The 57468-nt window shown below is 54.6% G+C and carries 56 protein-coding genes and 2 tRNA genes (2 of these 58 cut by a window edge); 16 read left to right on the plus strand and 42 right to left on the minus strand.

What is annotated here, in order from left to right:
- The 8 genes from LG290_RS09075 to LG290_RS09110 form a co-directional block, all read right to left on the minus strand.
- Positions 1-507: the 5' end (the start) of a hypothetical protein gene (locus LG290_RS09075; RefSeq protein ID WP_499834558.1), read on the minus strand. 963 nt of this gene lie to the left of the window's left edge; 507 of the gene's 1470 nt are visible here — the first part of the coding sequence; it begins with the start codon at positions 505-507; its stop codon lies beyond the left edge, outside the window.
- Positions 504-1568: a polysaccharide pyruvyl transferase family protein gene (locus tag LG290_RS09080; protein WP_499834559.1), complete on the minus strand. Its 1065-nt coding sequence runs from the start codon at positions 1566-1568 to the stop codon at positions 504-506. Before LG290_RS09080 ends, LG290_RS09075 begins: the two co-directional genes overlap by 4 nt.
- Before the next feature lie 119 nt (positions 1569-1687).
- A complete protein-coding gene (locus tag LG290_RS09085) occupies positions 1688-2680 on the minus strand; it encodes a glycosyltransferase family 2 protein (RefSeq protein WP_499834560.1) in 993 nt (330 codons plus the stop codon).
- A 25-nt stretch (positions 2681-2705) separates the two neighbouring features.
- On the minus strand, positions 2706-3680 hold the full coding sequence (locus LG290_RS09090) for a glycosyltransferase family 2 protein (RefSeq protein ID WP_499834561.1): 975 nt from the start codon (positions 3678-3680) through the stop codon (positions 2706-2708).
- Between the two features lie 54 nt (positions 3681-3734).
- Positions 3735-5666, minus strand: coding sequence for a protein kinase family protein (locus LG290_RS09095; protein ID WP_499834562.1), 1932 nt, complete (start codon positions 5664-5666; stop codon positions 3735-3737).
- Between the two features lie 357 nt (positions 5667-6023).
- Positions 6024-7838, minus strand: coding sequence for an ABC transporter ATP-binding protein (locus LG290_RS09100; protein WP_499834563.1), 1815 nt, complete (start codon positions 7836-7838; stop codon positions 6024-6026).
- Positions 7839-7892: 54 nt separating this feature from the next.
- Positions 7893-9179 (minus strand): exopolysaccharide biosynthesis polyprenyl glycosylphosphotransferase, encoded by a 1287-nt coding sequence (locus LG290_RS09105; protein WP_499834564.1) that lies wholly within the window; start codon positions 9177-9179, stop codon positions 7893-7895.
- Between the two features lie 171 nt (positions 9180-9350).
- A complete protein-coding gene (locus LG290_RS09110; RefSeq protein WP_499834565.1) occupies positions 9351-11453 on the minus strand; it encodes a polysaccharide biosynthesis tyrosine autokinase in 2103 nt (700 codons plus the stop codon).
- A 601-nt stretch (positions 11454-12054) separates the two neighbouring features.
- Here LG290_RS09110 and LG290_RS09115 point away from each other — a divergent pair.
- Entirely contained in the window at positions 12055-12207 is a 153-nt protein-coding gene (locus tag LG290_RS09115) for a hypothetical protein (protein WP_499834566.1), read from the plus strand.
- A 132-nt stretch (positions 12208-12339) separates the two neighbouring features.
- On the opposite strand, the gene LG290_RS09120 is transcribed toward LG290_RS09115, so the two are convergent.
- From LG290_RS09120 to LG290_RS09130, 3 genes are all read right to left on the minus strand, one after another.
- A protein-coding gene (locus LG290_RS09120; RefSeq protein ID WP_499834567.1) for an IS3 family transposase occupies positions 12340-13910 on the minus strand; the annotation gives its coding sequence in 2 pieces (ribosomal slippage) (positions 12340-13457 and positions 13457-13910; 1572 coding nt in all).
- Between the two features lie 88 nt (positions 13911-13998).
- On the minus strand, positions 13999-14967 hold the full coding sequence (locus LG290_RS09125) for a branched-chain amino acid transaminase (protein WP_499834568.1): 969 nt from the start codon (positions 14965-14967) through the stop codon (positions 13999-14001).
- A complete protein-coding gene (locus LG290_RS09130; protein ID WP_499834569.1) occupies positions 14967-16109 on the minus strand; it encodes a class II histone deacetylase in 1143 nt (380 codons plus the stop codon). Before LG290_RS09130 ends, LG290_RS09125 begins: the two co-directional genes overlap by 1 nt.
- 152 nt (positions 16110-16261) lie before the next feature.
- Here LG290_RS09130 and LG290_RS09135 point away from each other — a divergent pair.
- Both LG290_RS09135 and LG290_RS09140 read left to right on the plus strand, forming a co-directional pair.
- Positions 16262-17114, plus strand: a protein-coding gene (locus LG290_RS09135; protein ID WP_499834570.1) for an IS5 family transposase whose coding sequence is annotated in 2 segments (ribosomal slippage) — positions 16262-16611 and positions 16610-17114 — 855 coding nt in all. Because the reading frame shifts where the segments join, the coding sequence is not laid out codon by codon here.
- A 253-nt stretch (positions 17115-17367) separates the two neighbouring features.
- Positions 17368-18060, plus strand: a complete 693-nt coding sequence (locus tag LG290_RS09140) for a LuxR C-terminal-related transcriptional regulator (protein WP_499834571.1) — start codon at positions 17368-17370, stop codon at positions 18058-18060.
- Positions 18061-18111: 51 nt separating this feature from the next.
- Here LG290_RS09140 and LG290_RS09145 read toward each other — a convergent pair whose 3' ends face one another.
- The gene (locus LG290_RS09145) at positions 18112-19248 is read right to left on the minus strand and encodes an alpha/beta hydrolase family protein (protein ID WP_499834572.1); all 1137 of its coding nucleotides are present in this window, start codon (positions 19246-19248) and stop codon (positions 18112-18114) included.
- Positions 19249-19335: 87 nt separating this feature from the next.
- On the opposite strand from LG290_RS09145, the gene LG290_RS09150 reads away from it, so the two are divergent.
- Positions 19336-19770, plus strand: coding sequence for a RidA family protein (locus LG290_RS09150; RefSeq protein ID WP_160418629.1), 435 nt, complete (start codon positions 19336-19338; stop codon positions 19768-19770).
- 25 nt (positions 19771-19795) lie between these two features.
- On the opposite strand, the gene LG290_RS09155 is transcribed toward LG290_RS09150, so the two are convergent.
- Positions 19796-20452, minus strand: a complete 657-nt coding sequence (locus LG290_RS09155; protein ID WP_499834573.1) for a LysM peptidoglycan-binding domain-containing protein — start codon at positions 20450-20452, stop codon at positions 19796-19798.
- 148 nt (positions 20453-20600) lie between these two features.
- On the opposite strand from LG290_RS09155, the gene LG290_RS09160 reads away from it, so the two are divergent.
- Complete coding sequence (locus LG290_RS09160) at positions 20601-20849, plus strand: hypothetical protein (protein ID WP_499834574.1); 249 nt, start codon at positions 20601-20603, stop codon at positions 20847-20849.
- A gap of 8 nt (positions 20850-20857) precedes the next feature.
- On the opposite strand, the gene LG290_RS09165 is transcribed toward LG290_RS09160, so the two are convergent.
- A complete protein-coding gene (locus tag LG290_RS09165; protein ID WP_499834575.1) occupies positions 20858-21544 on the minus strand; it encodes a metallophosphoesterase in 687 nt (228 codons plus the stop codon).
- 125 nt (positions 21545-21669) lie between these two features.
- Between LG290_RS09165 and LG290_RS09170 the strand changes: the two genes are divergently transcribed.
- Together LG290_RS09170 and LG290_RS09175 are read left to right on the plus strand one after the other, a co-directional pair.
- The gene (locus LG290_RS09170) at positions 21670-22257 is read left to right on the plus strand and encodes a gamma-glutamylcyclotransferase (protein WP_499834576.1); all 588 of its coding nucleotides are present in this window, start codon (positions 21670-21672) and stop codon (positions 22255-22257) included.
- A gap of 650 nt (positions 22258-22907) precedes the next feature.
- A complete protein-coding gene (locus LG290_RS09175; protein WP_499834577.1) occupies positions 22908-24491 on the plus strand; it encodes a ribonuclease J in 1584 nt (527 codons plus the stop codon).
- 29 nt (positions 24492-24520) lie between these two features.
- Here the strand turns inward: LG290_RS09175 and moaE are convergent, their stop codons facing one another.
- From moaE to LG290_RS09225, 10 genes are all read right to left on the minus strand, one after another.
- Positions 24521-24985, minus strand: coding sequence for a molybdopterin synthase catalytic subunit MoaE (moaE, locus tag LG290_RS09180; protein WP_499834578.1), 465 nt, complete (start codon positions 24983-24985; stop codon positions 24521-24523).
- 2 nt (positions 24986-24987) lie between these two features.
- On the minus strand, positions 24988-25791 hold the full coding sequence (gene moaC, locus LG290_RS09185; RefSeq protein ID WP_499834579.1) for a cyclic pyranopterin monophosphate synthase MoaC: 804 nt from the start codon (positions 25789-25791) through the stop codon (positions 24988-24990).
- A gap of 46 nt (positions 25792-25837) precedes the next feature.
- Positions 25838-26398: a molybdopterin-guanine dinucleotide biosynthesis protein B gene (gene mobB / locus LG290_RS09190; protein ID WP_499834580.1), complete on the minus strand. Its 561-nt coding sequence runs from the start codon at positions 26396-26398 to the stop codon at positions 25838-25840.
- Between the two features lie 67 nt (positions 26399-26465).
- Positions 26466-27704, minus strand: coding sequence for a uracil-xanthine permease family protein (locus LG290_RS09195; RefSeq protein WP_499834581.1), 1239 nt, complete (start codon positions 27702-27704; stop codon positions 26466-26468).
- A gap of 75 nt (positions 27705-27779) precedes the next feature.
- Positions 27780-28409: a uracil phosphoribosyltransferase gene (gene upp / locus LG290_RS09200; protein WP_160418641.1), complete on the minus strand. Its 630-nt coding sequence runs from the start codon at positions 28407-28409 to the stop codon at positions 27780-27782.
- A gap of 100 nt (positions 28410-28509) precedes the next feature.
- On the minus strand, positions 28510-29202 hold the full coding sequence (gene ung, locus LG290_RS09205; RefSeq protein WP_499834582.1) for a uracil-DNA glycosylase: 693 nt from the start codon (positions 29200-29202) through the stop codon (positions 28510-28512).
- Between the two features lie 35 nt (positions 29203-29237).
- Entirely contained in the window at positions 29238-29717 is a 480-nt protein-coding gene (gpt, locus tag LG290_RS09210; RefSeq protein WP_499834583.1) for a xanthine phosphoribosyltransferase, read from the minus strand.
- A 5-nt stretch (positions 29718-29722) separates the two neighbouring features.
- Positions 29723-30268, minus strand: coding sequence for an adenine phosphoribosyltransferase (locus LG290_RS09215; RefSeq protein ID WP_160418644.1), 546 nt, complete (start codon positions 30266-30268; stop codon positions 29723-29725).
- 32 nt (positions 30269-30300) lie between these two features.
- Entirely contained in the window at positions 30301-31602 is a 1302-nt protein-coding gene (locus LG290_RS09220) for an NCS2 family permease (RefSeq protein ID WP_499834584.1), read from the minus strand.
- 128 nt (positions 31603-31730) lie between these two features.
- Positions 31731-32360 (minus strand): riboflavin synthase subunit alpha, encoded by a 630-nt coding sequence (locus tag LG290_RS09225; RefSeq protein WP_499834585.1) that lies wholly within the window; start codon positions 32358-32360, stop codon positions 31731-31733.
- Between the two features lie 303 nt (positions 32361-32663).
- Here LG290_RS09225 and LG290_RS09230 point away from each other — a divergent pair, with 303 nt between their 5' ends.
- The 4 genes from LG290_RS09230 to LG290_RS09245 all read left to right on the plus strand — a co-directional run bounded on the left by LG290_RS09230 (position 32664) and on the right by LG290_RS09245 (position 35795).
- Positions 32664-33707: a methionine ABC transporter ATP-binding protein gene (locus tag LG290_RS09230; protein WP_160418647.1), complete on the plus strand. Its 1044-nt coding sequence runs from the start codon at positions 32664-32666 to the stop codon at positions 33705-33707.
- Complete coding sequence (locus tag LG290_RS09235) at positions 33688-34341, plus strand: methionine ABC transporter permease (protein ID WP_160418648.1); 654 nt, start codon at positions 33688-33690, stop codon at positions 34339-34341. Before LG290_RS09230 ends, LG290_RS09235 begins: the two co-directional genes overlap by 20 nt.
- A gap of 97 nt (positions 34342-34438) precedes the next feature.
- Positions 34439-35230, plus strand: a complete 792-nt coding sequence (locus LG290_RS09240; protein ID WP_499834586.1) for a MetQ/NlpA family ABC transporter substrate-binding protein — start codon at positions 34439-34441, stop codon at positions 35228-35230.
- Between the two features lie 97 nt (positions 35231-35327).
- Positions 35328-35795 (plus strand): free L-methionine (R)-S-oxide reductase MsrC, encoded by a 468-nt coding sequence (locus tag LG290_RS09245; RefSeq protein ID WP_160418650.1) that lies wholly within the window; start codon positions 35328-35330, stop codon positions 35793-35795.
- Between the two features lie 53 nt (positions 35796-35848).
- Here LG290_RS09245 and LG290_RS09250 read toward each other — a convergent pair.
- From LG290_RS09250 to LG290_RS09265, 4 genes are all read right to left on the minus strand, one after another.
- A tRNA-Val gene (locus LG290_RS09250) sits at positions 35849-35925 on the minus strand.
- A gap of 38 nt (positions 35926-35963) precedes the next feature.
- A tRNA-Val gene (locus LG290_RS09255) sits at positions 35964-36040 on the minus strand.
- 65 nt (positions 36041-36105) lie between these two features.
- Entirely contained in the window at positions 36106-37593 is a 1488-nt protein-coding gene (gene glpK, locus LG290_RS09260) for a glycerol kinase GlpK (protein ID WP_499834587.1), read from the minus strand.
- Between the two features lie 39 nt (positions 37594-37632).
- Positions 37633-39009: a class II fumarate hydratase gene (locus LG290_RS09265; protein ID WP_499834588.1), complete on the minus strand. Its 1377-nt coding sequence runs from the start codon at positions 39007-39009 to the stop codon at positions 37633-37635.
- 268 nt (positions 39010-39277) lie between these two features.
- Here LG290_RS09265 and LG290_RS09270 point away from each other — a divergent pair, with 268 nt between their 5' ends.
- Positions 39278-39655: a phasin family protein gene (locus LG290_RS09270; protein ID WP_160418653.1), complete on the plus strand. Its 378-nt coding sequence runs from the start codon at positions 39278-39280 to the stop codon at positions 39653-39655.
- A 100-nt stretch (positions 39656-39755) separates the two neighbouring features.
- Here the strand turns inward: LG290_RS09270 and hda are convergent, their stop codons facing one another.
- Both hda and LG290_RS09280 read right to left on the minus strand, forming a co-directional pair.
- Positions 39756-40457 (minus strand): DnaA regulatory inactivator Hda, encoded by a 702-nt coding sequence (hda, locus tag LG290_RS09275; RefSeq protein WP_499834589.1) that lies wholly within the window; start codon positions 40455-40457, stop codon positions 39756-39758.
- Complete coding sequence (locus tag LG290_RS09280; RefSeq protein ID WP_160418655.1) at positions 40454-41530, minus strand: AI-2E family transporter; 1077 nt, start codon at positions 41528-41530, stop codon at positions 40454-40456. Before LG290_RS09280 ends, hda begins: the two co-directional genes overlap by 4 nt.
- A gap of 149 nt (positions 41531-41679) precedes the next feature.
- On the opposite strand from LG290_RS09280, the gene purM reads away from it, so the two are divergent.
- Together purM and purN are read left to right on the plus strand one after the other, a co-directional pair.
- Entirely contained in the window at positions 41680-42756 is a 1077-nt protein-coding gene (gene purM / locus LG290_RS09285; RefSeq protein ID WP_499834590.1) for a phosphoribosylformylglycinamidine cyclo-ligase, read from the plus strand.
- The gene (gene purN, locus LG290_RS09290; protein WP_499834591.1) at positions 42753-43484 is read left to right on the plus strand and encodes a phosphoribosylglycinamide formyltransferase; all 732 of its coding nucleotides are present in this window, start codon (positions 42753-42755) and stop codon (positions 43482-43484) included. The genes purM and purN overlap by 4 nt, the downstream gene beginning before the upstream one ends.
- A gap of 101 nt (positions 43485-43585) precedes the next feature.
- Here the strand turns inward: purN and dcd are convergent, their stop codons facing one another.
- From dcd to LG290_RS09305, 3 genes are all read right to left on the minus strand, one after another.
- Positions 43586-44152: a dCTP deaminase gene (dcd, locus tag LG290_RS09295; protein ID WP_160418658.1), complete on the minus strand. Its 567-nt coding sequence runs from the start codon at positions 44150-44152 to the stop codon at positions 43586-43588.
- A 12-nt stretch (positions 44153-44164) separates the two neighbouring features.
- Entirely contained in the window at positions 44165-44965 is an 801-nt protein-coding gene (apbC, locus tag LG290_RS09300; RefSeq protein WP_319928110.1) for an iron-sulfur cluster carrier protein ApbC, read from the minus strand.
- A gap of 163 nt (positions 44966-45128) precedes the next feature.
- On the minus strand, positions 45129-46247 hold the full coding sequence (locus LG290_RS09305) for a coiled-coil domain-containing protein (RefSeq protein ID WP_499834592.1): 1119 nt from the start codon (positions 46245-46247) through the stop codon (positions 45129-45131).
- 620 nt (positions 46248-46867) lie between these two features.
- Between LG290_RS09305 and LG290_RS09310 the strand changes: the two genes are divergently transcribed.
- Together LG290_RS09310 and LG290_RS09315 are read left to right on the plus strand one after the other, a co-directional pair.
- Positions 46868-47206 carry a 4a-hydroxytetrahydrobiopterin dehydratase gene (locus tag LG290_RS09310; protein WP_160418661.1) on the plus strand — a complete coding sequence of 113 codons (339 nt, stop codon included), beginning with the start codon at positions 46868-46870 and terminating at the stop codon, positions 47204-47206.
- Positions 47207-48397, plus strand: coding sequence for an amino acid aminotransferase (locus LG290_RS09315; RefSeq protein WP_160418662.1), 1191 nt, complete (start codon positions 47207-47209; stop codon positions 48395-48397). It begins immediately after the preceding gene.
- Between the two features lie 93 nt (positions 48398-48490).
- On the opposite strand, the gene LG290_RS09320 is transcribed toward LG290_RS09315, so the two are convergent.
- From LG290_RS09320 to accD, 9 genes are all read right to left on the minus strand, one after another.
- Complete coding sequence (locus LG290_RS09320; RefSeq protein ID WP_499837068.1) at positions 48491-49777, minus strand: MATE family efflux transporter; 1287 nt, start codon at positions 49775-49777, stop codon at positions 48491-48493.
- Between the two features lie 155 nt (positions 49778-49932).
- Complete coding sequence (locus LG290_RS09325; protein ID WP_160418663.1) at positions 49933-50517, minus strand: YceI family protein; 585 nt, start codon at positions 50515-50517, stop codon at positions 49933-49935.
- Between the two features lie 85 nt (positions 50518-50602).
- A complete protein-coding gene (locus LG290_RS09330) occupies positions 50603-51151 on the minus strand; it encodes a cytochrome b (protein ID WP_499834593.1) in 549 nt (182 codons plus the stop codon).
- 206 nt (positions 51152-51357) lie between these two features.
- Entirely contained in the window at positions 51358-52557 is a 1200-nt protein-coding gene (locus LG290_RS09335; RefSeq protein ID WP_499834594.1) for an O-succinylhomoserine sulfhydrylase, read from the minus strand.
- A gap of 10 nt (positions 52558-52567) precedes the next feature.
- Positions 52568-54088, minus strand: coding sequence for an amidophosphoribosyltransferase (purF, locus tag LG290_RS09340; protein ID WP_160418667.1), 1521 nt, complete (start codon positions 54086-54088; stop codon positions 52568-52570).
- Between the two features lie 64 nt (positions 54089-54152).
- Positions 54153-54710: a CvpA family protein gene (locus LG290_RS09345; protein ID WP_499834595.1), complete on the minus strand. Its 558-nt coding sequence runs from the start codon at positions 54708-54710 to the stop codon at positions 54153-54155.
- Between the two features lie 2 nt (positions 54711-54712).
- Complete coding sequence (locus tag LG290_RS09350) at positions 54713-55345, minus strand: SPOR domain-containing protein (protein ID WP_499834596.1); 633 nt, start codon at positions 55343-55345, stop codon at positions 54713-54715.
- Complete coding sequence (gene folC, locus LG290_RS09355) at positions 55326-56636, minus strand: bifunctional tetrahydrofolate synthase/dihydrofolate synthase (protein WP_499834597.1); 1311 nt, start codon at positions 56634-56636, stop codon at positions 55326-55328. Before folC ends, LG290_RS09350 begins: the two co-directional genes overlap by 20 nt.
- Positions 56629-57468: the 3' portion of an acetyl-CoA carboxylase, carboxyltransferase subunit beta gene (gene accD / locus LG290_RS09360; protein WP_499834598.1), read on the minus strand. Its footprint extends 207 nt past the window's final position; the window shows 840 of its 1047 coding nt (coding positions 208-1047); the start codon falls outside the window, past its right edge; it ends in the stop codon at positions 56629-56631. The genes folC and accD overlap by 8 nt, the downstream gene beginning before the upstream one ends.

Raw genomic sequence — 57468 nt, forward strand, 5'->3', positions numbered from 1 at the left:
TTGCACGAGCGGCAGCGATGCCGCCCGACTGCCGGGGCGCTTGTTACCCCATAGGGCGGCCGTCTGCTCAGGCGAGCGCTGCAAGCGACCCAAGAGGATAATCGCACCGACCGGGGGGTCAGCGGTATCGATCGCTGTCAGCAAATGGCGGGTACGGGTACTCCATTCAGCATGGATGGCCGCAAAGCGGGATGTATCAGGTGGCAGTTTCGCTTGACCAGCTCCAGCTCGTTGTCGCGACATATAGATGACCGCCATAAGGCAACCCACCACCATTCCCAGCACAAGGCGCCAACGCGGTACAGGGGGAGCCTTGGTTTCAAGGGGCGGGGGCAAGGAGATGAGCCGATCTTCTGCCAGAGCCACCGCCGCCTTGATCCATTCAAGCCGCCAGACAGACACACCGGGTTTCAGACCTTCTGCGGTCCACTCCCACGCTAGGGCCCGATTCTTCGCCCGCAGCGCAAAACGCGCCTCTTCAGAAAGAGCAGTATCCTGGGTCCTCATCCATGTGCTGCCAGTTTCGCCAGATCAGAAAAGAGCTTCTCGGCCGAAGTTGAGGCTTCATCAAGGTAGTCGCACAAGTTGTGGAACTCCTTCTCGCTCCAGCCACGTTCGCTTGCCTCATGAACGCGAGCCACATCGAGCGAACCCTCATGGCGCCAGCTATCGAGTTGGGCATCGTGAAAGAGCGCGGCAATCTTGTCGGTATTGGAGGCCTGAGCAATCAGCGGAGTCCCGGCAGCGAGCGCTAGCGTACAGGCATGAAAGCGCCCGGAGACCAGCAGCTTCAAGGCCCCAAGGCCAGTCAGGAAACGCTGGCTATCTGCACTGCTCCGCCACCACAGCCGATGACGCAACCGCAGCAACGCGGTGAGCCGTGCAGGATGGCGAAGATCCTTGGAAAGAGCCACGCCCTCGCGTAGAAAGCGGATCCAGCCCACCGGACCCGGGCCGCCATGGACGATCGACACCAACTGGCCGCCACAGTCCGAACGCAGTCGCTCCAGAGCCAGCGCCTTGAAGCGCTCCACATTGTCCGTCACCCCGATTCCAGCGCGAGGCCCGCTCCTATGCGGAATGATCCCCTGTGCCCGGGCAAACCACAGGCTGAGATCCGGGACCACCTGCACGGTGGCACCACCGGCACGCATGCGTTTGGCGCTGCGACTGTCACGGGCCGCAACAAGATCGAAATCGTCCAGCAAGCTGATAAGGTCAGGGCCATTGGCTTCCCATCCCGCATTGATCAGGGCTACCGGCACACCCTCAGCACGGGCTCGTGCTCCAAGTTCAAGCAACTGCCTTCCTGCAAGGCGGTCATGATGGATCGTGCCCTCACCGTTGATCAACACGAGGTCTACATTAGCGATCATTTTCTCGAACTCCGAATCACCTCGCCATTTAGTGTGTGCCGGCCAGAACAGCGCCACCTCCATGCGGTTGCGCCCCAGCAACAACGTTATCGCGGCCATGACTGCCTGACAGCCGTGATGCTGATCGACCCTTGTGTCGTTTACTACCAGAACACTCCCATTGCTTGCGCCGCGTACCTTTGTCATGGCCATGTAGACACTCTCGTAGAATCATCAAACTGATCTTTCTCAGCAATCATGGTCATCACGACGTGGACTCGACATGCAACGTTAACGCATAATTTAATTACCGACAAAAGCCAATACAACTTCTAAACAGACTGAGAATCATGTTTTTTATTTTTCAAATTTAAATACGCATCTCGCAAAGCTAAAATAATACTATCAGGCAAGCACCCCAAGACATCATATCCGCAAGGAGAACAAAACTCCTTCCAATCAGGATGGTTTATTAACTTTTTAAGACCGCCGATGTTCCCATGATGAATTCTAATTTTCGCACCAATCTTAAGCCTTTCTGCTACATACTTCCTGATGTCACGATCAACACATATCTCTTTTGTTTCTATTTTTTCTTTTAGCATTTTCAGAACCGGCGTACTGCCTATACCAAGGCTTTCATCACTTACCGTATTCCTGGATTTTTCGAAAAACGCATCACGTGATAGACCGTCGTCAGGATCTCGCCTGTAATACGAGGTACATAAACCTGACATTACAATCTTATTTTTCAGCGCGACCCTGGCCCACATTTCTACATCCTCACCACTATTATATGGCAGGAATCCACCAACCTCATCGAAAACCTCGCGACGTATAGCAACCGAAGAAGTGTGCACTGTAAACTTGCCACCTTGTGAATCCCTGAAAAAGTTATTGCTTATAGAACAATCAACAGGACGACGAATAGAACAACCAAGGGTAAAATCAGGAAGCACTACCTTTGATGCCGAAGACACCAAGTACACTTCCGGAAATCTTGCAGCCAATTCATCAAGGTGAGACAAATGGAAAGGGGTCCATAAGTCATCGGCATCAAGAAAAGCAATCCAATCGGCATTGGATTTTTCAATACCCATATTTCTCGCAGATGAAACGCCACCATTATCTTTATCGTATATTTTTACTCTATCGCTTGAAAGCTCCTTAACTCTTTCTATAGAGCCATCAATTGAGCCATCATTTACTATCACAATCTCATAATCATCGAAATCTTGATTGAGCACAGATGTGAGAGTACTTTTTATACTTTTCTTTTTATTGTAGAGCGGAATAACAACAGAGAAACGATATTTCTTAAGCATACTTTCACCTAGCACTGCATGATGATCAGTAATTTACTTTTCTACTGACAAACTTTGCCAGATTGGACATGAAAGACGAGTTAACTAGTGAAGCCCTTAACATCGCTCCTTTTCTGACCCCAAAAAGTTTCCCTAAAATATGTGTAGCTCTACTATAGCCCAAATCCTGATACCCATACTTCTTTGCGCGCTCTAACCATTGATCTGCAATGCTATCATCAACTTCAGCATAAGCGGTCCATGCAGTTGTACAGCAAAACAGTCCCAGGCTTTCTCTGAGGTCATGAATATCTTGGCAACTCTTGCGATTAATATAGCTGTCTAGCATATCAAAGATCACTTCGTTTGCTAGCACTCTATATATTTTAGGAGACCTGCTAATCCTATAGTCAGAATCGTGTCGCCAGTAAACACTGCATCCGGCATGCGAAATGGCGATAGCGGGCTCCTTGGATAGCGCCCGGAAAATCAACTCGCCATCTTGATTAGCCTTCAACACCTCGTTCCATCCGCCAATTTCATCCAGGAATTCCTTTTTCCACAGGACACTACAACATGCAACAAACTCACCCTTTAGCCAATTGTTCATCCACGAAATATTGTTTTGCTCAACAGGGTATATAACACTATTGTTCTTGACACCTTCGCCTTCATAACGCCATGGCCCGTAGGTAATATCAGAACTTGCTGAGCAAGCATTTGCTAACAAGCCCTTGACCAGTCCTCCGTCTAGAAAATCATCTGAGTCTAGAAAAAGAACATATGTAGTCTTGACTTCATGTAACCCAACATTCCGGGCATGCCCACCTCCCCTATTTTGTGGAAGAACAATGTGCTGAATATTTGGAAATGCTGAAAGAACCTTCCCTGTATCATCAAACACACCGTCTTCGACAACTATTATATTTTCTTCTGGAACAGCTTCGTCGACACAGGATTTAACAGCTCTGTAGATATATTCTGCCGATTTATACGATGGAATGACTATACTGACATCCATAGCAGACACCTGGATTTTTCGAAACGTTGAGCAGACCGACCTTCTTGGGTAGGCTCATCGAAACCGGAGAGTTTGTTGTGATAATGACGATTTCAACTTTCTGGATTTTCTGACGAGGGAATGACCTTGGGAAACTATAAATGTTACCGAAGAATAGACCACCCTCTTCCTTAAGTTCCTGATTGAAATATAAAAATATGCTGAAAATCTGACCGGATGAAGAATATATCCAGGGAAATCATTCACACAGAAAAAAAGCGGAAGCCCAGTATAACCTATCCAATTCGCCCTGTAGGGGCCCGAGTCTCCCACCGGAATGTCGCCTTCAAAATCGGCAGGGACAGCATACCAAGCATAGTTTCCCTTCAGCGTTCCTGAGGGCGTATCAACTTTTTCAAGAAACTCGAAGTCAATAAATTTAAGGCCTTTTTTTGAATCAAAGAGTATATTGTGGGGGCCAAAGTCGATGCACTCGTAACCAAGCGATCTGTAATATAAAATAGTACTCTTGATTTTTTTTATCGCCCAAATTGGCAGAAACCCATGGCCATGAAAGATCGGGCGAAGCGTCGAGATATCCTCAATTGAGCCATCGCAAAATTCCATGACAATATAATTATCGCCAACTTCCAAAATATCAGATATCTCAGACACCCCCTTTCCGACCTCTCTGGCCAGGACCTCCCTTTCCAGGTAGACCCTCCTCCCTTCCTTGAAGGTCTTGCATATTGCTTTTCTACCATGAAACTCTACGAGTTCTACCTTGGCCCGACGTGCATGGTGGCTCAGGTCTTCTATGACCTTGAATGGTGTCGCGAAGGCGGCGCACTTTCTGCTTGTTTCCTGATCTACATACTCAAGGCAGCCCGGATCTATCAATTTCAAGTAGTCAATCGCCTGGGCACCGTTATCAGTTGAATGCAGTATATTGCACTGCTCTAAAAGTGGCTTTCCTGTATTATAGAGTTCTCTAATTCTTCGCTTCGCCAGCATCACCCTTCCGTTGTAGAGGCCAACATGCTCCTTCATTGTCTCGGCATTGGGCACCAAGGGCTTCGCATCAAATGCCACAAAATAGTATGCCGGCAAGCCACCACTTTTCTTCCAAGGCCCTTTCCCCCAGTTCCCACCACGTATACCCGTCGCTATGGTCTGGATATCCGCAGGTGGGATACTCCCCTCGATCAGGTGATCGAAGCCATCCTCGAAAATGCATCGTTTTATCGCATCAAGATAACCCATGCCTTCCTCCCGGACGAGAAAGACCGTGACCCCTTTCAAATTATCCGGAATGCTCTCACGCTTGGAGACAAGCTCATCATGAATCCAACCATTGGCTTTTGACATTTTCTCCAGCGTATCGTATGCAGGCCTCCACCCTGCTTGACGCAACAGCCCGTCAAGACCTTCAAGTGTCATCTCAAGCTCACTCCCCTTGAATGAGGAATTGTTGAAAAGCCTCTGGAGTTCTGCCTGATAGTCATGATCAACAACTTTTTCTTGAAAGATACCTCCATGTGAGGGAATCCCTGATGCATACCCTTTATGGTACACGGCGTGGAAACACAGGGAGAGAAAGTGCTCGTCCGGGGACGGAACGCGGACAATATCATTGAGCCATACGGCATTATCCAATATCGTTCTGGCATTCTCCACAGGATAGTATGACAGACCCCGCCAGCTGGTACCTGATAGTCCACTGACACTATATATATCGCAGGGTATCCCCTTACGGCTTTTCTTGTTATTGACGAACGAAGTGAGGATTTCGATATCTTCATCTGCAACGAGAATATCAATATCTTCCCCTGGAGCAACTTCAGGCAGACCCTCAAACCAACGCAGGACAACATAATTGACATTGTTCTCCTTGAGCCTTTTCAGAAAGCCACTCGCCCCGAGCGAGTGATCTATATATCTTCGCTCCTTGACAGGGCGAGCAAGCAAGTTTGAAACACGACCCTTGACTAGTTCCGTAACTTTCATGTTGCGACCTCTACTTATCCAGGCATATCCTGAAGCTGACCGACGAGTCTCCGTGACAGAGTAGTTAAAGGTTTAATCAACGGAGCGACTTGTTAGTCATGCATTGAGTAAACCGAGCGACCGGCCATCAATCAGCGAATCAAATGTGTGAGGCCCGCATCACCCAAATCCCGATCTTTTCTTCCCCGAAGAACATGCGGGCGTTGGTATCATCCTTCGCTCCCGGGATGCACTACCGGAAGCCGGACCGCGTAAAGCTCTTGTTCAATCCAGGAGACAGGCTGGGCTTATCGTTGACAGAAAGAAATGCAACGCCCCTTATTACGATGCGTATCCACATTAATATTATGAGTATTTCTATGAATATTTAGCCATTTTCTTGAACTCTGAACTGTATTCAGTCAGTTCTTGATATGTTCCATGGCTGACTATCCGACCACCAGACATCAGATAGATACAGTCACATTGCTTCACCGTCGCCAGGCGGTGGGCGATCATGATGATGGTCTTCTTGCCAGAAAAATCGTGAATGGCCTCCATGATCATTTTTTCGGTAATGCCATCCAGCGCACTGGTGGCTTCGTCGAGAATAAGCACCTCCGCATCGTGATAGAGCGCCCGGGCAATGCCGATGCGTTGGCGCTGACCGCCAGAGAGCTGTACGCCCCGCTCTCCTACCCGGGTCTCCAGGCCATCGGGCAACTCGGCCAGAAGCTTGTCCAGATGGGCCAGGCTCGCGGCATGGCGTACCTTTTCGTCATCAATGACATCAGGCGGCAGACCAAAGCCGATGTTCTCGCGGATACTGCTATCGGCCAGGAAGATCGACTGTGGCACAAAGCCCAGAGTGTTCTGCCAGGCACGCCGGTTAGTGGACGTCACAGGTTGGTCATCGACCAACACCTCCCCCTGGCTCGGTTCGATCAGCCCCAGCAACAGATCGATGGTGGTGGACTTGCCGGAGCCCGAGGCGCCCACCAGGCCGATCACCTGATTGACTGGGATTTCCAAGTCCAGTTCCTTCACCGCTGGCTCCTGCTTGCCGGGATAGGTAAAGGTGACGTTCTTGAGCTCGATGGATCTACGTGGAGACCAACGAGCTTCCCGAGGCTGTTCCGCCGGGCTGTCGCCGATTCGAGATTTCGGTGTCAGCGCACTGGCGCGCAGGTCGTCACGCAATGAATCGAAGGCCGCCAGGTTGGCGCGGGTCTGCGAGATGCTGGTATAGACCTGCTGAAAGGCTGGTAAAAGTTTGAAGCCCGCCAAGGCGTAGACAGAGAGGACCGGAAGGATGGTGCCAACGTTCCCCTGGTGGGCGGCCAGCAGGTAGAGCACCAGGAAGATCACGCTGCCGAACGCCACCAGCTCTATCGCATAGCGGGGTGCCTGACTCATGGCCTGATTGGTGCCCTGCGCCCTGGCGAAACGTTCACAAGCCCGATCGAAACGGTCAGTGAACAACTGCTGGCGTCCCAACAGCAATGCATCCTTGATGCCGCCGAATCCCTCACCCATCAACTTGAAGCGTTGATACTGGGCAACGGAAATCGTCCTGCCATTGCGTATCAGGCGCCGTCGCACCGTGCGGTAGAGCAGGAAATACGCGACCGAGTAGATCAGCAGCCCCGCCATGGCGACCAGTGGGTTGTAGAGAAAGATCGCTATCGACATCAGCAAGGCCATCACCAGCTTGGCATTCATCTGCATCAACGGATTGATGATACCTGTGGTGATTCGCCCGCACTCCTGTGCGATCTGATTGGTCAATTGGCTGCTGCTGCCACTGGCGTGAAACAACCATGGCTGATACATGTAGTGACGATAGAGTCGGCTGGAAAGTTCTCCCCCGACCCGCGCCCCGTACATCGAGAGCCGCCAGATGGTATACATCGAGAGCAGCGCCGAACCAGTGAGCACCACCAGCACGCCAATACCCAGCCAGAACAGGAAGGCACGTGGCGTCTTGGCACCGCTGTCGCGGTAAAGTTCGGCCATCATCCCCTCGCCCTGCAACTGGGTCATGTCGCCCACAAGAGCCATGAAGGGGCCGATGGAGATCACACCGGCAATCTCGGCGAGGGACATCAGCAGCACCAGGAACTGCAGACGCAGGAGCTTCTTGCGCTGCTCGGTGGTGAGCAGAGAATAGAGTTCCTTGAGTTGGGAAAACATATCAGGGGCGAGGACCGAGGTTAGAGGTGTGTATCAGGGCCGAGGGCCGGGCGTCTAACGACTACCGAAGCCGGTCAGCACGGTGCGAATGGTGCGTATCACGATCAAAAGGTCGAGCCAGAACGAAATATTTTTGATGTAATAGAAGTCGTATTCCAGTTTCTGGTTCATGCCATCCACTTCGGCGGCATAGCCCTGCTCCACCTGCGCCCAGCCTGAGATGCCGGGACGAACGACATGGCGATAGTGAAAGAACGGCACGTCGTTCTGGTACCAGTTAGCCAGGTCCATGGATTCTGGACGTGGACCAATCAGGCTCATGTCTCCCTTCAGCACGTTGAACAACTGGGGCAGTTCATCCACGCGGTACTTGCGGATCACCTTGCCAACCCGGGTGATGCGAGGATCCTCATTGCTCTCGGTATAGTCCATCCCTTGCTGGTCGGTAAACATGCTGCGGAACTTGTAGACGGTGAAGGGCCGGCACTGGAAGCCCATACGCTGCTGGGTAAAGATTACGGACCCTGGGCTCTCCAGGCGAATAGCAACGGTAGTGATGACCATCAGCGGCAAGGTGAGGGGCAACGTTAACAGAACGGTGAGTAAGTCCAGGCAGCGCTTGATCACCTCATAGCCTTCATCCGGCTGCAGGCTGCCATAGCGACTCTCGTAGAGATGACCCAGCTGGACACGGCCGGTTAGCCACTCGTAGGTGGTGGTGGCATGGTAGACAGGGATGCGGTGAAGCATACAGTCGGCCAGAAAACGCTCCCACTCAGGAGGCAGGTCGTCGCACAAGTCGGCTACCACGCCGTCCACGCGAGCCTCACCCAGCGAAGGCATATCCAGGCTGTGCCATTCGACGTTACCGATTTGGCACAGGCTGGGCGCCTTACCGAATGGCACCACGGCGAGCTTGAGTTCATGATAATGCTGTCCAACCCAGTAACCAGCGGTGGAAAACAAAGCGGTGAGTAAGTAACTGGCAAGATAGAGGGTCTCGTTTGACTCGATCGACATGAAATGAAACAGGACAAAGGGAATGGCAAAACAGACCGAGGTAACCGGTATGCTCAGCAAGTAGCCGCGGGTACCGGGCAACCGGCTCAGGCGTTGCAAGATGGAAAGCGTACACCAATAGGCCAAGGTGATCGCGAAGAACGTCGTCCATTGTGCAGCCTCGGCCATATTCCAGAAGGCTTCACCCCAGATGGCCAATGCCGGGAGCAGGACGATCAAGAAGAATCCCAGCAACAGTTGCAACTTGCGGCTGAGGACCAGCCGTTTGAAGAACTGGGAGTTCCGCCTTTGCCCCGGTAGGTAAGACGCGATGCTCGCCATGGTGTATTCCCTTGTCCGCTGCACTGGCACTCTGGTTTTACTATTGTGCTTCTGCATATCCTTATGCATATTCTTGCGCTACTTCGACCGACTTCCCCGCATCATCGATTACCAAGGATGTGGCTTCATGTAGGCTTCATTTCGCCCGGAGTGGCTCGTCACTTGTAGGAGTCACTTGTAGGAATAGTTGTAGTGGCCGTAGTAGCCGTAGCTCGTGGCGGCCGTGCGTTTCATGGCGTTGAGGATGGCACCCTTGAGGGTGACGCCGCTGGTCTCCAGGCGCTGCATCGCTGCTTCGATTTCCCGCGGCGGGTTCATCCCGAAACGCGCCACCAGCAAGCTGGTGCCGACCTGCTTGCCGATGATGGCGGCGTCTGTCACCGCTAGCACTGGTGGGGTATCGATGATCACCAGGTCGTAGCGGGACGATACCTCCGTCAACAGCCGGGAAAAGTTTGGTCGCATCAGTAGTTCGGAGGGATTAGGCGGTGAAGTACCACGAGTGATGTAATCCAACCCTTCCACCGCTGTGCCACGGATAGCCTCTTCCAGGGTCAGCTGACCGCTGAGCAGCTCGGAGAGCCCGCCTTTGCTGTCACTATTAAAGGCATGGTGGAGATGACCCTTGCGCATGTCGCCATCGATAATCAGAACCTTCTGGCCAGCCTGAGCACAGATCGCGGCCAGATTGGCGCTGATGAAGCTCTTTCCGACCGCTGGTGAGGATCCCGTGATCATGAGTCGATTGTTATCCGCATCCATCATGGCGAAGTGCAAACTGGTGCGCAGACTACGCAGTGCCTCGATGGAGAGATCCGTCGGACTTCGCAAGGCCAGCAAGTCGCCCAGACCGGCGCGCTTGCGGTGACGCAGGCCGGTCTTGAAGCCCCCCGAAAGCTTCATCTGCTCATCGGAAAGGGGGACGGTCGCATAGACGGGCAGCCCTAGATCTTGTAACTGCTTGGGTACCTCGATGCCACGATTGAGCAGGTAGCGAACCATGACGATGGCGATCGCAACGAGCAGGCCCATAAGCAAGCTGATGGCCATGATCCGACTCGAACGCGGTGCGATGGGCAACGACTGAACGGCAGCCGAGTCGAGTATCCTGACATTACCGACAGTGCCCGCCTGAACCAGGCGCATTTCCTGCTGCTTGTTGAGCAGTTGTACATAGATTTCCTGATTGACGCGTGCCGCCCGCTCAAGCCTGAGGATTTCCTGCTGGGTTTCGGGGAGGTCGGTGATACGACTTTCCAATTCCGCCTTGCTTTCCTGCAGTTGCTGCTTCTTGTCCATCAGCACCTGATAGGTTGGGTGACTACTGGTGAACCTTCGCTTCAGCTCGAACCGCTGAAAATCGATATCCGACAATTGATTTTCGACTGCCACCAGCTTGTTCAGCATGGTTTCGGTCTCGTAATCCAGGTCAACAGAATCGCGTTGGGCGCGATAATCGTTCAAGTTGGTTTCTGAAGCGGAGAGCTGCTCGCCAACCTGGGGAATCTGTTCATCAAGGAACTCAAGCTGACGGTCGGCCTGGGCAGACTGACGCTCGATATTTTGCGCCAGGAAGACTTCCATAATAGTGTTGAGCGTCTCCTCGATCTGCGTCTTGTCCTGACCGGTCAGGCGAAGATTGACTAGCCATTCACCTTCCGCCTGGAAGCTTTTCAAACTTGACTTGAGCCCGTTGATCGCACTCAGCCGTGTGCTTCGGTTGAGTACGAATTCGGCACCTGGATGCGCCTCGAGGCGCTGCACGAACAGCCGATGACCCTCGTCGCTGTGCACCGTTTCGCCAGCCTGTCCGGTCATCACAACACGCTCGCCCTGCAGCAAGGAGTAACTCCCGTCGCCCTCTGAGCGGATAATATAGGGGCCTAGAGATGCCCCATCGGGCACGTCGAATCGCGATACATCGGCAAACTCATTGGCCCATACGTAGGGATGGTCACGCATGAAGGATGGAACGGACACCCCCTGGTTGACCAGAAAATTACCAAGGTACGGCAAACGTTTGGGTGAGACGCGAATAGTCAGGTTCTCGCGGTCGACTGCCCCACCCAACACCATTCTCGATTTCAGAATTCCGATCTCGGTCAGTGTCCGGTTTTTCTCGAGGCTTGCCTGCCCCGGCATCCCGGGCAGGTTGATCAGGGTGCCGTCCTCGCTCTCTACCTGCACGAGCGAATCGGCACTGTATATTCGGGGCTGTGAGCCGGCATACAGGTAGCCACCGATGCCAAACAGCACTATTACAAAAATAATCAACCATTTATGATCAACCAGCCAGCCAAAGAAGTGGCCAAGGTCGACGTCTGGCGTATATGATGGTTGTGAGGATGGGTTCTCTGTCACGCGGTGACCTTAGATGGACGTTGATAAAACAGGTCAAGTATCTTCAGAGGTTGTACGTATAAGGAACAATGTGGCTAGAACAATGGAGTGGTACAACTAGACATCAGCCCCACGCTACCGCCCCGGGATACCATGGCAATCCCCGAGACCAGACATTGTTTATATTGTTCAAGCACATTGTAAAGCCTAGTAAGCTTGGGTAAAAAACACCAAGCCCTCAAGCATTAATTCACTCACAGCCAATTGATTAAAAAAGTAATTCCAGCAATTTAATATTTTTAAATTTAAGGTTTATCACATGCGTTTGGTTAAATGCCTCTTGACTTTAAATCACTAAAAACAAGCCTTTTAATTAAAAAATTATGCCTATTAACCACACATACACATGAACTTCATACATAAAATAGTTATGAAATAAGCACTTTATTACGCATGTTGTTCAGCCATCTTTATTACTTCAGCTGTAAATAATGACTAAATTTCGTTGGTTACCTGCCCATGAAAAAAGTATACGATGACAATCGACTTCCTGAGCCTTGAGCGCCTGCGTGAACGGACCCGTGACGGGGAAGCGGAACTCTCCTTTTGGGTCGCGGAACCAGGGCGTTATGACAAACGCGCCGAGGCCCGTGACCGCCTGGGCCTATCTACGCGGCTTGCTGGGTGAGATTGGGCGACGCAATAACTGGCAACTGGAAGGCAGTGCACTTCATCCTGATGGTTTTGCCGCTCTTCACACTGCGTGCCCTGGGCTTCAGCGTCGCGGTGATTTTCAACCCAGTTGTCCAAATAGCTGCGCTTAAGCAGCCTGTTTATTACGCTCGATTTCTTGCACTTTCCCGGGGTTGAGCGACAGCGGACCGGTTACACCCCAGTTTCGGGTGCTGCCCGACCAGCGTTGCGGGTGTCGGCGCTTCGCGCTTTCATAAACCGCTTTCCGGTGCTCAAGACGTTCTCGATCTATGCCACGATGCCGGTCAGCTGGCGTGACATACTGGATACCACTGTGAAGGTGCTGCTCGTTGTAAGCACGCTCGAACGCCAACATCCATTCCCGTACCGCGCTCAGTGATGCAAAGCCCTTGGTGGGCCACGCCGGGCAATATTTGACGGTGCGGAACAGCGATTCCGAGTAAGGATTGTCGTTGCTCACTCTCGGCCGACTGTAAGACATCAACATACCCAGTTCTGTTAGCCTCGCTTTGAGCGTGTAGGACGTCATCGGCGCCCCGTTATCCGAGTGCAATACCGGTGGCTGATGCCAGCAACTTTCTCGCAACAAGGCGCGTTCAAGCAGCTGTTTAGCCAACTCGCCTGATTCCGTGTCGTGAACTTCCCAGGCGATGATTTTGCGACTGTAGATATCCATGATCAGGTAGAGATACCAGTGCTGGCCACGCACAACGGAGGCACAGTAGCTGATGTCCCAGCTCCAGACCTGGTTCGGCCCTGTCGCCGTAAAACTGGTGGGCGCGGGCACTGGGCGGCGTGGTTTCATACGGCCTCGATGGTGCTGCTGTTGATGCTTTTTCAATACCCGATAGAACGACGACTCGGAGGCTAGGTAGACGCCTTGATCCGCCAGTAATGGCACGATCTGAGACGGCGGCAAGCTCTGATACTCGGAGCGATGACAGGCATTCAAAATGGCCTGTTCTTCCTCGTGAGTCAGCTGATGGGGCTGTATGCCTTGCGTAGCCTGTGGGCGCTGATCCTCAACAACAGCGCCACACGCTGATCGCCAACGTTTCAGCGTGCGCTCGCTTACATCGATAATCACGGCCGCTTGATAACGGGACGCACCACCCACAACCGCTTCGTCAAATAGCGCGATGAGCCTTGCACGTTCGTCGAGAGGCGTCAGTCGTCCTCGCCGCTGTCCGGATCCTCGCTGTACAAGGCTTCGAGCTTTTTTGAAAGCACCAGTAACGACGTTGTTTCTGCCAGCACCTTGTCTTTGCGACGCACTTCCGCTTGGAGCTGTTTGATGGTCTTACGGTCTTCTTTACGCTGTTTTTGCGCCGCTTTTGCCTGCTCTTCTTGCCGGCCAGCACCTTGGAGGCAAGCCGCTTTCCATTCCTGGATTTGCTCGGGATAAAGACCTTTTTCGCGGCAGTAAGCGCCAAGCTCTATCTCCGACATCGTGGCCGTTTCGATGACAACCGCTAGCTTGGCGTCAGGTGACCATTCGTTGTCACCTTGGGTGTAACCCGGCACAGGTACTCCTTTTTCTCGACATTTTCTTAACCAACCATACAGCGTCGCGTCAGAGATACCTTCTTCCGTCGCGACCGATGCCACGCTGCGATTGTGGGGCGGCAACAACTTTTTCAGGACGGCTGCTTTACGTTCTTCGGAATAACGTGGCACATGGACTCCATGCCGCCCCCTCTGGATTCGATTTAGGCGATAACGCCAACCGGACAACTAGGCTGACAGAGGGGGGTCGGCGCCCTGACTAAACTGGAGTCAGCCAGCCACTGAATGCCTGCAGCTCATTTTCCGTCTCGCCACGCACAACCCGCCGATAAAGGCGTTGCAGTTGGGCCGTCACTGAATCGTCGGCAATAGGCTGATTGGGTAGTGGAGCGCCTGCTCGCCCCCCCACATGGCGCCCGTCGAGTTCCCGCAGGGGCAGTATCTCGGCGGCAGTGCCTGTCAGAAAAGCCTCATCTGCGGTATACAGCTCATCGCGGGTAATGCGACGTTCCTGAACATCCAGCTTCAACACCTCGCGTGCCAGACGAATCACGCTATCGCGGGTAATGCCCTGGAGGCAGGAAGTCACTTCTGGGGTATGCAGCACACCATCACGCAGCAAAAACACATTGGCCGCCGACGCTTCGGCTACATAACCTTCCGTGTCGAGCATGATCGTCTCATCGAAACCGGCCTTGACGGCCGTATTGAGCGCCAGCATCGAATTGACATAATGCCCATTGGTCTTGGCGCGACACAGGCTGACGTTGACGTGATGACGTGCCCAGGAAGATGTCAGTGCCCGCAGGCCAATCGAGGCAGCTTCAGGAGAAATATAGTCGCCTAGATCCCAAGCCGCGATCATGACATGCACGGCAAGCCCCTTGGCTCTCAGGCCCATTCCCTCGGCACCAAAGTAAACGGTGGGCTTGAGGTAGGCATTGGTCAGGGTATTCTTCTTCAGGCAATCACGCTGGGCCTCGATCAAGTCGCTGGCGGTGAAATCAAGCCGCATATCCAGGGCATGCGCACTATCCAGTAATCGCCGCGTATGCTCCGCCACTCTGAAAAGATGGCTTCCACTTGGCCCCTCGTAAGCCCGTACTCCCTCAAAACAGCCCATCCCATAATGCAATGTATGGGTCAGCAAATGCGTGGTGGCCTCACGCCACGGAAGCCACTCGCCATCTTGCCAGATCCAGCCATCCCGGTCGTATAGTGGTGTCATCAATATTCCCCTCGTTCTTCAGTTGCCTTTTCTTGAGTATCCCATACCCGGACCCACTCATCGATCAAGTCACGTTGATGGGGCTGCAACGCTTGATAACCCCAGGCAGCAATTTCATCATTCTGAGGATCAGGCACCTGGATCTCGCTTACGGCCAACACCGAGATCACTGCATGGCCGCACAACGGAACGTAGCCTTCCGAATAGCCGCCTTCGTGAATCATCACTAAATGACCCTCGCAGCAGCGCTCTGCCAATGCCTTGACCTCTGAGGTCATTTCAGCAAATGCCCGGCTATTGAGCAGCATCTTGCCGAGCGGATCTTTGCCGCAGGCATCATAGCCACAGGCCACCACAATCAATTCCGGCGAAAATGCCTCAATAGCCGGAAGTACCAACTCAGCCATGGCATAGCGATAAGCCCCAATCCCGCACCCAGGAGGTAACGGAAGATTGAGATTGGCGCCCTGGCCTGCACCTTCGCCTCGCTCATCGAAGCCACCGGTATCCAGCGGGTAATTGCCTGCTTGATGTATCGATACCGTCAAGACGTCGGGGTCGTCATAAAAGGCGGCCTGCTGCCCATTGCCGTGATGAACGTCCCAATCAAGGATCGCCACCCGTTTGGCCAGGCCGAGCGCACGAGCATGCATCACCGCGATGGGAATATTGCCCAAAAGACAGAAACCCCGACCGCGATCGGACTCTGCATGGTGCCCCGGCGGACGGCACAAGGCATAGGCATTGCTCAACTCGCCTCCTGTAACCGCCTTGACAGCTTCAAGCGCCAGGCCCGCGGACTGACGCGCCGCCGCCAGGCTTCCCGCTGTATAAGGTGCGCAATCGCCGGCATCACCCATTCCTCGCCGGGCGCCTGCCTCAAGAGCATCGAGATAGCACGAGGTGTGAAATCGCTCCAGTGCCTGGCGACTGGCAGGGGCACTTTTTCTTACCTGCAGTTCATCGATCAGGCCCGAGACTTCCAGCAAGTTCTTGAGCCGACGTTTACTTTCAGGGCTTTCCGATGCCGGTTGTGGTTGCAGAAATTCACCCGGTGCTGAAAATATCCCAATAGCCCCCGGATCATGCCAGAAGCAGCGTTCGTGCCAGAAGAACCCTGTGGTTTTGCCATGCTGATGCATTATCTGCCCTCGAAAGGCTTTTGGTTTTGGAAGCCGTACTGGGTTTCACGCCATTCAGGCACTACAACAGACGGACTGAAGTGATGCTAGGTTTTGTACGAAAAGCCTTATCTGCTAATTTTACCTATGCAAAAGCAGCATAGGGGAAAGCAATGGTCGGACGTTACGAGATCTCTGATGACGGCTGGGCACAGATTGAAGATATCGTGTCACCCCCTCAAACCATGGGCAGACTCAGGCGGGATGACCGACAAATGCTCAATGGTATCTTCTGGGTGCTGTGCTCTGGCGCCAAATGGCGTGATTTACCCGAGCGATATGGTCCTTGGTCGACGGTGTATGACCGGTTCCGCAAGTGGCGTGATGACGGCACCTTTGAAGCAGTTCTTTCTCGCTTGCAGCTCAAGTTACGTGAAGATGGGCTTATGGACCTGGAGACGTGGATGATCGATTCCACTTCAGTGCGAGCCACACGCGCTGCCGCTGGAGGCGGTAAAAAGGGGCTCGAAAGAACCGCTAGATCATGCACTTGGCCGTAGTCGCAGGGGGTTAACAACCAAAATTCATTTGGTTTGTGATCGCCATGGCTGGCCCCTGGCGTTCACGCTGTTTCCTGGTCAAGAGGCAGATTCTCGGCACTTCGTTCCGACATTGGAGAGAATTCATCTACCAGGTAATATCGGGCGACCACGCAAACGTAGTCGCTATATGGTGGCGGATAAAGGATACGACAGCGATGAATTGCGTCATTATTGCGACAGGCACGGCATGAAACCCGTGATTGCTCATCGCAACATGCACCGAAGAACACGGCCTGGGCTACCCAGGCGGTTCGATCAACCCAAATATCGGCAACGGAATGCGATAGAACGCTGCTTTGGCTGGCTTAAAGAATGTCGCCGCATTGCCACACGCTATGAAAAGTTGGCAAGTAGCTTTAAGGCGATGGTATGCGTGGCGTGCATCGACCGTTGCTTGCGAGCCAACTTTTCGTACAAAACCTAGTCATCTTTACTGAATCTTTTTTGAATAGTTACATCAAATTCATTTACTTTTAATTTTTTTTGAAAAATTATAATCCATAATATAATTTAAGTTAATCATACCCAAGGAAAAATAAAGTAAGTTTTTAAGCATAAGGTTTAATAAAATTCTACTAATAGAATTAATAACAATAAATTATGAATAAAAAGCTTCTTAGACTATCTTTCATAGTCTACTTACTGCTTATTCATCATTTTTTCACGAGGTTCACCCAATGGCTTTGGCGACATCACCCGATCAGGTTTATGTAATAACCGAAAAAAGTCCGCAAACTCAATTATTTGTTGATTACTTGATTCAGCACACCGGCTACAACGCGACGGTCTATCCGCCGTCTTCCGTGCTTTCGGTCAAACCATCCGAAAAGGCGTTGTTATTGATCGACATGGACCACATCAGCCTGGATACCTTGCCGGAATGGCAGGCAAAGCTTCCGGAAGCCCTGAAACAGGTGCCCATCGCTGCCTTCAATATCAAGGATATGGATCATGCCTTGGAAGCCTTGGCTTGCGCTCAACTCAAAGGGATTTTTTACCGTAACGAGAGTCTCGATGTGATCTGCAAAGGCATCAAAAGCTTGATGGAGGGTGAGCTTTGGATGTCACGCGACCTCATGGCGCAGCTGATTCTATTTTATCGCAAGTATCAGAGTAATGTGTTCCGCCCGGCAGCCGGCCTGACCAACCGTGAAATGGAAATCATTTCCTTGCTCAGTTCCGGGGCATCCAACCAGCAGATCGCTGACAAGCTGTTTGTCAGCGAGCACACCGTCAAATCTCACCTTTACAACATCTTTCGCAAGATCAATGTGCACAACCGTATCCAGGCCTTGAATTGGATTCATCAGAATATCGGGCCGATCTTGCCTCATATCGACAGTAACCGGAATGGGAAAAGGCATGGTTAACGCTGTGCTACTGGATTCATAGAATAACCGCAGCGCTCTAACGTTATAACTCTATTGCTCTCCCAGCTTTAGCACGTGAACAGTGGCTCGCCACAATTCCCAGCCATCCAGAAGGCCCGGCGAGACATCCACATGCTCCAAGCCCGCCGCCTCGTATAAGTGAGCCTGGCCCTCCGGCAAGGCATCCTCTAAACGGCGGCTATGGCTTATCGGAATTACTCGATCATTCGGCCCATGGATCAATATCAGTTGCCCCTGTAACTCATCGAGCTCACGTCTCGATAAATCCAATGCCTTGAATTCCCGCCTAAGCCGTGACGGCAGCTTGGCAAGCAGCGTATTCACATTATCCGGATTTTCATTGGTCACCAGGTTATACAGCGACCTGCCTTGAGGCCCTAGCTTGCGAACTTCAGCTTCCACCGCTGCAGAACGGTCTTCCAGTTTGCGCCGGGCGATGCTTTCCAGAAGTGCTTGATCTTCTTCATTCCCTAGCCAATGAAGCTGACTCAACAGCATTGCCCAACGTGCTTTACTCTCCGGCGGAGGTAGTTCCAGCGCCGCACCGCCGCGATCTTCCCCTGTGGTGACATAGCGAAGCATGTCCGTCAGATCATAGTAGCCACCCACGGCCACTACAAAACTTACCCGCCCAGCCGTGTCCTCCTGCATCGCCGCGATGAGAGCCGGGCCTACCGCAAAACTAATGGCGGCAAGTGCTGTCTCCGATCCCGCTGCCTCCACTTCATTCGTGGTATAGCGGATAGCATCGGCTATCGCTTGAGCCTCGCGCGTGCTGATGGAAAAATCCTTCAAGCCCTCCAGTTCAGGCACTACCAACGTGAAGCCGACCCGAGATAGTGTCATGGCAAACTCGACCAGACGGGGATCACGGCGACCCTCCTCGGTAAACCCATGTACCAATACCAATGCCCCTCGGCGGGGGTTCTCCGGGTGATAAACATCCGCTACGTAATCCCGCCCCTTGACTGCGTAATTTACCTTCTCACGGCTGGGCTCTGAGGTGCGCTGCTCCAACCAGCTCTCTTCGCTCCCCGCCGACAGATCTTCCAGCACCAGCAAGGCTTCATAACCACGGTTCAAGGCACCACAGCCCGACAGCAAGCCAAGCATCAGAAGCAGGCCGACAAACCTTGGACTAAACGGCATGTTTTTTATTCGGCTCATCTTGTGCCTCTGGAATTTCAGGAAAGACAATCCGCTCATAGCTATCATGATAATTGTCATATTGTCTCGACTCGAAAGGACGTCAAGATGCCGAACTATCTGAATGATCCCACCCTGAACCAGCCATTATTCCCAGGTAGCCATATCGTGCTGGATGATCATTATGCGTTTATCTCGGGTCTGACAGTGATGGATATTCCAGGGGGAGAAACCGTGCTCGGCAATATTCACGAAGAAACCCGCTGGGTCATGCGCCGCTTGGTCAAATTGCTCGAATATGCAGGATGTAATATCGCCGATACCGTCCGTGTGGATATTCATCTCACCAATCTCGATAACGCCCAGCAGGTGGATGCCGTCTATGCTGAATTTTTCAATCACAGTCGCTACCCAGCCCGTACCTGCACCGAGTCGCCACGACTCTACGACGGCTCCCACGTCGAGATTACCTTGATGGCACGACGCCCCCACAAACCGAAAGACAATGAAGGCGACGCGAACGGTGAACAAGGCGACCGCTAGAAAGCTAGTTCACATGAAAGCGACCTTACATGGGTAGAAGCAGCGTCATTCGCGGCCACAACCTATCCGGATTCTCAATGACATGGCTATTGGCCTCATGAATCTCAGGCCAACGATTGGCATCTCCGTAATAGCGCATGGCGATATTGGCCAGGCTTTCTCCCTGTTTAACCCGATAAAGCGTGGTGTCATCCTGCATCAATGAAACCAGCCTCTGATCGTGATACAGCTGCTCGGAGTACTGTTCGATTTCTTCGGGATTATCGCGACGGTAGGCATCAGCCAATGCCTGAGCAGTTTCGCCGGCGGTGTCTTTGGCACTTTCGAGATTCACGCTGCCTTCTTCTTCGGTTTCCTCTTGAGAGTCGTTAGCTGTCGCGGCTGCGGCCTTCTCTTCAAGCGTCTCGGCCAACTCACCTTCAAGATATTCGATGCGCTCACGCATCTTTTGCATTTCTTCCTTATGGTTTTCCAATTCGCTACGCGTCACGGAAAGCTCGTCTTCCAGTTGCTCCCTGGATTTCTCTATCTCTTCGACCGATGCTTCGGTTTTCGGCGCGTCCTGGTCCTGCTGGGCCAGCCCTGGGACCGAGTGCCCCAGCAACATCCCCGCAATCATGGCAATACCCATCGATTTGGCGACGCCAGCACGAGTAGCCCAAAGGTAAAAAGGTACTTTCATGTTGCATCTCCCTGTAGCAAAGCACGCCTCGTTACCAGGCTACTTACTAATATGGTTCATCTAACTCCAAGGCGCCAACGCTCGTTGTTAGCTATGTTTATGCTGAGTACGTCATCCATATTCAATGGCATTCAAGCAGGTGAGAAACATGCATCAGTACGAGAGAACCATCATGGCGTTTGATGACGCAGGTAATGAATATTTCATCGATATTTTCTCAAGTGTCAAGCATATCAATAATTTACACCATGAAGGAGCCGTCCAGAACGGCCTTTCCTCTTTCAAGACCCGAGAAGGCCATGCCGTTACTCATTTGGGTGGCGGCGACTTTTCAGTGTGGGTACAGGGTGAGGAAGACGCCGTCCACGTGAAAACCACGGATTCTGAATTTGCGTGATCAAATAATCAGGATCTGTCTGAAAAATCGGAGGGTGTCATGGCGATGATTTCGTCGAGCGGCACAAGCGTTAGATAGCCGTCTTTCATGAAGGCGCCGGTATCCAGATAGAGCACATTTCCTAACCAGATAGGTGCCTTTACGATTGTATGCCCCACCACCACCGCATTGATTCCGCTCACGAGGCGGTTGTCTTGAGCCTTGTAACGTTTGCGACCCCAGGTGAGAGTATCGCGGTAAACATCGGCAGCGTCTTTGAGTCTGAGCCAATCCTGAGGCGGTTCGGCGTGAACCATTCCGATACGATACCGGCCAGCGTTGATCTCGCGCGCCAGCGGCAGGTGTTTCACCGCCTCTTCAAGTACGGCGGCCACCTCGTTGGGGTTTTCGGAATAGACCCACTTGCCGCCATTGAGCATCCATAACTCCCAGGCGCTTCCACCGGTACGAAAAGCATCCAGCGCTAATTGCTCATGATTGCCGAGCACCCCGAAAAACCAGGGCTCGAAAGCCAAGGACAGACATTTGAAGGAGTCGCGGCCACGGTCGATAAGATCACCCACCTGGAACAACCGGTCATGTTTTCTATCGAACCCAGCCTGAGCAAGCGCCTCGAACAGGGTATCGTATTGGCCGTGAATATCCCCTGCTACCCAATCACGCCCATCTCGATTGGTTGCATGTGTCACCAACATGGGCCACCTCCTTTCCACAAGGATACAATGCTGTCTTTATAGAGTAGCAGCCACACCAGCTTGCTCCTTGTGACCAACAACGCCTTTATCGCACCAAGAGACGCAACAAGAGAGTGAGAATATTGATGACACTTGACACCGCCCAGCTTAACCAGCAGCGCATGCCGTTTGATGATGACGCCGAACTTTGGCTGTTCGGCTACGGCTCCTTGATCTGGAAAGCGGAGTTTCCTTATCTCGAACGCCACCCCGCCTATATTCACCATTGGGCACGCCGCTTCTGGCAGGGCTCTCATGACCACCGAGGCACCCCGGCATCACCGGGGCGTGTGGTCACCTTGATCAATGAACCCGGCGCTACCTGTCAGGGTATGGCCTATCGCATTAACGCCAGTACCTTGCACGCGTTGGACATTCGCGAAAAAAATGGCTATCTACGCGAGCTCATCACCTTGCACTTTGCGGATGGCAGTCACACCGAAGGGTTGATTTATTTGGCCACAGAGGACAACGCCGCTTTTCTGGGCGCAGCCTCTCTTGATGCGCTCGCCGAACAAATCGCCACTGCCTATGGTCCCAGCGGCTCCAACCGTGACTACTTGCTCCACTTGGCAACCGCACTGGAAGAGTTGGGTGCTGAGGATGCACATGTGTTCACGCTGGCGGAGCATGTGCGATCGAGAATAAGTTCAGAGCAGTCGCCTTGCCATTGACAGCGATACATGAAAATATATCTTTAATTGAGAATAAGAATCTATATCTTTTAAAGACAGCCCACTATGACAAATGAACAGCGCCAAACTCACCAAACTGCTCTATTTTTGCGCACCTCTTTCGAGGCGGTCCAGAGCTCTATCGCCGGCAGGCTGGAGGACCCTTTGCCTTGCTGGCTGGATACCAGCATGGTGATGATGCTGTCCCGTGAACTGAAGCGCTGCTGCCATCAGTCAAAGCCACTGTTCGTACCGGAAGCTACCGAGCAACTTTCTCTTGCCGCTCAGCAATGTGAACTGTTGTTGAAGCAGTGCCCTGGGATGCTGAGCAGCGCACTATGCTACCGACACCTTGGCACCATACTGACCCCGTTAAATGAAGCGATACAGTACATGGCCATCCCCATCAAGATGCGCTGGCCATGGCAGAGGCTGGCAACTAGGTAGTTAGGCGCACATGTACTTTTAAAAACGTCTGAGGACGGTACTTTAGGCAACCTGGATTGTGACTCCCGCCTCCCTTCCCGTATAGTTGAAGGCTTATTACTTCAGGTTCGTAATTACCGATGCTTCAACCGCGTGTCCAAATTCGCCCCCGCCGTCGCCACCCCCTGCATTTTTTGCCGCTAGGAGGCTGTGGTGAAATCGGCATGAATCTGAGCCTTTACGGCCATGACGGTCACTGGATCGCCATTGATTGCGGCATGATGATTCGTCAGGATCTGCCTGATTTTCCACTACAGGTACCCAATCTCGATACTGCCACGGCATTGGGGATCATTCCTCGGGCACTCTTCATTACCCATGGCCATGAAGACCATATCGGCGCAGCTGCCTGGTTGTGGCCCCATTGGGGTTGTCCTATCTACGCCACTCCCCTGGCCGCCGAGCTTTTGCGCCTGAAATTTTCCGAGCGTGGTTTGGCGACCGATGCCATTACGATCGTCGAGCCCGGCGAAGCGCTGGAGAATGGCCCTTTTACGCTACGCTATCTCCCGATGACTCACTCCATTCCCGAAAGCTGTGCTTTGATCATGGCTGTCGGCAATTATCGAGTGCTGCATACCGGAGACTGGAAACTCGACCCCGACCCGCTGGTCGGTGCGCCGGTATCTGCCGCGATGCTGCGCGCCTTGGCGCCGGTCGATCTGGTGGTGGGAGATTCCACCAATGCGCCGCTGCCGGGCCATTCGGGTAGCGAAGGCGGCGTGGCCGTGGCCCTGGAAACCACCATGGCCCAATGCACCGGGCGTATCGTGGTATCGTGTTTTTCCAGTAATATCGCCAGAATCGTGGCCATTGGCCGGGCAGCGCAGCGCAGCGGCCGGCGCATCAGCTTGATGGGACGCTCAATGGAACGCATGGTGACGGTGGCGCGGGGTTTGGGATATCTCGATGATTTTCCGCCGTTGGTGCCCGTCCATGACTTAGGCTATCTGCCGCCGGAAGAGGTCGTAGTGATCGCCACCGGCAGCCAGGGAGAACCCCGCGCGGCCCTGCAGCGCCTTGCCCAAGGGCGGCATTCGCATTTTGAGCTTCAGCCCGGCGACAGCGTGATCTTTTCCGCCAAGGCGATTCCCGGCAACGAACGCATGATCGAACGCTTGAAGACCTCGCTGGCTCGCCTTGAAGTCAGCCTGTATGACGAGTTCAACCATCCCGAGCTACATGCCACAGGCCACCCTGCTCAGGATGAGTTACGCAAGCTGTATCAATGGACGCAGCCGCGCTACCTGTTGCCCGTGCATGGTGAGGCACGTCATCAACAGGCACATCAAGCGCTTGCACGGGAAATGGATATCCAGGCGCCTCTAGCGCCCGTAAACGGCGACATGATACGCCTGGATGCCAACGGCCTTACCTTGGAGAAGCGCCATCCTCAGCCGCCCTGCATCGTCAGCCAGGACAGCGTGGTGCCGCATCCGGGCCTGGATGGATCACATCAGCGTTCACGCCACGGCAGCCTGTATCTGGCCTTGCCGGTGGCGGCGACCGAGACGGGCTGGACGCGCATCGGGCGGCTGATGCTTGATAGCAATGCCACCAGTCCGATGGATGAAGACAGTTTCGTGGATTGGCTCGATGAGCAGTTGGACGACATTCATGCCGACACGCTTTCCGAATTGAGAGCAGCCCTGCAACCTCGGTTGGTCGATTGGCTGACAACCCATCTTCAGCGCATGCCAGAGGTACATCTACAAATCATGGCGGAGGAAATGCCGCAGTCGACATGAGTCGCCCGCTTCTGTTCAAACGGTCGCAATCAGGAGGATGACCAGCGCTGGGCATCGGCTTGATCCGTATGGCGCTCCTTCACCCAATAATCTCCACTTTTGGCGTGCTCTTTTTTCCAGAACGGTGCTTCTGTCTTGAGCAAGTCCATAATGAAGTCACAGGCTTGAAACGCATCACGCCGATGAGCACTGGCGACCAGCACCCTGACAATGGGATCCCCAGGCTGCAAGTGACCCACTCGATGAACCACCCGCACGGCCTGCAACGTCCAACGCTGCCATGCTTGCTCGGCAATGGCGTGCAAAGTTTTTTCCGTCATGCCGGGGTAGTGCTCAAGGCTCAGGCCCGTTACCTCGGGAGCTTCATTGAAATCGCGTACCAAGCCGGTGAAGCTGACTACCGCCCCGATATCCGTTCGTCCATTTAGCGTTTCCGGATAGCCATGGGTGATGGCAAAGGCGTCGGACTGCACTCTTATCTCGATATCCGCCATGGCTAGCCCCCTGTGACCGGCGGGAAGAAAGCAACCTCATCATCATCGGTAATACGGGCTGTATCGTTGGCCATGACCTGATTGATAGCACAGAGAGTGCGTTGTTCGTTAAGCAGAGCAAAGCGAGGATCACGCTGAGCGAGGACTGCTTTCAAGCCGGCAATATCCCGCCTAGGTAATTCATCCAGGCTTACGAAACTTTCACTGGTGGCCAGTCGCTCGCGGAGTTCCGCCAGAAATTTGACCCTGACCCCCGCCGTGGGGCATCGCTCTCTCAATGAGACTTCACCGGCATCTCCTTCGCCGGTCACGATAGGCGCTTCCGACGCATAACCGGCCCGCCGATAATCACCGCTTTTCCCCCCGGTCTTACTATCCAGGCGAATGGCCTCGATCTGTATGGTCTTGTCGACGGCCTTGCACATATCATAGAGCGTCAGACAGGCGACCGAGACGGCGGTCAACGCTTCCATTTCAACGCCAGTGCGCCCCATCAAACGGCAGGTAGCAGAAACCTCGACGCAATGTTGTTCATGGTTGATCAAAAAGTCGACGGAGACCTTGGAGAGCGCCAGCGCATGGCATAGTGGAATTAGCTCATGGGTGCGTTTTGCAGCCTGAATACCCGCAATACGTGCAGTGGCCAGGACATCGCCCTTGGGCAAGCCCCCTTCCACCAGCAACGCCAGGGTTGCCGGCTGCATGAACACACACCCGGATGCCACGGCTTCACGAGACGTTTCAGCTTTGTCCGTCACATCCACCATATGGGCTTCGCCATGGGCGTTCAGATGCGTCAAGTTCATGCGTTTCCTCTATCGACAAGTTGAGTGTTAAGGAGATAGACCAAGGCTAAGCCAACGATGCCTTCCAGCGCGCGGGCCATTTTTTCACCCAGGCGGCAATGTCCGCCATATCATCAATATCCAGCACCTCGACGCCCTCCTTCAGGGTAAGCGCTTCGGGTTGATTGGTGGCAACCGCACGCACCCAAGTATCCTGCACGAGGCTTGTATCGCCACAGGTATCTCGATGAAGCGCAAGCTTGGGAAATGGCCAGGTTTTGAAGCCTTCTACCAGAATCAGATCCGGTGAATAGCAGCGCAAGGACTCGACCAAGGCGGGCAAGTCCGGCTCCTCCTGCCCCGGTGTTTCCATCATCAGGGCAAGTCGTTTGTGCGATGCCACCAGCATCGGCGTGGCACCGGCACAACGCAAACGGTGGCTATCCTTGCCGGGTTTATCCACATCGAATTCATGATGAGCATGCTTGATCACCGCCACCTTGAGCCCCTGTTCGCGCAGTACCGGAAGCAGCTTTTCCAATAACGTCGTCTTGCCGGTGCCACTCCAGGCGGCAATACCCAGCAGTGGCAAATCAGGCTCGAATGACAAGGTCGACAATGCGTTCATAACTACTCTTTTTTAAGACATCTCTTTGAAAGTATTTCTTTGTGGTATTTCGTTACGTGCCGCCTGATTATTCATCTTCGCCGGCAGCTGGCAACACCCAATTCAATACAATACCTACCAATGCTGCAAGACTCACCCCTTGCAAGGTGAATTGCCCTTCGCCAAATTGCATACCGCCGATCCCGAATACCAAAATCAACGACACCACCACCAAGTTACGCGGAGCGGTGAGCGAGTGTCCGGCACGCACCAGGGTATTCATGCCAACCACTGCAATCGAACCGAACAGCAAGGTCATGATACCGCCCATCACCGGACCGGGAATGGTTTGCAGCAATGCCCCCAGCTTGGAAATGAAGGCCAGCAATACCGCAAGCACCGCGGCCACTATCATGTACAAAGGATTGAAGGCTCGGGTCAGGGTTACCGCACCGGTAACTTCCGAATAAGTCGTGTTGGGAGGGCCACCCAATAGGGCCGCCACGGTGGTCGCCAAGCCATCTCCCAGCAAGGTGCGATGCAGGCCAGGGGTTTCCAGGTAATTCTTGCGCGTGACCGAGCCGATGGCAACCATATCACCGATATGTTCCACCGCTGGCGCAATGGCAACAGGGATCATGAACAAGATCGCGGCCCAATGAAAGCTAGGGGCGGTAAAGGCCGGAATGGCCAGCCAGGCGGCTTCGCGTACCGGGGTGAAATCCACGGCACCCATCAAGAGCGCCAGTACATAGCCAGTAACAATACCTCCCATGATCGGAATCAGACGCAGCAACCCTCTCCCGAATACAGCCAGCACCAAAGTCACCAGCAAGCTGGTCATGGAAAGAAAAATTGCCGCGCCGTAATCGATGTTGTCGCTGGTTTCACCGGTGGCCATACTTACCGCTACCGGCGCCAGTGCCAGCCCGATCACCATGATGACCGGCCCGACCACCACCGCCGGCAAAAGGCGATGCAACCAGACCGTCCCTTTCAACCGGACAGCCTGAGAAATCAACACATACACCAGTCCTGCCGCCATCAGACCGCCCATGGTCGCGGAAATGCCGAAACTCGCTATTGAGCCTTGGATCGGCGCAATGAAAGCAAATGACGAGGCAAGAAATACCGGCACACTTTGCCGAGTAACGGTGTGGAACAGCAGTGTCCCGGCACCTGCGGTAAATAGCGCCACACTGGGGTCAAGCCCTGTCAGTAACGGCACCAAAACCAAAGCACCGAATGCCACAAATAGCATTTGGGCGCCGGTGAGAAGTACGCGCAGCAAGGATTCCGCCTTGGCTGCAGAAACGGCGTCACTCATGTAACAATCTCCGGGCAACAATGACCAAAAAAATGCCCCTGGCATCAAAAATGCGAGGGGCAGTAAGGAGGGAAACTAGCGTGTTCCGAAAATCTTGTCTCCGGCATCTCCCAGGCCGGGAACGATATAACCATGTTCATCCAATCGCTGATCGATTGAAGCGGTAAAGATTTCGATATCGGGATAAGCATCTTGCACGCGCTTGATGCCCTCCGGTGCCGCGACCAGCACAATTACCTTCATATGCTTACAACCCTGCTCCTTGAGCATGTCCAGGGTGGCTACCATAGTGCCGCCCGTTGCCAGCATGGGATCAATCACCAGCGCCATGCGCTCTTCGATGTCATTGGCGAACTTGGCGTAATAAGGTACAGGCTCCAGGCTTTCTTCATCGCGATAAAGCCCAACGACACTGACCCGAGCGCTAGGAAGCAAATCGGTTACGCCTTCCAGCATTCCCAGCCCGGCACGCAGGATCGGAACGATGGTGACTTTTTTGCCCTTGAGCCGTGGCACCGCCATCGACTCATTGTTCCAGCCATGGATTTCCTGGTCTTCGACTTCCAGGTCCTGGGTCGCTTCGTAGGTCAATAATTTGGCGATCTCACCGGCCAGTTCACGAAAGCTCTTGGTGCTTAGATGAGCTTCTCGCATCAGCCCCAGCTTATGCTGAACCAATGGATGCTTAACGGTATGGACACTCATGGAAATCTCTCTTGATAGCTGGTTCAGGACGATGACGAAAGTTCAGGCGACGTTAAAGGCGTAAAATTGCGCGACATTCTACGCCTAACTCACGAATGGGTTAAGGGGACTCTGGCAATTGCCAGTCGATCGGCTCGCGTCCATTGTCTTCGAGAAACGCATTGGCCTTCGAAAAATGCCGGCAGCCCAGAAATCCCCGATGAGCGGAAAGTGGTGATGGATGTGGCGCTTCAAGCACTAGATGTCGTTGAGTATCCACCAATGCCTTTTTCTGGCGCGCATGACCGCCCCAAAGCAGAAATACACTCGGTTTGGCATGTTCACTGACAACACGGATCACTTGGTCGGTAAATTTTTCCCAGCCTTTTCCGCGGTGCGATGCGGCATTGCCACGCTCTACAGTCAAGGCGGCATTCAATAGCAATACGCCTTGCCGCGCCCAATATTCCAGGTTGCCATGCTTGACCGGGGTAACACCCACGTCAGTGGCAAGCTCCTTGTAGATATTGGCAAGCGACGGCGGCACCGGCACCCCCGGCTGTACGGAAAAGCACAGCCCATGCGCCTGGTTCGGCCCGTGATAAGGGTCTTGGCCCAGGATCACCACCCGAACCTCATTCAGCGGGGTCAACTCGAAGGCACGAAACCAGTTTGAAGAGTGCGGATAGATGACTTTGCCATCGGCTTTTTCCGCCTTCAAAAAGCGTTTCAACGCCTGCATGTAGTCAGCGTTGAACTCCTCGCCTAAATAGCGGTTCCAGTCATCGGGAAGCGGGTTTGAAGTGCTGGTCATAGGGGGCATCGAGGTAGGGGTCATAGAAACCTCATTCAGCGTTTGGCCTGCTCAACCAGAGGTTCGACATAGGTGACACCCATGTCCCAGGGAAATTGAATCCAGCATTGCTGGGCGACTTCGGTCACGTACTGATCGACCAGAGGGCGCCCATCCGGCTTGGCATAGATGGTGACGAAGTGTGCCTTGGGTAACATTTCACGCACGGCGCGGGCCGTTTTGCCAGTATCCACCAAGTCATCGACTAGCAACCAGCCATCGCCGTCATGTTCCACGCCCTTGAGCACCTCCAGACTGCCTTGCTCCTGGTGATCATAGCTCTTGATGCATACGGTATCGATCAGGCGCACATTGAGCTCGCGGGCGATAAGAGCAGCGGGAATCAAGCCACCTCGGGTAATCGCGACGATACCCTTGAAGTCTCGCTCGACCAGTTGATGACATAGCCGGCGCACATCACGATGCAACTGATCCCAGGAAACGATGAAGTGCTGTTGATAATGCTCGCTGCTCATGGGTGTTACTCGTTTTCAGTGAAGGAACATACCGCGAAAACGCCGTAACCGGCTTCGCGAATCTTGGTGGAACCACCCAGGTCAGGCAAGTCGATAATGGTGGCTGTTTCAACCACATGGCCGCCGCTACGCTGAATCAAATTAGCCGCTGCCAACATGGTGCCACCGGTAGCGATAAGGTCATCCATCAACAGGATTCGGTCCCCCTGTTTGAATGCATCCGAGTGTAGTTCGACCTCGGCATGACCGTATTCCAATGTATAGGTTTCACTGATGGTCTTGAATGGCAATTTACCCTTTTTACGCACCGGCACGAAGCTGCAGCCAAGCTCGTATGCCAGGGGCGCTCCAATGATAAAACCTCGTGCATCGATAGCGGCGATAGCGTCCAGGTTCATTTCTTGATAGCGATGCACAAAGCTATCGATCAGTTTGCGAAAGGCCGCGCTATTTTGCAAAAGCGGCGTGATATCGCGGAAATTGACCCCGGTCTCGGGCCAGTCGGGAACTGTACGAATAACGGACTTGATATAGTCGCCGTAGATGCTCATCACGTCTCTCATCGAAAGAAGGGGGAAATCAATCAGCCTAGGAACAGGTATTTAAAGGCGAACAGTAGCGCCAGCAGAATGACCGCCGGGTTGAGGTCCTTGAAACGCCCGGAGAGCGTCTTGATTGCCGCATAGCTGATAAAACCCAAGGCAATACCTTCAGCAATCGAGAATGTCAGCGGCATCGCCAAGGCGGCAATCAGCACCGGGGCGGCATCGGTGGGGTCATCCCAGTTGGCATGCGCCAGGCTACCCGCCATCAATACCGCCACATAAAGCAACGCCCCCGCCGTCGCGTAAGCGGGAATCGATCCAGCCAGCGGGGCGAAAAACAGACTGGCCAGGAACAGAATGGCTACAACGACAGCGGTAAGCCCGGTGCGGCCCCCTGAAACGATTCCCGCCGTGGATTCAATATAGCTGGTGGTGGTTGAAGTACCCAGAGCGGCACCGGCCATGGAGGCGCCACTGTCAGCCATCATGGCACGACCAAGACGTGGCAGCTTGCCATCTTTATCCAACAGCTTGCCGCGTTGCGCCACACCTACCAAGGTGCCGGAGGTATCGAACAAATCCACGAACAGAAAGGCAAAGATCACACTGAGCATCGCCACGTCCAGAGCGCCCATCAAATCCATCGCCATGAAGGTCGGGGCGATTGAAGGCGGCATGGACATGAGCCCGGCGTATTCATTGTGGCCCAACAGCATGGCGATCACAGTGATACCCAGAATACCGATCATGACGGCGCCGGTGACCTTGAGGTAAGCCAGGGCGGTAATCACGAAAAAGCCCAGCAAGGCATAAATCGCCGGCGGCTGGGACAGATCACCCAGCGCCACGAAGGTTGCCGGATTGGCCACCACGATGCCGGCGTTTTTCAGTGCGATCATTGCCAGGAACAGACCGATACCCGCGGCGATGCCAAGGCGCAGAGAAAGCGGAATCGAGTTGATGATCCACTCGCGTATCTTGAAAATACTCAACAGGAAAAAGCACAAACCGGAAAAGAACACCGCGCCCAAGGCGGCTTCCCACGTATAACCCATGCCCAGAACCACACCGTAGGTGAAAAAGGCGTTCAGTCCCATTCCCGGTGCCTGTGCGATGGGGTAATTGGCCCATATGCCCATGATCAAACAGCCAATGGCGGCCGCCAGGCAAGTCGCCACGAAGACCGCTCCATAATCCATGCCGGCTTCGGAAAGAATACTCGGATTGACAAAAATGATGTAAGCCATAGTCAGGAAAGTAGTAATCCCGGCGATGACTTCTGTTTTCACGTTTGTCTTGTGCTCAGTGAGCTTGAAATGATTATCGAGGAAACGTTTCATGGATGTTTTATCCTGCGCGCGAAAACGCCGTGGCATTAAGGGAGCTAGAAAAGCCGCACATGGTACCTAAAGGCGCCTGATGATGCGAGAACCTCTAAGGCGACATACGTAGACGAGCCTTGTCCACCCTAATCATTTCGTGCAGCCAACACCCGCTCCACTGTTTCCACGATAGCCTGGGTTTGGGGGTCGACTTCGATGTTGATCTGATCTCCCGGCACACGTTGCCCCAGGGTGGTTCGCGCCAAGGTTTCGGGAATCAAATTGACGCAAAACTGTATGTTTGATGCTTCACTCCCTTTGCGTACCTCTCCGACTGTCAGGCTGATCCCATCCACACCGATATAGCCCTTTTCAAATACAAAGCGTCCTTTTTCACTGGGCAGCTCAAACCATAGCTTCCGGTTATTGGGTGCTTCTTCGATGGCGACGAGAGGCGCCATGCCGATGATATGGCCGGACATCGCATGACCACCGATTTCATCGCCAAAACGTGCCGCACGCTCTACATTGACATGGGTTCCCGGAACAACGTTACCCAGATTGGTCAACCGCAGCGTTTCCCGCATCAAGTCGAAACTGATCCGGGTTCCCTCGATCGCCGTGACGGTCAGGCAGACGCCGTTGTGAGCCACGGAGGCCCCCAGCTGCAAGCCTTCACATAGCTCGGCGGGCATTTTCATGACATGGGTACGGAACTGCTCAAGCTCGCGAACTTCCACCACTTCGGCGGTACCCTGCACAATACCGGTAAACATGGGCACTCCTTTTACTGGCTGTTTTAGATGGCTTCTTTGTTACCGCCCCCAGCATAATGCGGCGGTTGTCTTCACCGCAATCAATTGACACTCCCCCCGTCACTCTCTAGACTTTCGCCGCAAATGTAATGACGCCGATTTGTCCCCGGATTGCGGGCGTCCATCAGACATTCTCTGATGAAGTTCAGCTAAAAAGGGTGTGTCCAGCGTTAGGGCCACCACCTAGGGTGGTCTTTTTTATGCCCCTTTTTCGCACCTGCCCTCACATCCCGTGTCTTCGGCCTACCACAAGGCAGACGCCCCATGATTTACCTTGAAAACATCAGCAAGACCTACGGGGTTGGCGCCAACACCGTCCACGCCTTGCAAAACGTGAACCTGCATATTCCTCAAGGCAAAATACACGGCGTGATCGGCTTGTCCGGCGCCGGTAAATCGACCTTGATCCGCTGCGTCAACCTGCTTGAGCGCCCTTCTGCCGGCAAGGTCAGTGTCGACGGACAGGACATGACCGCCCTGAGCCCTCAGGCACTGAACAAGGCCCGCCATCGTATCGGGATGATTTTTCAGCACTTCAACCTACTGACCAGCCGGACGGTATTCGATAATATCGCCTTGCCCTTGGAATTGATGGGAGAAACCCGCAGCACGATCCGCCAGCGGGTCGGGCCGCTTCTGGAACTGGTCGGCCTGGTCGATAAAGCCAACCAATACCCCGCCCAGCTTTCCGGCGGCCAGAAACAGCGCGTCGCCATCGCCCGTGCGCTGGCCAGCAAGCCCAATGTTCTGCTCTGCGATGAAGCCACCTCAGCACTCGACCCCCAGACCACCGGCTCGATTCTTGAGCTTTTACGCGATATCAATAAGAAACTCGGCCTCACCATCCTGCTGATCACTCACGAAATGGAAGTGGTGAAGTCGATTTGCCATCGGGTAAGCCTTATTTCAGATGGTGAACTGGTAGAGGACGCTGAAGTAGGCGATTTCTTTACCGCCCCACGCACCCAATTGGGACGTGAATTTCTCAATGACTTCCTTCAGCTGGAGCCTCCCAAGGAGCTTATTGAACGCTTGAGCCCCGATGCCGGCACCCACACGCATCCGGTCGTGCGCCTCACGTTTTCCGGTGACGCGGTTTCCACTCCGCTGATTTCTCGCCTGGCGCGGGAGTGCGAAGTGGATGTCAGCATTCTTCAAGCCAAGGTGGAATCCATTCAGGATCGTACCCTGGGGCTAATGATTGCCGAGCTTCTCGGCACACCCCAGCAAACCCGGGACGCCATGGCGTATCTGGAATCCCACCAATTGCAGATAGAGGTACTTGGCCATGTCCAGCGCAATGCTTGACCTTATTCTCCAGGCCACTCTGGACACCCTGTATATGGTGGCGATATCGGGGATGATCTCGACATTGCTTGGCGTCCCTTTGGGCGTGATGCTTTATGTCACTCGTCCACGCCAAATTCTGGCCATGCCGGTGCTCAATCAGGTATTAAGCATCGTCACCAACATCGGACGCTCGATACCGTTCATCATCCTGATGGTGGCGATCATTCCGTTCACCCGAATGCTCGTGGGTACCTCGATTGGCATCAATGCCGCTTCAGTGCCGCTGACGATTGCCGCCATCCCCTTCGTCGCTCGTCTGGTCGAAGGCGCACTGAACGAACTCTCACCTGGGCTGGTCGAAGCGGCTCAATCCATGGGTGCCACACCGTGGCAGATCGTCAGGAAAGTACTGCTCCCGGAAGCCCGCGGGGGCATCATAACCGGCCTGACCATTACCGTGGTCACACTGGTGAGCTACTCGGCCATGGCCGGGGCGGTGGGCGGCGGCGGCCTGGGCGACTTGGGCATACGCTACGGCTACAACCGCTTCAACCCCACCATCATGGTGATTACCGTGGTGATACTGGTGGTAATGGTTCAAGGCTTTCAAAGCCTAGGTGACTACCTGGTGCGCAAGAGCGATCGAAAATAGCTTTCAACCTTAATAACCAAAATGAATTAGACACTGGGTTTTTATTCCTGCAATATCATTTCCAAGTAGTCCATTCAACTCAAGAGGAGCGTTCTGGATGCATAAATTACTACTTGGCGGGCTCACCGCCATCGCTTTTGCCGTCAGCACCGCCAATGCTGAGACAGACACACTCAAGGTGGGCACCGTCGCTGGGCCTGAAACCGATGTCATGCAAGTGGCCGCTCGCATTGCCGAGGAAGAATATGGCCTAAATGTCGAAATCATCGAGTTCACGGATTACGTGACCCCCAACGCCGCCTTGGCCGATGGTAGCCTGGATGCCAATGCCTACCAGCACGAGCCCTACCTGCAGTCGATGAACAATGACCGGGGCTACGATCTGGCGATTGCCGGCTACACCTTCGTTTACCCCATTGGGGCCTACTCGGAAAAATACGAGAATATTGATGAGCTTCCGGAGGGTGCTCTGATTGCACTGCCCAACGACCCTTCCAACGAAGGCCGTTCCCTGATCCTGATGCACAACAAGGGCCTGATCACGCTGGATGATCCCAAGAACCTGGAAGCCACCCCGATCGATATTGTCGAAAATCCACGGAATTTCCGCTTTCACGAAATCGAAGCCGCTCAGTTGCCGCGCGTGCTGCCTGATGTGGACATGGCTTTCATCAACAATACCTTCGCTCAGCCGGCAGGCCTGAGCTTGGACGACGCCTTGATCAAGGAAGGTCCCGAATCTCCCTACGTCAACTTGATTGCCGTGCGTGGCGGCGATGAAGACCGTGAAGATATCCGCCAGCTGGTGGATGCCTACCAAAGCGAAGCCGTTGTCGAAAAAGCCGAAGAACTGTTCCAAGGCGGCGCCGTTCCCGGCTGGACCGAGTAAGTTTAAGCACTGCTAGACACTACATAGTGCATAGTGCCCTATTTCAGGCCGGCTCATGCCGGCCTGATTCGTTTCCTTTCACGTTTCAGGCGAAACCATGCAACCCGACTACTCCTTACTGTGTCGCCAGCTCAGCGCCTTACTCGATACACGCGACTGGTTAACCAATAGTGCGCAAAGCTGTGCCTTCATCATGCAGGAAATTCCCCAGTTGAACTGGGTGGGCTTCTATCTGCAGCGCAGCCCCGAACTGCTTCACCTGGGACCGTTTCAAGGCAAGCCTGCCTGCCACCCCATTCCCTTCAGCAAGGGTGTATGTGGCGCAGCGGCGCGCAGCCAGATCACCCAGCGCATCGAGGACGTGCATGCCGTGGCCGACCATATTGCCTGCGATGCGGCATCGCGCTCGGAGCTGGTGATTCCTGTGGTGATGAATGCAGGGCTATGGGGAGTTCTTGACCTGGACAGCCCGGAGCCGGGCCGCTTCACTGAAAAAGATCAGATCGGCATCGAAGCGTTAGTGAAGATCTTTGTGGATCAGACCGACTTGCCGTATCTCAAATAAAATTCGAACGCAAAAAAACGCCCCTACAATCTGGATTGCAGGGGCGTTTTTACTGGTAGGACCAGGCGGATTTGAACCGCCGACCTCCACGATGTCAACGTGGCGCTCTAACCAACTGAGCTATGGTCCTGTAAACCGGTAATAAAGACGTTGGCAGCAGCGAATACTTGGTAGGACCAGGCGGATTTGAACCGCCGACCTCCACGATGTCAACGTGGCGCTCTAACCAACTGAGCTATGGTCCTGCTGCAAGCAACGGATGCGTATTCTACGGACCCACCCCTGAAATGCAAGCATTTTTATGGCTTGCTCAGGACGTGGTACGCACACGATTCACCGCCTCCCGCCAACCTTGATAAAGCGCATCGCGCTCTTGCGCGGGCATTTGAGGGGTAAAGCGTCGCTCGCATTGCCATAGGCGAGAAATTTCCTCCAGATCGCGATACCAACCCAACCGCAAGCCGGCCAGATAGGCCGCACCCAAGGCGGTGGTTTCCAGGATACCGGGACGATCCACCTCTACATCGAGCATGTCGGCCAGAAATTGCATCAGCCAGTTATTGCTGACCATTCCTCCATCGACGCGCAAGACGCCTGGCGTTGCCTGGATATCATCGTTCATGCAGGCCTGGAGATCGCGGGTTTGATAGCACACCGCCTGCAGCCCTGCCGCGACAATTTCGGCTATCCCCGTATCGCGAGTCAGGCCTAAAATCGCCCCACGCGCCTTGGGGTCCCAATGCGGCGCGCCCAAACCGGTAAAGGCCGGCACCAGGTAAACGCTATGGCCACTGCGGGTCTCCGCCGCCAGCGCTTCGGTTTCCGCGGCGTTGGCAAACAGTTTCAAACCATCACGCAACCATTGCACCGTCGCCCCGGCCACGAAAATGCTGCCTTCCATGGCATAAGTGGGCCGCCCGTTCAGGCGATAGGCAACCGTCGTCAGCAATCGATTGCATGATAGCGAGGGCGCATCGCCGGTATTGACGATCATGAAACAACCGGTCCCATAGGTACTTTTGCCCATCCCCGGGGTAAAGCATGCCTGGCCGATCAAGGCAGCCTGCTGGTCGCCCGCCACACCGGAAATCGGCAATTCTGCCCCCAACCAGGCGGCATCCACCTTGCCGAAATCATCGCTGGAGTCTCGCACCTGCGGCAGCAATGCGGCCGGTATGTCGAAAAGCGCCAGCAATTCCTCGTCCCAATCTTGATGATGAATATTGAACAATGCCGTACGCGAGGCATTGGTGGCGTCAGTGGCATGCACCCGGCCATGCGTCAGCCGCCAGATTAAAAAGGAATCCACGGTGCCAAAGGCCAACTCACCTCTCTCGGCACGCTCACGTGCACCTTCGATGTTATCCAGCAGCCAGGCGAGCTTGGTCGCGGAAAAATAAGGGTCCAGCAGCAAGCCGGTGCGTGATTGGAGCATAGACTCATGCCCTGCTTCTTTCAGCACCTGACAATGCTCGATCGTACGCCGGTCCTGCCACACGATGGCCGGATACAGCGTCTCGCCGGTGGCTCGATCCCACAACAAGGTGGTTTCACGTTGATTGGTGATGCCCACTCCATCCAGTTGCGCGGCATTCAGGCCGGCATTTTCCAGCGCCTGGCGACAACTGCTCAACACACTTTCCCAGATGGTTTCCGGTTGATGCTCCACCCAGCCATCGGCGGGAAAACATTGAGCAAACTCCTGTTGTGCAGAGGCTACGCTGCGCCCCTGCCGGTCAAACACAATTGCTCGGGAGCTGGTGGTTCCCTGATCAATTGCGAGAAGATAATTGGCCATCCGCGTCCCTGTGCTCGTTTTTGTTTATTCGGTTCTTATTTACTCGGGAATGCCGCCACGGGTCAGAACGGCAGGGTCAAGCAGCCTTTCCAGCGTTTCCCTGTCGAGGTCGGTCTGCTCCTCGGCCACATCGATAATCGGTCGCCCTGCCTGATAGGCCTTCTTGGCAACAGCGGCGGCGGCGTTATAGCCAATCACGTTATTCAAGGCGGTGACCAGTATCGGGTTACGCGCCAAGGGTCCCTGAAGATTATCTTCACGGACCTTGAAGGTAGCTATGGCCCTATCCGCGAGTAAGCTTGCGGTATTACCCATCAGCATGATGGAAGTGAGCAGGTTGGAGGCAACCAGCGGCAACATGACGTTGAGCTGGAAATTACCGCTCTGCCCCGCCACGGTGATCGCCATGTCCAGGCCGATCACCTGAGCGGCTGCCTGAGCGGCGGACTCGGGTATCACCGGGTTGACCTTGCCCGGCATGATCGAACTGCCGGGCTGCAGTGCCTCGAGCTCGATCTCGCCCAGCCCGGCCAGGGGCCCGGAATTCATCCAGCGCAGGTCGTTGGCAATTTTCATCACCACGCACGCCAATCCCTTGAGCTGGCCGGAAAGTTCAACGGCGGCATCCTGGGAAGCGAGGCTGGCAAAGAAGCTGTCATTGGGCTCGAAGGCAAGCCCTGTCTGACGGCTCAAGTGCTGCGCCATACGCTCGGCGAATTCGGGCGGCGCATTGATGCCGGTTCCCACTGCCGTGCCACCCTGCGCCAACCGGCACAGCCGCTGCATGGCACTGTCCAGGCGCTCGATGGCTTGATTTATCTGGCTGGCCCAAGCCCCAAGCTCTTGATCCATGCGCAAGGGCATGGCGTCCATCAAGTGAGTGCGACCGGTCTTGGTGACATGCTGCAAGCTGTCGGCACGCTGGGTGATCTGAGCGTGCAGATGCACCAGGGCGGGACGCAAATGTGTGTCTACCGCGATTGCCGCCGCTACATGAATCGCCGTGGGAATCACATCATTGCTCGACTGCCCCATGTTGACGTGGTCGTTGGGGTTGACCTCGACGCCCTCACGACTGGCTAGGGTCGCGATCACTTCATTGACGTTCATGTTGCTGGACGTACCGGAACCGGTTTGGAACACGTCGACCGGAAACTGGTTGTCATGCTCGCCGGCGATTACCGCTTCCGCCGCCTTGATGATGGCATCGGCACGTGCGCTGTCCAGCAGGCCGAGATCCCGGTTGGTATGGGCGGCGGCAAGCTTGATCCGGGCAATGGCATGAATGAACCGGCTGGGCATAGGCGAGCCGGAAACCGGAAAGTTGTTGACGGCACGCTGGGTCTGGGCTCCGTAAAGCGCCTTCTCCGGCACTTCCAGCTCCCCCATGCTGTCGCGTTCGATACGTGTGCTCATGAGACGTTACCTCCCTAACCCAGTGGGATAAAAATACATTTTTCTAAAAGAGTGCCTCTTTAAAAAGCGCCCTAACTTGGCTGCATGAATCTCACCTTGGTAGCCGCGGGGAAATGATGCAAGTCCGGTCTATTTATCAGTGGCTTCACGCGCAATGTTGCACTGCACAAAAACGCTTGCTATGCTTGCAACGCAAGAAGATCAGGAAACAAGAGAAAGCTCTACCGTTACTTTCCTGGTCAGTCACTGACAACCCTTGGAGGGTAATATGAATACTTTCAACACTAACGAAATGAACCAGCAAGTCGACAACCTGTTCATGGCACCGGCACGCGCCTTCGCTACTTTGAGCCTTAACTTCACCGAGAAGTTGGTCAATGCTCAACTGGACGCCGGCAAAACCTATGCCGATACCAGCCTGGCACAGGTTCGTAACTTGCTGAGCATCAAAAACGCTGAAGGCCTGCGCAGCTATATGGAAGACCAGCAGAAAGTCGCCAAGGAGCTCACCGAACGCGTCAAGGGCGATGCCGACAAGGTGGCCTCCTTGCATCAGGATTTCATTCAGCAGAGCCAGAAGCTGACAGAAAGCAACGTCAAGCAAGCGCGTGAAGTCGCCAGCAAGGCTACTGCCAAAAGCGCCTGAGTGCTTTCATGAGGTTCTGTTATAACGACTTATTATAATTCAGTATAGCGCACAAAAAACCGCCGAATTCATCGGCGGTTTTTCTGTTTATGACGATTGTCTACCAATCGAGCGCCTTTTTGACGAAAGGGATGGTGAGCTTGCGCTGCGCTGACAGAGATGCCTGATCCAGCACTTCCAGAGTACGGCATAGCTCGCCTAGCTCACGCGGCCCGCGATGCAGAATATACCGCGCCACATCATCGGGCAGCTTCATACCACGCAAGCTTGCTCGTAGCTTGAGTGCCTCGAGACGACCGGCATCATCCAGCGGCTGAACATGAAAAGTGACGCCCCAGCTCAACCTTGAAGCGAGATCCGGCAATTTTACCGGTAACTGGCGCGGTGAGGCTTGAGCGGCAATCACCAGGCGCTTGCCTGCATCACGCAACCGATTGAAAGCATGAAACAAGGCTTCCTCCCAACGTTTGCGCCCTATGACAAGCTCAAGGTCGTCAATCGCGACCAGGTCCAGTCGCTCGATATCTTCCAGCATCAACGGCGGGAAATGGCCCAATTCCGCCAACGGCAGGTAGAGCGCCCGCTTGTCGGCGTCCGAGGCGGCGTGACAGGCCGCTTGCAATAAATGCGTGCGGCCGGTTCCCGGTGCTCCCCATAAATACACATACGGCTCCCCATCCAGGTCACATTGGTGGATCAACCGCTCCACCAGTGAAGCATTTTCGGCGGGCAGGAAATTTTCGAAGGTGGCGTCATCGCGTAAGCCTATTCCCAATGGCAACTGTGCCGGTACTCGGCTCATGACGCTCCCTCTTCGTCGTGGTGATCCTGTTCAGCATCGTACAATCTGCTGTGTTTATAACGTTCGTTGATTTCGCGCAAAAGCACCATGATGACCGCCGCCGCGGGCAGCGCCAACAATACCCCGGTAAAACCGAACAGGCTGCCCCCCGCCAATACCGCGAAGATGACCGCCACCGGATGCAGGCCGATCTTGTCGCCCAGCAATTTGGGTTGCAACACCACGCTTTCGGCAGCTTGACCGAGCGAAAAGACTGCGACTACTCCCAACACTGCCCACCAGGTACCGAACTGAAACAGTGCCACAATCAATGCCACACCGATCCCCACGATAAATCCCAGAAAAGGCACAATACTCACCAAACCAGCCACCAGGCCTATCAGCAGGCCAAAGTTCAATCCCATCAGCGTCAACCCGAGTGAATAAATGACTCCAAGGCACAACATGACAAGCAGCTGGCCACGCAAGAAGGCCGAAAGCACTTCATCACAACGACTTAAAAGCCGAACGGCTTCCGGCTCCCACTGCCTAGGAATGAAACCAATGATGTTGGCATTCAGGCGCGTCCAGTCGAGCAATAGATAAAACGTGACCACCGGGATCAAGGCGAAATAGGTTATCCATGTGAGAAAGGCGGCGCCTGAACGCCCCACTTGCCCCAGCACTTGAGCCAGATACCCTCCTGCATCACGCCAATGTTCGGTCAGGATTTTCCGCAGATTGGCCAGTTCATTTTCCAGATCATACCCCGTCCATTCCCGTACCTGTGGCGCCAACTCCTGCTCCACCCAAGACAAAACGCCCGGAATCACCTCACCCGCTTCTTTTATCTGCTGCACGGTCAACGGAATCAGTATCAACAAGCTGAGCGACAGAATAATCAGCATCACAAGAAAGACACTGCTTACTGCAAAGGGGCGATTCATTCCCCAGCGTTCGAAACGATTCGCGAGAGGGTTGGCCAGATACGCCAGAATCATCCCGGCAATAAAGGGCATCAACACAGTATCCAGGCGGTACAGCAACCAACCCAGTCCAATGACGAGGATAATTCCCCACCACGATTTTTTCATGCGTAACTCTCCTTCCTGGATATGGCACCAGCGATGCGGGGCGCGCCACCTGATGCTACAATCTCGCCTCGCCATTGCTCAGCTCACCGGCATAGATTTGACTGGCCGGCATTACAAGCACTGTTATTTTTTGCTTTACAGGATACGTCATGACCGAGACTTCCTCTTCGCAGCCTGCCAAGCCCTCCCTCAGTTACAAGGATGCCGGCGTCGACATCGATGCCGGCAATGCGCTGGTAGATCGCATCAAACACGTGGCCCGGCGCACTGCTCGTCCCGAAGTCATGGGTGGACTCGGTGGTTTTGGTGCCTTGTGCCAGCTACCCACCGGCTACAAGGAGCCGGTACTGGTATCGGGAACTGACGGTGTCGGCACCAAATTACGCCTGGCAATGAACCTGGGTCGCCACGACACTATCGGCATCGACCTGGTAGCGATGTGTGTCAATGACTTGGTCGTGGCCGGTGCCGAGCCGCTGCTTTTCCTTGACTACTATGCCACGGGTAAGCTCGATGTGGATATCGCCGCTGATGTCGTGAGCGGTATCGGTAACGGCTGTGAACAGGCCGGCTGCGCCTTGGTGGGCGGTGAAACCGCTGAAATGCCCGGCATGTATGAAGGCAGCGACTATGACTTGGCGGGTTTTTGCGTCGGTGTCGTGGAAAAATCAGAAATTCTCGATGGCAGCAAGGTCGGCGCAGGAGACGTGCTGCTCGGCATGGCGTCTTCCGGTCCTCATTCAAACGGCTACTCACTGATTCGCAAGATACTCGAAATCAGTGACGCAGACCTGGCCATGGAGCTGGACGGCAGATCACTGGGCGATGCCCTGATGGCACCGACACGTATCTACGTCAAACCCTTGCTTTCCTTGCTCCGCGATAGCGATATTCCGGTACATGCCCTTTCACATATCACCGGGGGCGGGCTTCTGGAAAATATTCCGCGTGTGCTGCCTGACAACCTGGCGGCGCATATCGATATGACTACCTGGCAGAGACCGGCCGTTTTTGACTGGCTGAAAACCCAGGGCAATGTTGATGAAACCGAAATGCACCGCGTCCTTAACTGTGGTATCGGCATGGTCATCGTGGTACCCGCGGAGAAAGCCGACCAGGCCCGGGCGCATCTTCAAGCGCAAGGTGAAAGCGTTTATCGAATCGGCAATATCGTGACCCGCGAAGAAGGAGCCGAGGCCGTTGTACTGGAGAACCTCCCGGCATGAGCATTCCTGAATTTGGCAGCGACACCCTCAACGATCTCACGCCCGACCCCACCGAAAAGCGTCGGGTCGTGGTACTGATTTCCGGCAATGGCAGCAACCTGCAAGCGCTGATCGACGCCCAGTCTCACGACCGCCTGAGCGGTGAGATCGTGGCGGTGATTTCCAATGAACCTGGGGCTTACGGCCTGAAACGGGCTCACGAGGCCGGTATTGATGCCGTCGCTCTGCCGCATCGCGAATACGATAGCCGCGAAGCGTACGACAGTGCCTTGATCACCGTCATCGAGCGGCATGAGCCGGACTTGATCGTACTCTCGGGTTTCATGCGCATCTTGAGCCCACACTTCGTGGAACGTTACGAAGGCCGCATGCTCAACATTCACCCCTCGTTGCTGCCGGCGTACCAAGGGCTCAATACCCATGCCCGCGCCTTGGCCGATGGAATCACCGAACATGGCTGTAGTGTGCACTTCGTCACAGAAGAACTGGATGGCGGACCGGTAGCGATACAGGCAGTGGTCAATGTAGAGGCAGGAGAAAGCGAAGAAAGCCTCACGGAAAAGGTTCATGCCCGCGAGCATCTCATTCTTCCTATCGCGGTTAATTGGTTTCTGGAAGGACGCCTGCAGTTCGCCGGTGACAGCGCCACCATTGATGGTATGACACTTCCCCGTCATGGCATGCGTTTGTCTCACCAGGATGCCGCCGAGGAACTCGACGAAACTTGACTAGCCGGTAGCATGCCGATGCACCAGTGACACGACAAAGGGCGACTTGATCAAAGTCGCCCTTTGCACTTTCTATAGGCAGGCGGGCGGTCGCGCAATGCTCAGGTGCGTGGCAGAGTAACCCCGCGCTGCCCCATGTATTTTCCGCCACGATCTTTGTAAGAGGTTTCACAGACCTCGTCAGACTCCAGAAATAGCATCTGCGCCACACCTTCATGCGCGTAAATCTTGGCCGGCAAGTTTGTAGTGTTGGAAAACTCCAGCGTCACATGCCCTTCCCACTCCGGTTCAAGCGGTGTGACATTGACGATAATACCGCAACGCGCATAAGTGGATTTTCCCAGGCAGATAGTCAACACACTCCGAGGGATACGGAAATATTCCACCGTTCTGGCCAACGCGAAGGAGTTAGGCGGAATGATGCACACATCACCCTTGATATCGACAAAACTTTTTTCATCGAAGGCCTTGGGGTCCACCACCGCCGAATAGATATTGGTAAATACTTTGAATTCATCAGCACAGCGCACATCGTAGCCGTAGCTGGACGTGCCATAGGAGATGACACGCCGCTCATCGACGTAGCGCACCTGTTCTGACTCGAACGGTTCGATCATTGCCTGGCGTTCGGCCATGCGCCGTATCCAATTGTCTGACTTGATACTCATGGGTTGAAGTTGTCACTCACTAAAAGAAATCGAGGGGCCGTCATGGGACTGGCCGGCTACTTGTTCCGCCACTTGCTTGGCGATCTCGCCGAATGTCTTGCTGATGTCGCTTTCCGGCTCGGAGACTACACTGGGATGCCCTGCATCCGCCAGCTCACGAATCGACAACGCCAATGGGAGCCTTCCTAATACCTGGGTGTCGTATTCTTCAGCAATGCGATCGCCGCCGCCGGTGCCAAAAATAGCTGCTTGATGGCCGCATTTTTCACATTGATAAAGGCTCATGTTCTCGACGATGCCGAGTACCGGTACATTGACCTTGCGGAACATTTCAATCCCCTTGCGGGCATCGAGTAACGCAATGTCCTGGGGAGTAGTGACGATAACCGCGCCAGATACCGGTACACGTTGCGATAACGTCAACTGAATGTCGCCGGTGCCTGGCGGCATGTCGATCAACAGGAAATCCAGGTTGTCCCACAGCGTCTGGGTCAACAGCTGCTGGAACGCCCCTACTACCATCGGCCCTCGCCACACCATGGGCTCGCGAGTGTTGACCAGAAATGCCATCGACATGGCCTGAATGCCATGCGCCTGCATCGGATGAAAATGTTTCTCACCAGCGGGTTTCGGGCGGGCGCCCTCTTTCACGCCCAGCATCTGCGCCTGGCTGGGACCGTAAATATCCGCATCCAGTACTCCAACCCGATAGCCTTGTGCCGATAAGGCCAGTGCCAGGTTGACGGTTACAGTGGATTTGCCCACGCCTCCCTTACCGGAAGCCACGGCCACGATATGCTTGACGCCATCAATCACATGCTTCTCCTTGGTTAACCGATGACGTTCTCACCTGAGTCGGCGATGATAACGCTCGCCACCGGTTTCATAAATACATATCACAAACACGAACGGCAGCCTCCCCTTGCAAGCTGCCGTTCGTGCCATGATCAATCAGGAACTAACGCTACTATAAAGCTCAGTTCTGCTCTTGTTCCTGGGCTTGTTGCTCTTCTTCCTGTTGATTCTCTTGTTGCTCGCCTTGAGCTTGCTGATCTTGTTCCTGCTGACCCTCTTGTTGCTCGCCTTGAGCTTGCTGCTGGCCTTGTGCCTCGGACTGCGCCTGGTCTTGGGAAGCACCATCCATTTCAGTGCTGGTGCTCTCCATCCGCGTTTCCAGCGTGCTCAATTCTTCACGCCAGTCGCGTAATTGAGTTTCAAGGCGCTCCAGCTGGTTTTCACGCTCCTCCACTTGACCTTCAATCATCGCCAGTTCTTCGCGACCGATATCTATCGCCAGCATGAGATCTTCCATTTCCGAGCGCACCTGATCGATGCTATCTTGCTCTTCCTGGCGCAGCGCCTGGAGTTCTTCAACTTCCGATTGCAGTTCATCGCGCTCATTGGTCAAGGTCGTTTGCTGGCGGGACAGCACTTCGACCTCGGATTCACGCACCTGAATCTGTTCTTCGAGTTTGTTTAAGCGCGACTGAGCCTGCTCCATTTCGGACTGCATCTCTTGTAGCGCCTGTTCAGCTTCATTGCGCTCTTCGACTAGTTGCTGACGTTCCTCTTCGGCTTGTTGGCGAGCTTGCTCCGCTTCTTGCCGTGCTGCTTCAGCGCTTTGACGTGCTTCTTCAGCTTGCTGGCGAGCCGCCTGGGCTTCATCACGAGCCTGCTCGACCCGTTCAAGCTCTTGTTGCAGCGATGCCAGTTCAGCAGCGGCCTCTTCCTGTTCGGTACGCAATTCCTCTATTTCAGTTTGCAGCGCATCACGCTCCGCCGTCAACGCATCCAGCTGCTGTTGAGTGCTGGCAACATCGCTTTCGGCCTTCGCCAATTGCTCTTCGACCTGGGCCTGTTCTTCATGCAGCACAGCCATTTCGCCACGTAAGCTTTCCAGTTCCATTTCAGCCTCTTCCACTTCGGAAAGCTGCTGGGATAATGCCTGGTTTTCACTTTGCAAGGTTTCCACACGTGTTTCGAGTGTCTCGACCTCATCCCCACGAGACCCTGCGGTGGATTGCGCCAAAATCGCCCAGATCACGGCTATCGCAGCGATCCCGGCAATTCCTCTAACCCGGTTATCCTGAAACAAGGCTTTAGTGCTCGGTTTTTGAGCGGAAGAACCGCCTGACGCACCCGGCGAAGCATTGTTACCTTTGGAACCGCCACCCCCAGAACCGCCGCTGCCACCCGTGGAACCGCCACCTGACGAGCTGCTAGTCGTGGAGCCAGTCGTTGTGGAACCAGTGCCGGTACCTGTGGAACCGTTCTTGGGTGGTTCGCTCTTTGTCGAAGAAGTAGTTGAAGAAGCTTTTTTGGATGAATCGTTCTTGGATGGATCGTTTTTGGGTTGATTGTTATCCGGGGTGTTTGTGTCCGACATCGTCCTTCCCTCTTGTTGATCCGAGCAGTGAGTGCTGATTCTCACAACAGGCTATTGAATAGCCTGTTGCAAGCGATACATATGATTACCTCCTTAACAGCATACACAGCCAAACGCTACTGAACAGCCGTAACGAGGTAATCCAGCGTTGAATTTTTTTAAGCAGAACAGCAAGAGATCAGCACCGCCCTTGAGCCTGCCCACTTTAATCCTCCCGAATGCCATCCTTCCATCTCTGGTATGAGCTGATCCAGGATGGTCCTCCGTTCCCCGACGTTCTATCTTGATTGAGACACCTTGAGTCACTCACAGCCGACCGTGGAGCTTTCATGACCAGCCTATCCCAGCAAAAATGTGAAGCATGCAGTGCCGAGGCCACTCCCTTGACCCGTGAACAAAGCGAGGCACTACTAAAGGAGGTTCCCGAGTGGCGGATTGTCGAGCACGATGGCATCATGAAGCTTATGCGAAGCTTTACGTTTCGTGATTTTGCCGAGGCCTTGGCATTCACCCAAGGCGTCGGCGACATTGCCGAGCAGGCCGGCCACCATCCGGAAATTACCACCGAGTGGGGCAAAGCCACCGTGACATGGTGGTCACATGCCATCAGCGGCCTGCATCGCAATGACTTCATTCTTGCCGCCAGAACCGACGAGGTAGCCAACTAAATGTTCGAGCAAATTGAGCGAGTCCCGGGAGATGCAATCCTCGGGCTGATCGAAGCCTTCAAGAAAGATACCAACCCGCAGAAAGTGGATCTTGGCGTTGGCGTTTACCGCGATTCGCAAGGTAACACGCCGATCATGCGTGCCGTCAAAGAAGCGGAAGCTCGCCTGCTCAAGAATGAAACCACCAAGACCTACATCGGCTCCCATGGAGCACCCGCCTATGGCAATGTGGTGCTGCCGATGGTGCTCGGTGAAAACTCGCCGGTACTCGACGCAGGCCGTGCCAGCGCCACCCAGTCACCGGGCGGAACAGGTGCCCTGCGCCTAGCGGCTGATTTCATCGCCACGCAGCTTCCCGGCAAGGACATCTGGGTCAGTGACCCAACCTGGCCGAACCACTTGGGCATCTTCCCCGCCGCGGGTATCAAGCTGCACAAGTACCCTTATGTGGACGCGGACAACCGCCTGGATTTCGACGGCATGCTGTCGGCGCTCAAGCAGATTCCCGAAGGCGATGTTGTGCTGCTGCACGCTTGCTGTCACAACCCCACAGGGTTCGATCTTTCGCAAGATCAATGGAAGCAAGTACTGGAAGTAGTGCGTGAGCGCAATCTTTTGCCATTGGTGGATTTCGCCTATCAGGGCTTTGGTGAAGGCCTGGATGAAGACGCCTATGGCGTTCGTCTGCTGGCTGAATCACTGGATGAAATGATCATCACCAGCTCCTGCTCCAAGAACTTCGGCATCTATTGCGAACGTACCGGTTGCTTGATCATGGTGGCCAAAGACAACGAGCAGATGGAAAACGTGCGCTCTCAGATTGCCATCGTGGCACGGGAAAACTATTCCAACCCGCCGGCACATGGCGGCTCCATCGTCAGTGAAATTCTGAGTTCCGACGATCTGATTCCCGTCTGGCGCGACGAACTCACTGAAATGCGCGACCGTATCAATACCCTACGGCGCGATTTCGTTGAGGCTCTGAAGCCCTACGGCCTGGATCAGAAGTACGCTTGTATCGCCGAGCAGCGCGGCATGTTTTCCTATACCGGCCTCACCCCGGAGCAGGTAGACCGGTTGCGTGACGAATTCGGTATCTACATGGTCCGCTCCGGCCGCGCCAATGTGGCGGGTTTCTCGCACGAAAACCTGCCCTACCTGGCTAAGGCCTTTGCGGCGGTCAATAGCTGATCGCCAAGCAGATGACATGAGCGGGACGAAAACGCCCGAGGCTCATTTCATGGCCTCGGGCGTTTTTTTATGCAGATTTCAAGCATGGGTCGTTCAGGCTTGGGGTTCGACCTGCTGCGGTTTGCCGGAAAGCATCGTCATCAACACACGCCAGGCCATCAGGCCGGCAAACAGATTGCCGATTGCCGCCCCCAGAGCCAGACCGGCGAAACCGCCGAGTTGAGCACCGACCCACAAACAGGGTAGGTAACAGATAAACAGCCGAGCGGCAGAAAGCAGCATGGCGCGTAACGGCCAACCCAGCGCATTGCCCGCCGAGACCACCAACATGCACACCCCCAATGCGGCATAGCTGGGGAGTAAAAAACGTATCAGCAAGGCGAGTTCGGATTGAACGTCGGGATTGCCCGACAGCCCCAAGGCCACCCAGGGCGCCAACACTGCCATTAGCGTGCCCAACGCCAACTGCCACACCACCGCCACCTTCAGCGCCAAGTACAGCAGCCGCTTAATCTGCATCCAATCGCCCGCCCCGTAACAACGCCCCAACCAGGGGGGAAGCGACATGGTCATGGCCAGAATCACCATCAGCGAGAGCGTTTCCAGGCGGCTGGCAAGCCCCCAGGCTGCTACATAGGTCTCACCCAGTCCCGCCACCACGTAAATTGCCAGCATGGCGGCCAACGGCGGCATCAGTTGACTGACCATGGCCGGCCCTGCAATTCCGGTAAAAGGGCCTGCCGAACGCAAGAATTCAGGCCATAACTGATGGCGCGTGAGCCAGTCGGTTCTGTTGAGCTTCAAGCCGACTATCAGCAAGCCACTACTGAAGGCAATTACCGTTGCCCAAGCCGCTCCCGGCAGCCCCATACCTTGCCAGTCACCCATCCCGAAAATCAATATTGGGTCCATCACGAGGTTGATGAGGCTGCTCAGCACCATCATCTTGCCCGGCAAGCGCGTATCGCCATGGGCGCGAAACAGGCTATAGCCAAAATACAACAGTGCTCCCAGCCAAGCCGCCAGCAGCTGAGGTGCCCAATAATCGCCAATCAAGCCAAGCGTTGCGGTATCCGCCCCCAACAACCTGAACAGAGACACGTGAAAGGCCCAAAGCAGCACCCCCAGCAATGCGATGGTGACGCCACCGATCATCATCACCAAACTGCTCAGGCGGCGTGCTCGGGCATTTTCCCCGGCACCTAGCGCACGGGAAATCAAGGCGGCGATGGCAATGCCCAACCCTACCTGAATGCCGATGATCAGAAACGAAAGCGGAAAGGTGAATGATAATGCCGCCAATGGCGCGGTACCCAAACGCGCGATGAAGGCACTGTCCACCAGTTGAAAGCCCAGTAGGGCCAGCACGCCGATGGCCATGGGCCACGTCTGCCGCCAAAGGGTAAGCGCCAATGAAGAGGCTGATGTTGCTTGATGCTTTACGTCTACCACGGCCACTCCCGTCTCAATGCATAAAACGCCACCACCCCCGGAGAAAATCCGGGGGTGGTGGCGTTAGTATGACGCTTTTTTCGTTACTGGCGAATGCCTTCAAAGGTAACGTACAGCTCCAACTCATGCATCACTTCAGGAAAGGCGTTCATGTCGATCTCGAAATCGCTCAATGTCAGCATGGTGCTGCCTTCAAAGCCGGCACGATAGTTACCCCAGGGATCACTTCCTTCACCCATCAAGGTAACGTCCATCTCGATCGGCTGAGTCTGGCCATGCAACGTAAGATTACCGCTTACCACCCCTTCATTATCACCCTTCGGCTCGAAGCCGGTAGAGACAAATGTCGCGGTGGGATATTTATCGGCATTGAGGAAGTCATCACTCAGGAAGTGACGGTCACGCTCGGCATGATTGGTGTCGAGACTGTTGACTTGAACTTCCATTTCCACAGAAGACGCTTCCAGATTGTCCGCTTCATAGTGAAACTGACCGCTGAACTCTTCGAAGTCACCCAGAATGTAGGAAAATCCCAAGTGCTGGATCTTGAACTGGATAAAGGCGTGCTGGCCTTCGATATCCACGACATAGTCGGCGGCTTGAGCCTGGCTCAAAGGAACCAGCGCAGCGGCGGTCAACACCGTGGCAATCGCAGTTTTCTTCAACATGGTCATTCTCCTTTACAGTTTACTTAAATACACGCAGGCCCTGAGCCAACGCTAAGGCTTGTTTAATACGCGCTGATTTTCAACGCTATCTGGCTCGCCTTGGATCAAGCATCCGCAACAGGGTATCGTTGCCGTCGATCCAATGATGCTTGAGTGCCGCGGCGGTATGCCCCAGCGCCATCAACATCAACAACAAGGCGCTGTACCAATGGATGGTTCCCGCCAGGCTTTCCTGATTCGGTAGATCGTAAACCAATGCCGGAACCTGGAACCAACCAAATACGTTGATGCCTCGTCCGTTGGCGGTGGAAATCATGTAACCACTGATCATCACCACCAGCATGAGCACATACAAGGCGACATGACCGAAATGGGCAGCAAGCTTTTCCATACGCTGGCCATGAGCAAGCGGGGTGGGTTGCCAGAATCGCCAGATCAATCGTGCCAGGGTGGCGAACAATACCAGCATACCGACAGAACGGTGCCACCAAGGCCCCAAGTTGTACCAGCCATGGAAATAATCCAGGCCAGTCATCCACCAACCAAGAATGAAAAGCCCGATGATGGCAACCGCACTCAGCCAGTGCAAAGCAATGCTGACGATACCCCAGCCATTATGTGTATTGCGCCACATCGATGTTTCCCCTCTGGCATTGGCTTAGAAAACAGCATACCCGGGTAACGCTAGGAAAACTGCTGAATAAACCAGAACATACCATTCGTAAAAACCATCCCTCCTTGAGCGTGACGTTCTCACGTAAAAAAGCGCCGATCGACAACTTACGATCGGCGCCATCATGTACACATCCGCGTTGCGTAGAACGTTCAGCACACTAATTTTTAGCGAGAAAGCAGGCTATCCAACCCAAGCGCCAAGTCTCGCTTGATATCGATAAGGCTTTCCAGCCCTACCGCTACCCGTACTAGCCCTTCAGCGATACCGGCTGCTTCCTTCTGCGCTTCCGATAAACGGCCATGGGTAGTGGTTCCCGGATGAGTGATGGTGGTTTTTACATCGCCGAGATTGCCGGTAATCGAGAGCATACGGGTGGCATCGATTACCTGCCAGGCACCTTCGCGGCCATTGATCACCTCGAAACCCAGCACCGCACCAAAGCCCTCTTGCTGACGCCTGGCTTGCTCATGCTGAGAATGATCCGGCAAGCCGCTGTAATACACTTTGTTTACCGCCGGATGTGCCTGCAACCACTGAGCCAGCCCCAAGGCATTCTCGCAGTGCGCCCGCATACGCAGCGACAGCGTTTCCAATCCCTTGGTGAATATCCAAGCATTGAAGGGACTCAGGCAGGGGCCGCAGGTACGCACCACGCCGAACACTTCTTCCAGCAGGGCATGGCTACCTACCACAGCGCCACCCACGGCACGTCCCTGGCCATCGAGGTACTTAGTCGCCGAATGAATCACCAGGTCGGCACCCAAGGCAAGCGGCTGCTGAAGCGCCGGCGTCAAGAAGCAGTTATCGACTGCCAACAACACTTGATGCTGGTGGGCGAGTTCCGCCAGAGCGGCGATATCCACCACTTCCGACAAAGGATTGGAGGGTGTTTCAGCAAACAACAGGCGGGTTTGCGGCGTGATAGCCGCTTCCCAGGCGTCAAGATTGGAAAGCTCCACGTAACGTGTCGTGATACCCAGCTTGCCCAAATATTTATCGAATAAGCTCACGGTGGAGCCGAACAGAGAACGCGAAGCCACGATTTCATCGCCGCTGGAAAGCAGTGCCAAGGCCGTCGCCAGAATCGCCGACATGCCCGAACTCGTCGCCACGCAACGTTCGCCGCCTTCCAGTGCCGCCAGCCGCTTTTCGAAAGTGCTCACCGTGGGGTTGGTGAAGCGGGAATAGACGTTCCCCGGCTCTTCCCCGCTGAACTTGCGCGCAGCTTCCGCTGCGCTGCCATAGACAAAGCTCGAGGTGGGAAAAATCGGCTCGGAATGCTCCTGCTCGAAGCTGCGCTCGTGACCGGCACGGATCGCCAGGGTGTCCAGCGACCATCCCTGCGGATTGCTTTCATCTTGCATGACCTACCCTTTAGTCGATGTCATCGTCATCTTGATTGTGCATATCCACCAATGCATGGTCCCCGGCACTGTTCTGGCGGGAAGTATCATTGCGGCTCGCTTCAAGATCGGCGAGATAGGCATCATCGATATCGCCGGTCACGTAATCACCATCGAACACGGAACAGTCAAACTCATCGAGTGCTGGGTTGACGTTACGACAGGCGGTCTTCAGGTCTTCCAGGTTCTGATAGAAGATCCTGTCGGCGCCAATCAATTCACCCACTTCTTCCTCGGTACGCCCATGCGCTATCAGCTCACTGGCCGCCGGCATGTCAATACCGTATACATTGGGGTAACGCACCGGCGGTGCGGCAGAAGCGAAATACACATTGCGTGCGCCTGCTTCGCGGGCCATCTGGATGATCTGCTTGCAAGTGGTACCACGCACGATGGAATCATCCACCAATAGCACGTTCTTATCCTTGAATTCGATGGCGATGGCGTTGAGTTTCTGACGCACCGATTTCTTGCGCTGGGTCTGGCCGGGCATGATGAAGGTGCGGCCGATATAACGATTCTTCATGAACCCTTCGCGGTACGTCACACCCAGATGCTGGGCCATTTCCAGCGCCGAGGTGCGCGACGTATCCGGAATCGGAATCACCACATCGATATCATGGTCCGGCCATTCTTGCATGATCCGATCGCCGAGCTTGCGTCCCATTTCCATGCGCGTGCCGTAAACGTAGGCACCATCGAGTATCGAGTCCGGGCGAGCCAGGTAAACATGCTCGAAAACGCAGGAAGTAAGCTTTGGGCGGTCGGCACATACCTGAGTATGTATCTTACCCTGCATATCGACGAAAATCGCTTCACCCGGTGACAGGTCACGCACCAGCTCAAAGCCGCCCACATCCAGCGCCACCGACTCCGAAGCGATCATCACTTCCTGGCCATCTCCCTGATCACGGGTGCCGAAGACTACCGGGCGAATGCCATGGGGGTCGCGAAATGCCACCATGCCGAAGCCGTTGATGATCGCCACAGCGACATAACCGCCCTTGCAGCGACGGTGTACACGACGCACGGCATCAAAGATGTCTTCGGACTCCAGGTGCAGCCCCTGCTTGCCCAGTTCGTGAGCGAACACATTGAGCAACACTTCAGAATCGGAACTGGTATTGATATGGCGCAGATCGGTCGAAAACAATTCCTGCTTGAGCTGTTCGGAATTGGTCAGGTTACCGTTATGGGCCAGGGCGATCCCATAAGGCGAATTGACATAAAATGGCTGGGACTCGGCTTCGCTGGAAGAACCCGCCGTCGGATAGCGCACATGCCCGATGCCAAGCTTGCCTTGCAGGCGGGCCATGTGCCGGGTATGAAAGACATCACGCACCAAGCCATTGCTCTTGCGTAACAGGAAGCGGCCTTCATGCCAGGTCATCATGCCGGCTGCATCCTGGCCGCGATGCTGAAGCACCGTCAGGGCATCGTAAATTCCCTGATTCACTGCTTGCTTGGCCAGAAGGCCCACAATACCGCACATTCCAGTTACCTCGCTTGAGACATCGACTCGCGGTGACGAGTCTAAAAATTCATGGGGATGAGGTTTATTGGCTCAACCCCGGCACATGGCGATTCAGTTGCGGAAGTGAAATATCCCTTAATGATGCTGGCGTTTCGGGAAGATCACGCTCCCAGTTATCCAGCTGGCTAACCGCCCAATCACGCAACTGCTCGAAGGTTGGGCGTAGCGAGGCATCCTGCCAGGCATCAAGACTTGATAGAGGGGTCACGGTGATAAGGACAGTGGCAATTACCAGAATGGCTGCACCTCGGGCAGCGCCAAAGATAGTACCGGCCATGCGATTGAAAAACCCCATGCCAGCCCATTCGACTGCCGCGTGCAGCACACGGATAACAATACCGCATAACAGAATGACCGCAAAAATCACCAGAATGAAGGCCAGTACCAGCCTGGCATCATGGCTGTCGATCAGGCCACCGAGCGTCTCGGCGACGGGTTCGGCCAGCATTCTGGCGACCAGCAATGCCACCACCCAAGCGGCCAGGCCCAGTGCCTCACGCACGAGCCCTCGGGTGAAACCCGCCAGCATGGAAAGCACCAGCACCGCCAGAAATACGGCATCGATCCAGGTCAATGCCATGGTTATTCTTTCACCCTGACCAGTAATCCTTGAAGGTTGGCGCGTTGCTTCACTGCCAGCATCGCTTGCTCGCCTTTTTCAGCCGTATCGAATGGGCCGACAAATACCGTGGTCAAGTTGCCTTTGCGCTGGCGCTGGTAAACCTGGAAGCCTTGGTTCTCAAGCTGCTCAGTCAAGCGTTCCACATTAGCGGGCTCGCCGAAGCTGCCGACCTGCACTGCCCAGTCTCCTTGAGAAGAAGCCGAGGGCACTGCATCAGCATCATCTGCCCCGCTCGTTTCGTTCGCCGCCATCAGTTCAGCAATCGGATCGCGTGGCTGCGAGGACTCGGGTTGCGCTGTCTCAGGCACTGCCGGTTCCGGCTCGCGGGGGCTTACTTCGATGGGGTCGATCTCGACGGGCTGGTCGATTGCCGGGACATCCTGCTCTTGGGTAGAAAGCTGCTCGACTGAAGCGGGTATTTCCGGGCGCGGTACATCACGACGCTCCACGTCGATGGGCTGTTCGATGGTCAGGTTAGGGCGTGGACGCTCTTCCCGTGGCGCGGGGTCGCTCATCAACCAAGGCACGATTATCGCGGCCAATGCCAAGAGAATAACGATACCACTTACGCGTTCAGTCATGCCGTATTTCATTTCCTTCTCCAACAGGCAAGGTCACTGCCTGCGGTAGCGTCATGCTCAATAATTCGGCGACAGTGACAAATGATCCAGTGGCCAATACGCGATCTGATTCGTTGAGTTGCGCACCTAGCCAATGGGCGCCCTCTGCAGGTGTCGAGGCTATATGACTCACTGCAAGGCCGCGATGTTCCAGGCGCTTCACCAAATCACTAGCCGAACGTCCACGCTCGCCTTCCAGGCCGACACAAATCCAGTGCGTGACGGCTGCTGCCAGGGCATCAATCACACCCTCGGCATCCTTGTCCTCAAGCATGCCGAGCAAGGCCCAGGTGCGTCCCGTGCACGGTTGCTGTTGCAGTTGGCTGGCCACATAGGCTGCTGCATGCGGGTTATGGCCCACATCCAGGCACCATTGCCCCACCCATTGCATACGCCCCGGCACGCTTACGGCTGCTAGCGCTTCTCGACAACAGGCTTCTGAAAGCGACACTCCACTCAAGGCCAGCGCCTGCAACGCCGTCGCCGCATTATCCAACGGCAAGCCGGGATCAGGTAATGCCGTGAGTGTAATCGGCTGAGCGCTTTGATCCACACCTTGCCATGCCCAACCCGCGGCATGTGAATGACGATTGAACGATTCGCCTAAAGCGTGAACCGGTGCACCCAAGTCTTCAGCGGTTTGCCTGACGCTTACTGGCAAGCTTGTGCTTCCCAGCACCGTCGGGCGGGCCGGGCGAAAAATACCGGCTTTCTCTCGCCCGATCTGCTCAATGTCGGTTCCCAGGAAACTCGCGTGATCCTGCGCAATGGTGGTGACCACAGCCACATCCGCATCAAGGATATTGACCGCATCCAACCGACCGCCCAAGCCCACTTCCAGCACCACAAGGTCCAACGCCGCCTGTCCAAGACACCACAAGGCACACAGCGTGCCTGCTTCAAAGTAAGTCAAACTGATGGTGGGGTCTTGCAGGCGTGCCTGCTCCACCTGCTCAAACCCTTTGATCAAGCAATCGTCGGTGACGTGAATACCGTCAAGGCAAATCCGCTCGTTATAGTGCAGCAAGTGGGGTGACGTATAGGTGCCTACGGAAAGTCCATGCGCACGTGCCAAGCGATCCACCATTGCCAACGTCGAGCCCTTGCCGTTGGTACCCGCTATGGTGATTACGCAAGCAGCCAATGGCTGCTCCCTGAGTCTCATTCGATCAGCCACGGCAGCTACCCGCTCAAGCCCCATGTCAATACCCACAGGGTGCAAGGTTTCCAGATAATGCAGCCAACCATTCAGAGTATCAGGCATTGCGCGAACGATCTTCATCCACAGTGGACGAGGAGGGCTCGCGCCGAATCTCATCGCTTTCCATGGTGGCGGGAGAAGCCGTTGCATCCAGCTCTGCAGCATCAGCGATGGGGGCTTCATCCACCAATGGCTCGGCATTCTCGCTGATAACAGTTTCCTCGACAGGCTCCCCCGTGGCGATGCCCGGCTGATGAGTCAGCTTACGCAGAATGGCGCCTATGCGTGTGCGCATCTCATGGCGATGCATGATCATGTCCACGGTGCCGTGCTCGAGCAAAAACTCGCTACGCTGAAAGCCTTCAGGCAAGGTTTCTCGGACCGTCTGTTCGATGACTCTCGGACCGGCGAAGCCGATCAAGGCATTGGGTTCGGCAATATTCAAATCGCCCAACATCGCAAGGGATGCGGATACACCGCCGAATACCGGGTCGGTCAATACCGATATATACGGAACCCCGGCTTGTTTGAGAGCCTCCAGCGCCGCCGAGGTCTTGGCCATTTGCATCAAGGAAAACAAGGCTTCCTGCATGCGTGCCCCACCGGAGGCGGCAAAGCATACTAGCGGAATACCCTCTTCACGCGCCAAGGTAGCGGCACGTATGAATTTTTCGCCGACCACCGACCCCATGGAGCCACCCATGAAGGTAAATTCGAAGGCCACCGCCACCACGGGCAGGCCATCCAATTGCCCTTTCATGGTCACCAGCGCATCTTTCTCGCCAGTATCCTTCTGGGCCGCTGCCAGGCGGTCCTTGTATTTCTTGGTATCACGAAACTTGAGACGATCGATTGGCTCAATATCAGCGGCGATTTCCTTGCGCCCGTCTTTATC

This window comes from Halomonas sediminis (genome assembly GCF_044871105.1).
GTDB classification, from domain to species: domain Bacteria; phylum Pseudomonadota; class Gammaproteobacteria; order Pseudomonadales; family Halomonadaceae; genus Vreelandella; species Vreelandella zhuhanensis.

What these genes read in the sequence shown, in the direction of transcription:
- LG290_RS09080 (WP_499834559.1), bottom strand. Translation starts at nt 1,568, where the DNA reads ATGGCCATGACAAAGGTACGCGGCGCAAGCAATGGGAGTGTTCTGGTA.
- LG290_RS09085 (WP_499834560.1), bottom strand. Translation starts at nt 2,680, where the DNA reads ATGCTTAAGAAATATCGTTTCTCTGTTGTTATTCCGCTCTACAATAAA.
- LG290_RS09090 (WP_499834561.1), bottom strand. Translation starts at nt 3,680, where the DNA reads ATGGATGTCAGTATAGTCATTCCATCGTATAAATCGGCAGAATATATC.
- LG290_RS09095 (WP_499834562.1), bottom strand. Translation starts at nt 5,666, where the DNA reads ATGAAAGTTACGGAACTAGTCAAGGGTCGTGTTTCAAACTTGCTTGCT.
- LG290_RS09100 (WP_499834563.1), bottom strand. Translation starts at nt 7,838, where the DNA reads ATGTTTTCCCAACTCAAGGAACTCTATTCTCTGCTCACCACCGAGCAG.
- LG290_RS09105 (WP_499834564.1), bottom strand. Translation starts at nt 9,179, where the DNA reads ATGGCGAGCATCGCGTCTTACCTACCGGGGCAAAGGCGGAACTCCCAG.
- LG290_RS09115 (WP_499834566.1), top strand. Translation starts at nt 12,055, where the DNA reads ATGACAATCGACTTCCTGAGCCTTGAGCGCCTGCGTGAACGGACCCGT.
- LG290_RS09125 (WP_499834568.1), bottom strand. Translation starts at nt 14,967, where the DNA reads ATGACACCACTATACGACCGGGATGGCTGGATCTGGCAAGATGGCGAG.
- LG290_RS09130 (WP_499834569.1), bottom strand. Translation starts at nt 16,109, where the DNA reads ATGCATCAGCATGGCAAAACCACAGGGTTCTTCTGGCACGAACGCTGC.
- LG290_RS09140 (WP_499834571.1), top strand. Translation starts at nt 17,368, where the DNA reads ATGGCTTTGGCGACATCACCCGATCAGGTTTATGTAATAACCGAAAAA.
- LG290_RS09145 (WP_499834572.1), bottom strand. Translation starts at nt 19,248, where the DNA reads ATGAGCCGAATAAAAAACATGCCGTTTAGTCCAAGGTTTGTCGGCCTG.
- LG290_RS09150 (WP_160418629.1), top strand. Translation starts at nt 19,336, where the DNA reads ATGCCGAACTATCTGAATGATCCCACCCTGAACCAGCCATTATTCCCA.
- LG290_RS09155 (WP_499834573.1), bottom strand. Translation starts at nt 20,452, where the DNA reads ATGAAAGTACCTTTTTACCTTTGGGCTACTCGTGCTGGCGTCGCCAAA.
- LG290_RS09160 (WP_499834574.1), top strand. Translation starts at nt 20,601, where the DNA reads ATGCATCAGTACGAGAGAACCATCATGGCGTTTGATGACGCAGGTAAT.
- LG290_RS09165 (WP_499834575.1), bottom strand. Translation starts at nt 21,544, where the DNA reads ATGTTGGTGACACATGCAACCAATCGAGATGGGCGTGATTGGGTAGCA.
- LG290_RS09170 (WP_499834576.1), top strand. Translation starts at nt 21,670, where the DNA reads ATGACACTTGACACCGCCCAGCTTAACCAGCAGCGCATGCCGTTTGAT.
- LG290_RS09175 (WP_499834577.1), top strand. Translation starts at nt 22,908, where the DNA reads ATGAATCTGAGCCTTTACGGCCATGACGGTCACTGGATCGCCATTGAT.
- moaE (WP_499834578.1), bottom strand. Translation starts at nt 24,985, where the DNA reads ATGGCGGATATCGAGATAAGAGTGCAGTCCGACGCCTTTGCCATCACC.
- moaC (WP_499834579.1), bottom strand. Translation starts at nt 25,791, where the DNA reads ATGAACTTGACGCATCTGAACGCCCATGGCGAAGCCCATATGGTGGAT.
- mobB (WP_499834580.1), bottom strand. Translation starts at nt 26,398, where the DNA reads ATGAACGCATTGTCGACCTTGTCATTCGAGCCTGATTTGCCACTGCTG.
- LG290_RS09195 (WP_499834581.1), bottom strand. Translation starts at nt 27,704, where the DNA reads ATGAGTGACGCCGTTTCTGCAGCCAAGGCGGAATCCTTGCTGCGCGTA.
- upp (WP_160418641.1), bottom strand. Translation starts at nt 28,409, where the DNA reads ATGAGTGTCCATACCGTTAAGCATCCATTGGTTCAGCATAAGCTGGGG.
- ung (WP_499834582.1), bottom strand. Translation starts at nt 29,202, where the DNA reads ATGACCAGCACTTCAAACCCGCTTCCCGATGACTGGAACCGCTATTTA.
- gpt (WP_499834583.1), bottom strand. Translation starts at nt 29,717, where the DNA reads ATGAGCAGCGAGCATTATCAACAGCACTTCATCGTTTCCTGGGATCAG.
- LG290_RS09215 (WP_160418644.1), bottom strand. Translation starts at nt 30,268, where the DNA reads ATGAGCATCTACGGCGACTATATCAAGTCCGTTATTCGTACAGTTCCC.
- LG290_RS09220 (WP_499834584.1), bottom strand. Translation starts at nt 31,602, where the DNA reads ATGAAACGTTTCCTCGATAATCATTTCAAGCTCACTGAGCACAAGACA.
- LG290_RS09225 (WP_499834585.1), bottom strand. Translation starts at nt 32,360, where the DNA reads ATGTTTACCGGTATTGTGCAGGGTACCGCCGAAGTGGTGGAAGTTCGC.
- LG290_RS09230 (WP_160418647.1), top strand. Translation starts at nt 32,664, where the DNA reads ATGATTTACCTTGAAAACATCAGCAAGACCTACGGGGTTGGCGCCAAC.
- LG290_RS09235 (WP_160418648.1), top strand. Translation starts at nt 33,688, where the DNA reads ATGTCCAGCGCAATGCTTGACCTTATTCTCCAGGCCACTCTGGACACC.
- LG290_RS09240 (WP_499834586.1), top strand. Translation starts at nt 34,439, where the DNA reads ATGCATAAATTACTACTTGGCGGGCTCACCGCCATCGCTTTTGCCGTC.
- LG290_RS09245 (WP_160418650.1), top strand. Translation starts at nt 35,328, where the DNA reads ATGCAACCCGACTACTCCTTACTGTGTCGCCAGCTCAGCGCCTTACTC.
- glpK (WP_499834587.1), bottom strand. Translation starts at nt 37,593, where the DNA reads ATGGCCAATTATCTTCTCGCAATTGATCAGGGAACCACCAGCTCCCGA.
- LG290_RS09265 (WP_499834588.1), bottom strand. Translation starts at nt 39,009, where the DNA reads ATGAGCACACGTATCGAACGCGACAGCATGGGGGAGCTGGAAGTGCCG.
- LG290_RS09270 (WP_160418653.1), top strand. Translation starts at nt 39,278, where the DNA reads ATGAATACTTTCAACACTAACGAAATGAACCAGCAAGTCGACAACCTG.
- hda (WP_499834589.1), bottom strand. Translation starts at nt 40,457, where the DNA reads ATGAGCCGAGTACCGGCACAGTTGCCATTGGGAATAGGCTTACGCGAT.
- LG290_RS09280 (WP_160418655.1), bottom strand. Translation starts at nt 41,530, where the DNA reads ATGAAAAAATCGTGGTGGGGAATTATCCTCGTCATTGGACTGGGTTGG.
- purM (WP_499834590.1), top strand. Translation starts at nt 41,680, where the DNA reads ATGACCGAGACTTCCTCTTCGCAGCCTGCCAAGCCCTCCCTCAGTTAC.
- purN (WP_499834591.1), top strand. Translation starts at nt 42,753, where the DNA reads ATGAGCATTCCTGAATTTGGCAGCGACACCCTCAACGATCTCACGCCC.
- dcd (WP_160418658.1), bottom strand. Translation starts at nt 44,152, where the DNA reads ATGAGTATCAAGTCAGACAATTGGATACGGCGCATGGCCGAACGCCAG.
- LG290_RS09310 (WP_160418661.1), top strand. Translation starts at nt 46,868, where the DNA reads ATGACCAGCCTATCCCAGCAAAAATGTGAAGCATGCAGTGCCGAGGCC.
- LG290_RS09315 (WP_160418662.1), top strand. Translation starts at nt 47,207, where the DNA reads ATGTTCGAGCAAATTGAGCGAGTCCCGGGAGATGCAATCCTCGGGCTG.
- LG290_RS09320 (WP_499837068.1), bottom strand. Translation starts at nt 49,777, where the DNA reads ATGGCCATCGGCGTGCTGGCCCTACTGGGCTTTCAACTGGTGGACAGT.
- LG290_RS09325 (WP_160418663.1), bottom strand. Translation starts at nt 50,517, where the DNA reads ATGTTGAAGAAAACTGCGATTGCCACGGTGTTGACCGCCGCTGCGCTG.
- LG290_RS09330 (WP_499834593.1), bottom strand. Translation starts at nt 51,151, where the DNA reads ATGTGGCGCAATACACATAATGGCTGGGGTATCGTCAGCATTGCTTTG.
- LG290_RS09335 (WP_499834594.1), bottom strand. Translation starts at nt 52,557, where the DNA reads ATGCAAGATGAAAGCAATCCGCAGGGATGGTCGCTGGACACCCTGGCG.
- purF (WP_160418667.1), bottom strand. Translation starts at nt 54,088, where the DNA reads ATGTGCGGTATTGTGGGCCTTCTGGCCAAGCAAGCAGTGAATCAGGGA.
- LG290_RS09345 (WP_499834595.1), bottom strand. Translation starts at nt 54,710, where the DNA reads ATGGCATTGACCTGGATCGATGCCGTATTTCTGGCGGTGCTGGTGCTT.
- LG290_RS09350 (WP_499834596.1), bottom strand. Translation starts at nt 55,345, where the DNA reads ATGAAATACGGCATGACTGAACGCGTAAGTGGTATCGTTATTCTCTTG.
- folC (WP_499834597.1), bottom strand. Translation starts at nt 56,636, where the DNA reads ATGCCTGATACTCTGAATGGTTGGCTGCATTATCTGGAAACCTTGCAC.